Here is a 43,269-nt window from a genome sequence, read left to right on the forward strand (position 1 = left end):
TCGCGGCGAGACTTGCGATGAGCAAAAGTCTCCGCCGCGTTTTGCCCTCGGTCTTTTCCAGGAGAAGGCCGGCCAGGTAATCGACCGTGATCGTCAGCGCGAGAATCAAGATATACCACGGCACGAACGCCATGTAGAAAACGCAGCTGGCGGCGAGCAGGAGCGCCCAGCGGAGACGATGAGGAAACAAAAAATAAAGCAGCGTCACGACGGGGAAAAAGACTAAAAACGCCGGGGAATTGAAGGACATGCCCTGATCTATCGGCTCATCCGCCGAAGATCTTGCGGCCGCTCGACTTGAGACGGGATAGACCGTGTTGTCTTCGGCGCGGTTTGCTGGAAGAATTCTTTGTTAAAGCGATAGTATTTCCCCCCCGTAATTGGTACGATAGAGCTCGCTCGAGCGACCCCGTTTAGGAATAGGCAAATGGGGGGTCTCGAAGAGAAAAGCATGGTAGACCTTAAAAAGATTGCCCTTTTCAGCGGCTTGTCTCCCACGGATTTTTCCCTGATCAAAGCCTATCTTCGCGAAAAATCTTTTCCGAAAGGGGCAATTATCCTTTCCGAAAACGCGCCGTGCGAGCGGATTTTTATCGTGCAGTCCGGCCGGATCAAACTCTACAGGATGACCTCTTCCGGGAGAGAGCAGATTCTCGAAATTTTGGGCCCCGGCGACACCTGCGCCTGCAACCCTGGTTCCATGGAATGGTTTTGCAATGCGACCGCTGAAGCCATGGAAGCGTCGAAGGTGTGGTTTCTTGCCCGTGACCAGTATGTCCGCATGGTCCAGACGAATTCAAAAGTCAGCCTCACCCTGAACAAGCTGTTCGCCGACAAGCTCCGCTGTTTCGGTTCCCTCATCGAAGAAGTTTCCCTCAAAGACACCAAAAAACGTCTTGTGAAGTTCATTCTCGACATGCCTGCGCCGGGATCTTCCGGCGCGGTTCCTTCCATTAGGTTTACGCAGGAAGAGCTTGCCCAGAGAATCGGCGCAGCACGGGAAACAATAGCCAGGCATCTTCAGCAGCTCAAAAAGGCGAAGTTGATCGACATCAAACCCCGCCAAATCCTGATCCTCGACCGGCCGGGCCTCGAAAAGCTTCTGGCCTGAAGGGGTTAGAATATTTTTCTCCTCATGTGACGCCCGTCACATACCTCTCTGCCTCTCCGGACGTATCCTTCCAGTAGAGGAGAGAAACCATGGGAAAACAAACAACATCCCCCCAATCCTTCTATGGTGATTCGCACGGAGAAATTCTCCGCGGTCTGGACCGTTTTGACCGGGCCCTGATCCATTTCCATTATGAAGGAAAGCCAAACCTCGGCAGGAACATCAAAGAAATTCAAAAGGCCGAGGCAGAGCTCCAAAATTCCGTTCTTCATTGGTTCCTCCTTGAGCATAAGACGATTTATCCTTTCGTCAAAGGACATCTCCCCCGTCTTGAATCCGCGCTTTGCCTTCTCGAATCTGAGCAGCGTGCTTTCCTGAGCCAGTTTAAAAAAATCAGGGAATGCGTGCGGGCCTTCAAAAGAATATCGGGTCCGGCAAAGGCGGTTCGGGCGGATGAAGTCCGCCAGATGGGGATTCTGCTGATTTTTTTACTGAAGAGGCATCTCGAATCCGAAAGTCGCGCGCTGTACGCCGTCATCCTGAAAAATCTGAATGCCGGCGAGAGAACCCTACTGCGAAGCCAAATCGAAAGAGCGAGAAGCCATGGACCCAAAAAAGAGAAACGCCGGCTCTGATGCTTTGCTCAAACGTCTGCTTCGGGACATCGAGGAAGAAGACATCGGCATCAGCCTTTTCAGCACCTTCTATCAGGACCAGGAGGAGCTGAGGTTTTTCAGCTTGGATGACAGGGCGAAAGTGTTGAATATCTTGCAAAGACTGGCGGAAGACAGCAAACGGCACAAAACCATTGTGCTGAAAATCATCGGCCGCCTGGAGGCACGCCGTCATGAAAATTGAATACCTGAAAACTCTGTGGCTTTTGCGTTTCGAGAAAATCCGGAAGGGCGAAGAGGACGCCGCCTGGAGTTATCAGGAAATTCTCGATGCCTGCCTGGCTGATCTCGGCCAGGCCGACGAAGCCGTGTCGCTGCTGGGGCAGCTTGTCCGGGAAGAGCGCATGCATATGAAACTCGCGGAGGAACTCGTCCGTATTGCGCAGAGAAACCATCCGGAATGCGGCACGATCGATCTCTAAGGAGGTGTGTCATGACAGACATTTCGAAGCTTCACACTTATTTGAAAACCATGGCTTACGAGCAAGACCTCAACAAACCGGTCGACCTTCAAGGCGGCCATAACCCGTTTATCACCATTTCCCGGGAAACCGGCGCGGGAGGGCACAGCTTGGCGGCCGCTCTCCTTAAGCTCATGGCAAAGCACGGAACGAAGTCCTTGAGCGGATGGCATGTGCTGGACCAGGAGATCTGCGAAAAGGTGGCTGCCGAACCGGGGCTCAAAGTTTCGCTCCACAGGCTTTTGTCGGAAGAATACCACTCGCAGATCGAAGACATGATTGTGGAAATGTTTGCCGGGGACACCCCCCAGGACGCCGTGGCCAGGCGGATGTTTGCCATGATGCGCACGCTCGCGACCTTCGGGAAAGTCATCCTGATCGGCCGCGCGGGAGCCTTTGTGACCCAGGATCTTCCGCTCGGCATTCACGTCCGTCTGGTGGCGCCCGTGAGCGTGAGAATCCGCCGCATGGCGGCTGTGATGAAAACGGATGAAAATCAGGCACGCCGTTTTATCGAGGCTCAGGACGAGGCGAGGGCCAAGCTCGTGAAAGTTTTTTTTAACGGGGACATTGCCGACCCGCTTTATTACCACGCGACGTTCAACACCGGGCGCCTATCTATCGAAAACGCCGCGGAAGCAGTGCTCGGACAGCTCCACAAAAAGGAGCCCGTCCTCCGTTGAGGGGGAAGAAAAATGAATCATCCGATGCGGCTTGAATTCTGGAAGCAAAAAAAAGTATGGCTCTCCGCCGCGGCCTTGGCCTTGGCGGCGGCCTCCTATGCCGGCTTGCAGGGGCAATGCTCCGAGTCTGCAAGGCGGATGGCTTTTATCTTTGTCCTCGCCGCGTCTTTCTGGACTTTCGAAATGATCCCTCTTTATGCGACCGCCCTTTGGGTTGTATTTCTCGAATCTTTTCTTCTGGTGCGGCCGCTCGGCATGGGATCGGGTCTGGAAACCTATTTCATAGGGCCGCTTGCCGATCCGGTCATTGTCCTGTTTTTAGGCGGTTTTATCCTGGCGCGCGCTTTTGCCAAATATGGCATCGATTCCAGCATCGCGACGTGTCTTCTTCGCCATGCCGGGAACCGGCCTTATTTCATGCTGCTGAGCTTCATGGCCGCGACGGCATTTCTCGGCATGTGGATTTCGAACACGGCGACTTCGGCGTTGATGCTGGCCGTCCTTCTTCCGATCCTGGGAAGCCTTGACGCGGGAGATCCCTTCAGGAAAGCGCTTGTCCTCGGGATTCCCTTCGCGGCCCGCATCGGAGGCATCACGACCCCCGTGGGATCGCCGACGAATGCCTTGGCCTTGGGGCTTCTGGCCGAGCGGGGAATTCATGTCAATTTTCTGACCTGGATGAGCGCAACACTCCCGCTTGCCGTCCTTCTCCTGCTGATGACGAGCGGCATTCTCTACATTCTGTTTCCGCCCCGCCAGGCAGCCGTTCCCTGCAGCATGGAACCTACGCGGCCTTTCGATCGAGACGCCCGGTTGGTTTTGTTCATCGGAGCCGCGACAGCAGGGCTGTGGCTCACTTCTCCGTGGCATAGGATGCCGGAATATCTGACGGCGCTCCTTTGTGCCGGCGTCCTGGCCGCCATGCGGCTCATCACGGTGGAAGATCTGAAAAAAATCGACTGGGACATTCTGATCCTGATGTGGGGCGGCCTGGCGCTGGGTGAAGGCATGATGATTACCGGGCTGGCGGACTGGGCCATGACCCTTCCCGTGTATCCCCATGAAAAATGGCTGCTTTATCTCGCCGTGTGCCTGGTCACGGTTCTTCTTTCGACCTTCATGAGCAACACGGCAACCGTAAATTTACTCATTCCCGTCGCTCTCAGCATTCCAGCCGGGGATGCTTCCATGCTCGCCGTCCTGGTGGCGCTCGCGGCGTCATTTGACCTGGGCCTGCCGATTTCCACACCGCCGATGGCCATGGCGTACGGCACAAAAGAATTGAGTATTTCCGACATGCTGAAGGCCGGAACCGTCTTTGCTCTGGTCGCGAACGTGCTGCTTTTGGCCGGGGTGGAATTTATGATGAAGGAGGTCTTTGTCCGATGAAAGCGCGGATGACTCTGCTGATTTTATTTCTCATGCCGTCTTCGCTCCTCGCGGGGGATGATTTCCAGTATTGGTCGCGCTTGCAGGTGAAAGCGATCGATACGCGGTACGTCGATTACATCAATTACTGGGACCTTCGCTTTTGCGAGGGCGCCTCCCATCTCGGATTCTGGCAGACGAGCCAGAAAGTGCAGGTCGACGCCTTCGAGAATCTTGGTTTTGGAGCCGCTTATACCTACCTGGAAGCGGAAGCCGGATCGAGCGAATTGAAATATCAGCACAGGCTCGAGCTCGAAGCCCTGCCGCGATGGAAATTCGGGCGCATCAATATCAATAACCGCGACCGTTTCGAATTCCGCTGGATCGAAGGCAAAGGCTCGGACAACGGGCGATTCCGCCAGCTTTGGGAGTTCGAATTTCCATTCAAAGCGAAATCCAAGCCGCTGGCGTTTTACTGCAGCAATGAGTTTTTCCTGGACTGCAAGGCGCGGACAATCAACGAAAATCAAGTCGTGCCCGCCGGCATCGTCATTCCGCTTTCCCGGCGAAGCTCTCTGAAGGTTTTTTATATGCTGCAATCGAGAAAAAAAGACACATGGTCTTCGAGCCATATCTTGGGGACACACTTGTCCTTCGCTTTGTAATGAAAAAAGAACCACGGAGGTGCTTTATGAAAACGAATAAAAAAGTCCTAATCGGGTACGACGGCTCCGCCGGCGCGGACGCGCTTCTCGTCGATTTGCAACGGGCCGGCCTGCCGCGTAAGACCTCGGTCATGGTGGTGTGTGTCGCGGATGTCTTTCAACCGCCGTCCACTTGCAACGAGGTGAGCTATGGCGCCGCGGTGATCGAAGCGGTGCGTAAAGGATGGGAACATGCGAACGAGGTGGTGGGGCAGTGCAAGAGTACCGCAGCGTCCGCCGCTAAAAAAATCAGAACAAGTTTTCCAGAGTGGGAAGTGCAGAGCGAGGCTTTCGCGGATTCGCCGGCATGGGGAATTATCAAAAAAGCCAAGTCCTGGAAGGCCGACCTCATTCTGGTGGGTGCGCACGGCATGACCTCGGCCGGCCGGATGCTTCTGGGAAGTATTTCCCAAATCGTTGCCACCCAGGCCTCATGCACTGTCCGTGTGGTTCACAACAGGGCCGAAGACCTGCGCTCGCCGCCGCGCATCGTCATCGGCATCGACGGTTCTCCCTGCGCGAACACGGCGCTCAAAGAGGCCGCTTCAAGAGCCTGGCCCAAAGGGACCGCTTTTCATTTGATTACCGCCATCGATCCCAGGGTCAAGACTTCCGTCCTGCTTCCGCCGTCACAGAAATGGCTGGAGGGAAACGATTCAGTGGCTCATTACTGGGTGGGAAGGCTGATGGAGGCCGCGGCAGATAAACTGCGCTCACGCGGTTTTGCGGTCACCTGCCTCAAGAAGGAGGGAGATCCCAAAAAAATTCTGGTGGAAGAAGCCGAACGCTGGGGAGCCGACGTCATCTTTATCGGCGCGCGCGGTCTCGGCGGAGTGAAGCACGCGTTGATGGGGAGCGTTTCCTCGGCTGTCGCGGCGAGGGCGCATTGCGTGGTGGAAATTGTCCGGGAATCAGTCCCCGGAGCGAACGCAAAAAAGAAAACGACAAAAGGCAAGGTCGCGGCCGTTTGAACGGCACAGGAGGATGATCATGAGTGTCCCTAAAAAAATTCAAAATTTTTTGAAACATCACAAGGTCGAATACGACGTAATCGTGCACCCTGAATCTTTTTCGGCCAGCCGTACGGCTCAAGCCGAACACGTGCCGGGAAAGGAGTTCGCGAAAGTCGTCATGGTCAAATCCAAAGGAAAGGACTTGATGTTCGTGATTCCGTCGACATGCGTGCTGGATTTTTTTAAGGTGAGCGCTTCTTTGGGCACGCAGGATGTTCGTATCGAAGAAGAAGCCGAGTTTAAGAGGCTTTTCAAAGACTGCGAAACGGGAGCCATGCCTCCTTTGGGCAAGCTCTATCATCTGAGCTGTTTCGTGGATGATAGTTTGAAGAAGGTGCCCGAAGTGGTTTTCAACGCAGGCAGCCACAAAGAAAGCATCCGGTTGCCGGCGATGGATTTCTTCCGGGTGGTGAAGGCACGGTTCGGTGATTATTCCGTACCCGCCGCGGCTTTGCCGGCAAAAAAAGAGGCGAAAAAGGCGCCGGCGCCGGCTCCGGCTCCGGAGGCGGATGACAGATGCCTTCTGGCTTTCGAATCGTATCAGCATGCGATCGGCGAAACCGCGGGCATTCTCTACCGGACCCTGGAAAGAAAAGGCGCCCTTAACCCCGCTTCTCTTCAAAATGAATCGGGCATCGCGGATTCAACGCTTTTGAATCGCGCCCTGGGATGGCTTGCGCGAGAGGACAAAATCCTCCTGCGGGGAAGCGGGAAGGAATTCAAGATCTCACTCGCAAAAGCATAAGGAGGCGTTATGGAAGAAAGCCGGAGGTTTTGTCCAGCCGTATGGTTTTCGGGTTTTTTTGCGCTCGGAGCGGCAGTCCATCTGATACGGGGAATTTCAGGGGTGCAGCTTGTCGTTGGAGGATTTGAAGTTCCCATCGGGATGAGTTTCGCCATTGCAGGCATCTTCGGGATGCTTTCAGTGGGGCTGGCCGTCCTGGGCGTCAAAAGAAAATGCGTTTCCGGGCGCGGGCCCGAATCATGCTGCCAGCATTAGAAACGCCCCCGGCGCGCTTGAATCAGGCGCGCCGGGGTGTAAAATGTGCCGGAGCCTGATAATGAAAGATAATAAAGGCAAAATCGGACTCATCAAAAAAGGCGCGGTGCTGGTCAATACCTCCCGGGGCGGACTTTTTATTCCTGTGAGGCCGTCCAGCGGATCTTCCAAAACACCGTCGACAATATCCTGGCCTTTTTGAAGGAGCCGCCGATAAATCAGGCGCGTTAAGAAAGGATTATGTCACACGTCGAGAAAACAATTCAGCTTCGGAGTATCGCGGAACCCTACCGGATTTTTTTCCCGCTCGGAATTTTGATGGGATTGGGCGGCGTTCTTCATTGGTTTTTTTATGGGACAGGAATGATTCCCGCCTACTCCTCGGCGCTCCATGCCGCCGTGCAGACCGAGGCCTACCTGGGATGTTTCATCATCGGATTTCTCACGACGGCCTTTCCCAGGTTCACGGCGTCTTCCCCCTGCGCGCTGTGGGAATTTTTACTTTTATGCGGCCTTGTCTTCGCGGCGGCATTTTTTAATTTCGCGGGCCTGCCGCAGGCAGGGCAGGCCTGTTATGCCGGCTGGGTTGCCGCGCTCGGCTTTTTTGCCGTGCGCCGCGTGCTCGGCAGAAGAGGCAAAGCTTCCGTCCCTCCGGTCTCTCCTCCGGTGGAAATGATCTGGATTCCGGTAGGTCTTCTCCATGTGCTGGCCGGCACGGCTCTTTATCAGGCCGCGTTTTTCGGCTATGCGCCTGCCTCCTGGATGGGAACCGGACGGCTTTTGTCGGATCAAGGCTTCCTGCTTTCGATCGTGATAGGAATCGGGGGCTTTCTGGGGCCGCGTCTCATGGGCACGTTTAAACTGGCGCCGGCGCGCGCGGCGGACGCGGTCCGGGCCCGGCGCATGAAAATGTTTTTCCATCTCAGCGCGGGGGCCCTCGTCTTTTTGAGCTTTGTCCTCGAAGGGGCCGGAAATGTCCGCGGGGCATTTGCGCTTCGGGCGGCTGTCGTGACGGCGGTGATGGCTTCGACCGGAGCTCTTGCCTTGAAACCCGCGAATCGAGACAGCATTGTTCCGGGCGTTTGGGTTTCTTTCTGGATGATCGCGCTGGGGCATTGGGCCGTCGCCTTGAAGCCGGATTTCCGGACGGCGTGGCTTCATCTGGTTTTTCTGGGCGGTTACAGCCTCATGACTTTCTCCGTTGCAACGATGGTCATTGTGAGCCATGCGGGAGAGGCTGCGCGCCTGCGCAGGCCGCTCGCAGCTTTGAACGTCGTTTATGCGGCGCTTGCCGTCGCACTCGGGACAAGGCTCGCCAGCCCGTTTTTTCCGGAACACTACTTTAAACTTTTGGCGTTCGCCTCGGCGGTCTGGTCGGCTGCGGGCGTCGTGTGGCTGGCCTTTTGTTTTCCCTACCTGCGGCGTTTCGCGGATCCCGCAGAAATGGAAAAAGCCCATGCGGAAGCCCGCAAAAGAATCCTTGAAAATAAAAACCATGTTTGCTGATGGAATAGGAATGGAGGCATTATGAAATACGGAAAATTGTGGGCGGGTTTCATTCTCGTGACGGGACTCTCTTTCACGGTGCTGGGCTATTTCGGACGCGAAATTTACCGGCAGGCGCCCCCCATTCCTCAAAAAGTGGTGACAGCCTCCGGAGAAGTCCTGTTCACGGCAGAGGCCATCCGGGACGGACAGAATGTCTGGCAGTCGACGGGAGGACAGGAACTGGGCTCCGTTTGGGGGCACGGCGCGTACGTTGCTCCAGACTGGACCGCGGATTGGACGCACCGCGAAGCCACGGCGCTTGCCGACCTTTTGAGCCAGCAGGCCTATCAAAAGCCTTTTGATTCCCTGGGTGGCGAACAGAAAAAAATCATCGAGTACCGTCTCCAGCAGGAAATCCGCGCCAATACCTTTCATCCGGAAACGGGCGAGGTGACCGTGAGTGATTCCCGCGCGCAGGCCATTAAAAAGACGGCGGCCCATTACAGCGCGCTATTTCTTGGAGATCCTTCGCTTGCCGATCTGCGGGAGACCTATGCCATGAAAACCCGCACGCTGGAAGATCCCGCGCGCATGGAAAAGTTGAACGCTTTCTTTTTCTGGGCAGCCTGGGCCTGCGTGACACAGCGCCCCGGCCAAAGCGTCACCTACACGAATAACTGGCCGGCCGATGAACTCGTGGGAAACCACCCCACGGGAAGCTTGATTCTCTGGACCGGCGTCAGCGTCATTCTTCTCCTGGCCGGTATCGGTGTCCTGGCTTTTTTTTACGCTTCGCAGCACGACGCGCCCTCAGTCCGGTCGTTTCCCGACAAAGACCCGCTGCTCGGATATCAGCCTACGCCTTCCATGAAAGCCACGCTGAAATTTTTCTGGACCGGCGCGGCGCTTTTCGTGGTCCAAGTCGTTCTCGGCGTGATCAGCGCCCATTACAGCGTGGAAGGAAGCGGATTTTACGGGATTCCTTTGTCTCAATGGCTGCCCTATTCGGTGGCCAGGACCTGGCATGTCCAACTCGGGATTTTTTGGATCGCGACCTCCTGGCTGGCCACGGGACTTTATGTGGCGCCCGCGGTGTCCGGCCATGAACCCGCATTTCAGAGAGCCGGCGTCAATTTTCTGTACGTCTGCCTTCTCATCATCGTCGTCGGCTCGCTCGCGGGCCAGTGGCTGGGCGTCATGCAAAAGCTCGGCCTGGCGCAGAATTTCTGGTTCGGCCATCAGGGCTATGAATACGTGGACCTGGGCCGGTTCTGGCAGATCTTTCTCACCGTCGGACTTTTTCTCTGGCTGTTTCTGATGACGCGCGCGCTGATGCCCGCTTTTCGGAAAGAAGGCGACCATAAGCAGCTGCTCGCCCTTTTCGTCATCGCGTCCGCGGCCATCGCTCTTTTCTACAGCGCCGGACTGATGTGGGGCCAGCACACGCACCTTTCGATCGCGGAATATTGGCGGTGGTGGGTGGTGCATCTGTGGGTGGAAGGTTTCTTCGAGGTTTTCGCTACGGTTGTGATCGCGTTTCTTTTCGTCCGCCTGGGGCTTCTCGGCGTGAAGCTCGCGACCGCGGGCGTTCTTTTTTCCACGAACGTTTTTCTCGCCGGCGGCATTATCGGGACGTTCCATCATCTTTACTTTACCGGAACGCCCACGTCGATTCTCGCGCTGGGCGCGACCTTCAGCGCTCTGGAAGTCGTGCCCCTTGTCCTGATGGGATTCGAAGCCTGGAATAATTATCGGCTGACCCGTGCAGGCGGATGGCTCGAAGGCTACAAATGGCCGATCTATTGCTTCATCGCGGTGTCGTTCTGGAACTTGCTCGGCGCCGGCATTTTTGGATTCCTGATCAACCCTCCCATCGCGCTTTATTATATGCAGGGTTTGAACACCACGCCCGTTCACGGGCATACCGCGCTTTTCGGCGTTTACGGAATGCTGGCCATCGGGCTCATGCTCTTCGTCATCAAAGGCCTGCACGCGCCCCGGCCGTGGAAGCAGGGGATCATCCGGTTTTCATTCTGGGCCATTAATATCGGGCTCTTGTTCATGGTCGTGCTCAGCCTGCTGCCCATCGGACTGATTCAGACTTGGTTCAGTGTCGAAAAGGGATTTTGGTACGCGCGCAGCGGAGATTTTCTTCAGACGGGATGGATGGACAAGCTTCGCTGGATGCGCGTGCTGGGAGACACTCTTTTTGGATTGGGGGCGCTCGCTCTCGGCCTTTTTGTCGCGGGGCTGAAGACCGGGGCATCTCTTGAACCACATGAATAAAGCGCGTAAGAAACCTCCGATGCCAAAGAAGAGGCAGGAGATCAAAAAAAAGAAAGAACCCGGCGAAAGATTCCTGGCGGAAGCTCTCCGCCAGGCGCCCGTTCCGGTCCTCATTACGGACGTTTCGGGGAAAATCGTGTACGTGAATGCCACGTTCACCCGGCTTACCGGATACCGCTATTCGGATCTCAAAGGAAAAAAACCGAGCCTGCTGTCTGCGGGCAAGACGCCGGCCGAAGTCTACCAAGACATGTGGGCATCGATCGCATCCGGGGGCGCCTGGCAGGGGGAATTGCTCAACAAACGGAAAAACGGTGAAGAATATTGGGAGACGATCTCCATAGGCACGGTCCGCGGCAAGGCAAATCGGGTGACCCATTATGTCGGCGTGTGGCAGGACAGCACGCGGCGCAAACGCGATCTCGAAAATATCAAAAGGCAGTCGCGGCATTTGGAGAAACAATCGATTACGGATGAGCTCACGGGTGTTCATAACCGGCGGTTCATTCTCTCGGAGGTCGCCAAAGAAATGGACAGGGCGAGGCGTTACGGACGCGCTCTTTCCGGAATGATGATCGACATCGACGGCTTCAAGAAAGTCAACGATGACTGTGGGCACGTCTTGGGAGACCGGGTTCTCCGGTCCTTTGCCGCTATTTTGAAAAAGAGCCTGCGCAAAGCCGATATCGTGGGACGCTATGGAGGCGACGAGTTTCTTGTCATCCTTCCGGAAACGGACCTCGAAGCAGGTTTCAGGACGGCCCGGCGGGTACAAGAAAACTTCGCACTTTATAATCGCAGCGTGATGACGGAATTGGCGAGCCTGACAGTCAGCATCGGGCTTTTTTCGGCCGGAATCAGCGCGGAGGAAACGCCGGAAGGACTTATCGCGAGGATCGATACCGCGCTGCTAAAAGCCAAAAAGAATGGAAAGAACCAGATTGTCGTGGCGCCGGCCGAAGCCGGTTGAATCGGACAAAAGCCCGCCTTTTAAACCCTCCTGTAAGGTATCTCCGGACATTCGCTTTTAAATAGAAGCCGGGCGGCATCAATGCGCTTGATGGAATCCGGCGCATCGGATAGACTCGGCGAACTCTCAATTCTAAGGCTGATCTTATAACCCAAAGGATTTCTATCATGATGGAAGCGCTGCATGAATTTTTCTCGAGGCTTTATCACTTCGACGAGCTGATCCGCTGGGGAGGCTACACGGCGCTTTTCATCATCGTGTTCTCTGAAACCGGGCTGCTGGCGGGATTCTTCCTTCCCGGAGATTCGCTGCTCGTGACGGCCGGGCTGCTCGCCGCGGTGGACGGCGTGCTGGACATCCGAATCGTGGCGCTCGGGCTTTGCGCGGCCGCGATCCTCGGCGATACGGTCGGTTACTGGGTCGGGCATTATTTCGGGCCCAAGCTTTTCAGCCGTGACGATTCGATCTTTTTTCACAAAGATCATCTTGCGCGAACCAAAAAATTTTACGATAAGTACGGCCCTAAGACCATTGTCATCGCGCGCTTTGTCCCGATCGTGCGGACATTTGCGCCGACGGTGGCCGGAGTGGGAGGCATGGAGTACCGGAAGTTCCTTCTCTACAACGTCGCGGGCGGCATCGCCTGGGTGCTGAGCATGACGCTCGGCGGCTATTTCCTGGGCAGCGCGATCCCCAACATCGAAAAGCAGATTCACTGGGTGATCCTGGTCGTGATTTTCCTCTCCTTCCTGCCCATTCTCAAAGAATGGCTGGATCATCGCAAGTCCGCTTCCAAGGCGGACCTCCCCAAAGGAGATCAGTCATGAATCCCGTCGTCCATTTTGAATTTCCCGCGGAGAACCGCAAGCGAATCGCCGCGTTTTATGGAAAGGCGTTCGGCTGGAAGACGGAGCAGTTGGGCGAGGATTTCGGGTATTACACGCTTGCCCGGACGACCGAAGGCGATAAGCACGGCAAGCCCAAGAAGCCCGGCCGCATCAACGGCGGATTTTATCTGAAGTCCCACGACAAGCCCGCGCAATATCCGTCGGTCGTCATCGCAGTGCCAAACATCCGTGCCCACATGGCCAAGGTCAAGAAGGCCGGGGGAAAAGTGCTGGGCGAGCCTTGGACCATTCCGGGCGTCGGCAAATATGTTTCCTTCATCGACACCGAAGGGAACCGCGTCAGCATGCTTGAGCCCGCCATGAAAAAAGCAGGGAAAAAGTAAGGCTCGAAATCTCCTCACCGCAGGAATAAAAAAGGCCCTCAGCAATGAGGGCCTTTTTATTTTTAGCTCAAACCCAGCTGGCTACGCCGTCAAACCCATCCACCACAGCCTGACGTGATCGACAAACCAATGGAAGTACGCGCCGGTATCGAAGTAAAGGTCCGCGCGATTTCGGAGCGCTTTCTCGAACGCGGGGTCGATCTCCAGGGCTTGATTGTAATGACTCAGCGCGGCCTGGTTGTCGCCGAGGCTTTCGTAGGTGATCGCGAGGTTGTTGTGCGCGCATTTGTCGGACGGATTGAGGGTGACGGATTTTTGATAATCCTGGAGCGCGGCCGGATAATCGCCGGCCTCGAAGTAAGCGACGCCACGGTCATACCAGGCCTCGAAAGAATCGGGATTGAGCTGCACGTTTTTGGTGAGGTCCCGCAGCGCGTCCGCGAATTGCCGGGTTTCGATATAGGCATTGCCGCGTCCGCTCAGGGCGTCGGAGTCTTCGGGATCCAGAGAAAGGACTTTGCTGTAAAGCGGAATGGCTTCTTCGAAGCGTTCCTGGTCAGTCAGCGCGTCGGCCTGGTCCAGGAGCACGCCGGGATCTTCATGCTGCAGTCGTTCCTGTTCGAGCTCGCCCCATAATTTCTGGAATTCCCCGCCCGTCATGAGCGGCAGGTCGCGGCTGCAGTCCACGATCTCGGGCATCGACAGGGCCGCGGCCGCCGGAAGGCCGGCGTCCGCGTGAGCGGCCGGGATGGGAAGCAGCGTTTGCGCCAGGAACATAAGAAGTGTTGCGAATAGAAAAGGGCGAGTCTTCATAAGTCCTCCGTTGCTAACAAAGATAACATCCTTCGGGTTTCGTTTCAAAACGAAATCACGAACCGCCCCGCCGCTCCTGTTTTTTCAAGGCCTGCCGCCCGGCATGATTATTGAGTTACATCCCTCCGTTGTGAGTTTTTCGGCCGGTGTTCCGCTGAAATTCATGACAAGCTTTTCGTTTTTACTTTCAATTCCCGCTGCCGTTTCCATCTTCAACTACATCGGGGTTGTCTTCCGGCGCTTTCGGCAGCACGTGAAGGTTGACCATGCGCTGCGCTTCCTGATCCGCGCCCTGCACGGAAAAAGATACGGCATAATCGCCGGCATCGCCGGGGGCGGGAGTCCAGACAAAATTCCCGTCCTCGAACGCGGCCCCGGCCGGCTCGGAGCTGATGCTGAATTCGGCGCCTTGGGGCAGCGGGCGGTTGGTGGCCAGGGTAAAGTGAATGGATTCTTCTTCATGGACCGTGACGTCCTCAATCGGAAGAATTTCGAGAGGGCCGGCAGCTTCCGCAACGGACGCGGCCTGCTCGGGAGTCGGCTCCTGGGAAGGGGCGGCTTCCGGAGTGATGAATTCGACCGGAGCATCTTCGACCGGGCTTGCGGTTTCCACGGGCGTAGTCTCTTCCGAAGGAGCCGCTTCCAGAGCCGGGGATTCACTTGAGACTTCACCCGGCTCCGCGCCGGAGTCGGCGGGCGTGAGCTGCAGCGAGGACGCGGCTTCGGGCATGTCCGCGGGCGCCGTATCTCCGGATTCACCGGCAGGAGGCTCGGCCACGGAAACGGGAAGCGAAGGCGTAGGCGTGGGCTCCGGGCTTGGCGGCGGCGGAGGAATAACCTCACTCGGCGCGGGCGTGGGTGTCGGCTCGACACTCGGCGGAGGAGGCGGAATAACTTCGCTCGGCTCGGGCGTCGGCGTCGGTTCCGGCGCCGCGGCTTCGGTTCCGCAAGGAACTTCGGGAACGGGAATCGGGGCATCGCCGTTCTTGTAGCTTTCGACGGAGGCATAAAGCGCGTTGATGGGCGTCACCTGTCCTGAGCCGACGTCGACTTTGAAAGCGAGAAATACGCCGGCATCCGCGCAGTACGACGCGAGGTCCGGCAGCGCGCTGTTGGCTTCCGTGTCCGTGCGGGCCTTTCCTTCCAGATGGTAATACATCAAGGCCCGGAGCGTGCCGGTGCCGCGATGCGTGACGCGGACACCCGCGTAATGCGTGTGATCGCCGGCGGCAGTCTCATCATCCCAAATGCGATAAAGAAGAGCTTTACCGAGGTCCGCCGATTCTTCGCCGGGGCGGGACGGCGAAGAACGGGACTGTCCGTTTTCGTTCTCGACCACGAGCTGCAAGTCCCAATCCGAAGGCCCCCAGCCCAGCCCGATCGTCGATTCCGGCCCGAGGTGCGAAGGCAATTCCGGAGTCGGAGCAGGAATCGCCGCGGGAGCGGACGCGACCACCGTCAGCGTGATGGTTTGCGAGACTTCGCGGGCATAAACGTCCTGCGTGGTGAAAGTCAGAGTCCGGGTGCTTCCCGCCGCGCTTTCCGGCGGAGTCCAGGAAAATGTTTTGTCCTGAAACACCGCGCCGTCCGGAAGCGAGCCCGTCGTGATGGGCGTGGGTTCGCCGCGGGAATCTTTGGCGGCCACAAGCAGGCTGAACGGCTGACCCGGCGTCAAGGTTTGGTCGCTGAGCGGAGGATCGAAGGCCGGCGGAGTCGCGGGCATGTCCGGCAGGGGAGCGGCAGCGGCCTCGTTTTGAGCCGCTTCGGGCGCGGCGTCTTGAGCGGCCGGGGCGCGCTGGCTCGCGGGAGGCGGCGTTTGCCGCGGCCTGGGCTGAGAAATGCCCGGTGCGGGAGAGGCCGGTTTCTTGGGCGCGGCGAGCGCGGCGGTTTTTTTCGATTTGACGAAAATAGAAACGGTTTTCGTGGATTTCTGAGAAAGAGAATCGGTCGCGACAAAGGCCACCGTGAACGAGCCGGTTTGCTCTTTGCCGGGCGTCCACGAAAAAATCCTGCCGTCGAACCGGGCGCCTTGAGGATGTTTGGCCGACATGCTGACGGAGGCTTGGCGGCCCCGGTAATCCCTGGCGCTCACTTCAAAAGAAGCGGTCTGGCCCGGCGCGACCGTCGGACCTGTGATTTTCCGGAAGACGGGCGGCGTGGAATCTTGCGCCGCTGCGGCGCGATTCGCCGCCAGGGCCTGGGACGTCAGAAAGCCCGTGCAAAGCAGGCTTACTATAATAAAGCGCGAGAGTTTCATAACCGATTCCTCCGTCAGAATGCGTTTCCCGGATGCCTTTGATTGGAAAGATATCGGCACAACGTCCTCCGTTCTTGCATGGGGGATTCCGTCCTGTCAGGCCAAATAAGCCCTTCTTTCAGGCGCCTTTTCAAGGATAGCACTTCCGGCCGTGGCTTTTGGGGAAGGGGAAGCATATAATCTTCCATCACCCGAACTTTTCAATCGTGAGGAATCTATGCCTGAAATGGCGGACGTGGAAGTCCTGAAGCGGCGCTTCAACGCGGAATTAAAAGGAAAGAAGATCACCGCCGTCAAGATTTTGAACCGGGCGCTCGTCAAAGGCGAGCCCGGCCTCGACAAAAAATTGACGGGGAAGAAAATCGTCGAAGCCGAGCGCTACGGAAAATACCTTTTCGTCAACGTGGGCGACGGTTTCCTCATCCTGCACTTCGGCCTGACCGGGCATCTGCTTTTCGAAACGGGAAAACAAAAGCCGTCGTCCGAAGCCATGCTGATTATTTCCGTGGACGGCGTGGACCTGATCTACGAAGCCGCCCGGCTTTTTGGCATGGCGGGCTGGTGCGAAGACCCGCAGGCTTTCATCAAGGAGAAGAAACTGGGGCCGGATGCAGCCTCGCTTTCCCAGCCGGATTTTCTTTCGATCCTGCACGGCGTGAAGGGCGCGATCAAGCCCGCGCTCATGGACCAGCACAAGCTGGCCGGCATCGGAAACGTGTACGCGGACGAAATTCTTTTCCGCGCCGGAATCCATCCGCAGATGCCGGTCAAAGGCCTGACGCTGGAACGGCTGCGGAAAGTCCACGAACAGGTGCAGCGGGTGCACGAAGACGCCGTCAAAGTGGGAGCCGTGCGGACGAAGATGCCCGAGGGATCGCTCATGAAGATCCGGAAAACCTCGAAGGTCTGCCCGAAATGCGGCGGGCCCTTAGAACTGATCCTGGTGGGCGGCCGGGAAACTCTTTTTTGCCCGCATTGCCAGCATCTATGAAGAGAGTCCCGCAAAGCCGGATCCTGCAGACTTTGTCGCAGTACTGGGGCTACGACACCTTCCGCCCGTTCCAGGAAAAAACCATCCAGTCCATTCTCGACGGACGCGATACATTCACGATCCTTCCGACAGGCGGCGGAAAATCCGTCTGCTTCCAGCTGCCGGCCCTTCTTCTGGACGGCATGGCCGTCGTCATCTCGCCGCTCATCTCGCTCATGAAAGACCAGGTCGACTACCTGAAGGACATGGGAATCCAGGCGGAATGCCTGAATTCGAGCCTGGACGGGGAAGCGCAGCACGAAGTGGCCCGGAAAATCACAAGCGGCGGCGTGAAGCTGCTGTACCTGTCTCCCGAACGGCTTGTCCTTGATTCGCTGCAGAAACTCCTGAAGAGCGCGAAGCTTTCCTTTTTCGTAATCGACGAGGCGCATTGCATCAGCCATTGGGGCCATAATTTCCGCGAGGAGTACCGCCAGCTCGGAGCCATCAAGCAGAACTTCGGCAACATCCCCGTGCACGCGTTCACCGCGACCGCGACGCACCCGGTGCAGGAAGACATCGTCGAGCAGCTGCACCTCGAAAAGCCGCTGATCTCCGTGGCCAGTGTGGACAGGCCGAACCTCAGCTACCGGATCCTGCCGCGCTCGGCAAATGTTGTGCGCCAGATCGCGGACATCATCGGCAAGCGTCCCGGCGATCCCGCCATCATTTACTGCCTGAAGCGCGCGGACGTGGATTCCATCTCGGAAAAATTAAACGCGCTCGGCCACAAGAATCTGCCCTACCACGCAGGTCTTCCCGATCACGAGCGTAAAAAAAATCAGGACGAGTTCGCGTCGGAAAATATTTCGCTGATCGTGGCGACGATCGCCTTTGGCATGGGTGTCGACCGCTCGAACATCCGCACCGTGATCCATGCGGCCATGCCCAAATCCATCGAGCATTACCAGCAGGAAACGGGCCGTGCGGGCCGCGACGGCCTTCCGGCGGACTGCGTGCTTTTTTATTCGGGCGCCGATTACCGCACCTGGGAATTCATGCTGCGCGATTCCCAGGATAAAGACGTGCTCCTGGAAAAACTCGGCGCCATGTATAACTTCTGCGTGCGGCCGCAGTGCCGGCACGGGTACCTGGTGCGCTACTTTTCGCAGGAATACGGGCAGAAAGGCTGCGCGGCCTGCGATTTCTGCCTCGGCGAAGTGGACATGGTGGAGGACCCGCTCGTCATGGGGCAGAAAGTCCTCTCCTGCGTGGCGCGCACGCGCGAGAGTTTCGGCGCGGATTACGTGGCCGACGTGCTCAAAGGCAATCTCACGGAAAACGTCCAGCGCCGCGGCCATGACAAGCTCTCCACGTTCGGGCTGCTGTCCTCGGAATCAAAAATCTTTATCCGTTTCATGATCGAGCAGCTGATCGGCCAGGGCTTTCTCCGGCGGGAAGGCGAATACATGACGCTGGCCATCACGTCTTCCGGACGAAGCCTCCTGAAAGGCGAGGGAGCGCCGCTGCTTGCCAAGCCCATCGTGCCCGAGAAAAAGAAAGACAGCGAAAGCCGGCGCCGGAAGATCCGCGAGGCGGAATGGGAAGGCGTGGACGAAGAGCTGTTCGATCTCCTCCGCGCCAAGCGCGCGGAGCTCGCGCGCCAGAAAGGCGTCCCGGCCTACATCGTGTTCGGCGACAAGACGCTCAAAGACCTGGCGCTGCGCAAGCCCGTGACGCTTGACGAATTTGCCGGCATCTTCGGCGTGGGCGCGTCAAAACAAAAAGAATACGGCGAAACTTTCATCGCCTGCATCAAAGAGTACGTCCAAAAAAACGCGGCCTCTCCAACATAAATTCCGGATCCGGCCGATATCCCTTAAGGATGAAAGAAAAACCCCGTCTTTACGATTGGCTGCTTTTGGGCGCCCTGCTGTTCGCGGCGGGCAGCACCGCGCTTCATCTGGACCGCGGCTGGGATTTCACGGACGAAAGTTATTACCTCCTCAACAGCCGGTATCCCCATCTTCTCATGCAGGGCAGCCAGTTCGGCCATTACACGGGGCTTGTCTTCCGCCTGGCCGGAAGCAGCATCGCTCTTTTCCGGCTGGCCGGGATGGTCCTGCTGCTCGCGTGCGGCCTTTTTTTCGCGCTGCGCTTCGAGATTTTTTTGCGCGGCCCGGGCGGCCTCGGCCGGGAAATGCCGGGAGCCTTGGGGCGCGTTTCCACGATTGGCCTCGGCGTTCTGTGTTTTTACGGCGCGTGGCTGACCACGCCTTCTTATAATTGGGTGAATGGGATGGGCGTGCTGCTTGCCGTTGCGGCCCTTCTCGGCGCCGCCGGGCCCGCGCCTGGAAAAGCCGCGGGGTGGGGATTCTTATTCGGCGCGGCCTCGGCCTTGTCGTTCATGGGCAGGCCTTTGACGGCGGCGGCGCTCGGCGGACTGGGCCTCGTCTGGGCTGCCGCGGCCATGCCCCGGGAGCGGTGCGCGCCTTTTTTTCTCGCAGCCGCAGGCGCCGCGGCCCTCGTCTTCGCGCTGCACCTGGCCTTTTTCGAAAAAAGTCTTTCCGCCTACCTTCAGGAAATGAAGGCCAGCCTCGTTCTCAACGGCTACTTCGACAAGTATCGCTTGTCGTTCATTTTCTTCGATGCCTGGCGCGATCTCGGCCGTTTTTTTCTCCGGTTCCTGGCCGCGGCATGGCCTCTTTTCCCGGCGCTTGCCGCGGCCGGACTTTTTTTCCGGCGCCGCGGGGACAAAGCCCGGGGAAGGGCGCTCGCTTTTTTTTATTTCGCGTTCTGGCTTCTCCTGACCCTGCGGAGCGGTTATCTTTTTGCGCTCAAAGGATTCCTGGGGCTGGGATGCTGTGTCTCATTCGCGCTTGTCCAATTTGCTTTCTATCCGGACAAGGCCTTTTTCCGGAACCGGAGATTCCTTTTGCCTCTGCTTTTGACCGCGTCCGCGCTTGCGTTCGCGCTCAGCTCGGATAACGGCGTGATCCGCACGTCTTCGGCGGCTTTCGGCTTGATGGCGGCCGCGGGCATCGCGCTGGCGGTTTCGTTTGATGCCGAGACAGGCCTCGACAAAAGTTCCCTGGTCTGCCTGATGTTCGCGGTCACGGTGCTCGTGACGCTGGATGGGGGCATGCGCCGCCCTTATCGCCAGCTCACGCCTCTCGCGGCCCAGACCGAACCCGTCCGATTTCCCGGCGTCCGCGGCGTTTTGAAAGTGAGCGCGGACACAAAACGCTACATCGACGGCATGCAGCAGGCCGCCGAGCGCGCCGGCTGGACCGCGGGCACGCCGCTCCTGGATCTTTCCGAAACGCCGGGCGCCGCGCTGGTCCTGGGCGCGGTGACGCCTGTCACCGCGTGGATTTATGGCCGGAGATATCCGGGCTATGCCGAAGGGGCGTTCCGCATGGCGGATCCGGCCGAACTCCGCCGCGCCTGGGTGTACGCGCCCGCCGCTGAAGAAACGCGGCGCCGCGTGCCGGAAGAAGTCTTGCAGTCTTTGGGATTGGATTTTCCCGGGAGCTACGAGCGGGTCGGAGAATTCGAGCATCCGTTTCGAAAGCAGATGCAGACGCTTTGGAAGCCCAAAGCCTGATTATTTTTTTCGCGCGGCCGCGAAAAGCGAGCTGCCGAAAGGGATTGTGCCGCCGCGGCAGATCCAGCGGTTTTCCAGGCGGTGCATGCCGAGCAGCGCCCGGTTCAAGAACGCGGGCGGCATATGCAGGTCGCGGCTTTCTTGTTTCGTGCCGCCGCGGACCAGCAAGACCGGGAATAGAACGGGAAGGCGGTAGGTGATCCGTTCGATGCCAAAGCCCGCGCCGTCCAGCAAATCCGCCAGCTCTTTTTTCCGGAAACGCCTTTTCGTTTCCACTTCCGCATCGTGTCCGCGCCGCAGGATTTCGAAAGCGGGAAGATTGATGATCAAGAGGCCTCCGGGCTTCAAGGCCGTGTGGAATTTTTTCAGGACGTCTTCGATGCTTCCGACCCCGCGGTGACAAAGGACGTCGAGGCTTGTGATCGCGTCAAAGGCCTCCGAAGGAGGCCGCCAGGCGTTGAGGTCTTCCTGCTCCGTGTTTTGGAGGCCGCGCTCGCGGCAGAGGCGGAGGGCCTCCTCCGAAAAATCGATTCCCACCGCTTCCGCCCGGCCGGAGAGGAGAGAAAGCAATCCGCCGGTCCCGCATCCCGCGTCCAGGACCCGGAGATTTTTTCCGGAAGGAAGATGCGCCAGCGCCAGCTCATGCAGCCCGACAAACCAGAAATGGCGGCTTTCCAAATCGCGATGGCGGACATAGCTTTCTTTTTTCACGCGCGGTTTTCTCCGATGCCCCAGGAGCGGCGCACGGTGAAAGATTCCTCGGCGCGCCCGTGAGGAGGTTCGCGAAGCGAAAGCATCATGGAAATGAAGAGCCGGAGAAGTTTGACCGGGGTATAGCCCGAACGGCCCGCTTTGCGGGGTTCATGCCGGACCAGGACCTGTCCGATCCGCTTCGTGCGCCGGAAGATCCGGGCATCGACGTACGGGAAAGCGTAATTTTCCCGCAGCACCGTATCCAGCAGCGGGCGGTTCATCGCGCGGAAGCTGGAAAGATAAAGCTCGCGGGGTTTTTTCAGCGCGAAACAGGCGGCGGCGTTGTAAGTCTTGCTGACCAGTTTTCGCCAGAACGCCTGCCGCTTCCGCGGGTAGGCGCCGTAAGTCACGTCGCATTCGCCTTTGAGCAGAGGCTCCACAAGGGGCGGGACCTCGGAAGGCGGGTTCTGCCCGTCGTCATCCATCGTCACCACAAAATCTCCCTGCGCGTGTTTCAGTCCTGCCATCACGGCCGGGTATTCCCCGGCATTGGGAAAAAGAGACAGGGCCTTCACGACGTGACGGTGCTTTTCGTAAAGCGCCGCGCAGATTTCTTCGGAGCGGTCCGTGGAGGCATCGTTGACGAGAATGATTTCAATCCGGTATTGGGCGCCGAGCCCCGCAAGCTCGTCCACCAGGGGCGTCAGCGTCGCCTCGCTGTTGAAAACCGGAATCACGATCGAGACGAACGGTTTTTCAGCGTCCGAGCGATTCATTCAGGCACCGTACGGTGTACAGGACTTGGGCTTGGGTCATGCCGGGAAAAAAAGGCAGGCTGAGGACTTCGCGGGCAAGGCGCGACGCGTGAGGAAAGCGGCCGGCCGCGGGCCAGGCAAAGGCCTTTTCCCGGAAAACCGGCCGGGGAAAATGAACGAGCGCGGCAATGCCGCGGGATTTCAGGGCGCGGATGATTTTGGCGCGCCGCGGCACTTTGACGGCGAAGACATAGTAGGCCTGGCGCCGGTCTTCGTGCTCCTCGAAACAAATTTCCGGGGGCAGCCGGTCCCGGTACATCTGCGCCAGCCGCCGGCGTTCGCGGACCCAGCCTTTGAGGCGCCGCAATTTCACGCGCAGGATCGCGGCCTGCATTTCGTCCAGGCGGCTGTTGATGCCCGGCTCCACGAAATTTCCTCCGGCGCGGCCGTAATCGCGCAAACGCAGCAGCCTCCGGTAAATTTCTTCGTGCCGCGTGGTCACCGCTCCCGCGTCGCCCAGCGCGCCGAGATTTTTGGTCGGATAAAATGAAAACGCGCCGCAGTCGCCGGAAGCCCCGGCGTTCCGTCCCCGGTAAGAGGCCCCGGCCGCGTGGGCGCAGTCTTCCACAATCTTGAGATTCTTTGCGCGGGCCAGGCGCAGCAGGGGAGCCATGTCGCAGCTTTGCCCGTAGAGATGCACGGGCACGATGGCCTTGGTGCGCGGCGTCACGGCGCGGGCCGCCGCCGCCGGGTCCATCAAGCCGTCTTCCGGCCGCACGTCGACAAGGACAGGCCTGGCCCCGGACCTTGCAATGCCGGTAATCGTCGGATAGGCCGTGAGCGCGCTCGTCAGGACTTCGCCGCCTTTTCCGATGCCGAGCGCCATGAGCGCGAGCGTAATCGCATCGGTCCCGGAAGCGGTGCCGACGCAGTAGGGAGTTCCGGCGGCGCGCGCGAATTCCTTCTCGAAGGCCGCGACCTCGGGTCCCAGGATGAAGCGGCCGTTGGATAAAACGCGGCGCAGCGCAGCCTCGATGCCGGGCCGCGCCGTGCGCAGGGAAGGTTCCAGATCGTTAAAAGGCACTTTCATGAAGGGTTCCGGAACTCCTCGTAATCCCGGATGTAGTCGGATTCGTCAAAGATTCCGGACGCGAGGACAAGCAGGATCGCGCCGTCTTCGAATTTGCGGACTTCATGCCATATTCCGGGCGGGACATAAAGTCCGGTGTCGGGCCCGTCCAGCACGACGGTCTTGGATTTCGTGCCGTCATCCAGGAAAATCTCGGCCTTGCCTTTGAGGCAGAAGAGGACTTGTTCCAGCTGCCGGTGCGCATGGCGCCCGCGGACGGCGCCGGGATTCAGGCGGGTGATCGTATAAAAGCGTTTGATGTCGAAAGGGATCTGGCGTGAAACTTCGCCGACGCTGAGATGCCCGCGGGAACCGCCGTCCAGGACTTGAAGCCGGATCGTTTTGCAGTTTTGGATGTCGCCCATCGCGCACATTATGAATTCCGGCGGGAGGGGAAATCAATATTTATTATCGGGGCGTCCAGGGCGCGGAAATTCGGGGGGCTTTTCAGGCTGTCCCGCGAATTTTATTTGTTCTATAATCCGGGGACATGAAAACTTCCGACCGCCGCCCGGTTTTCACGGCGCTTTTCCTTTTTCTTGCGGCCTTTGCCGCGCGCCTTCTTTTTTATCCGGCCTTCCGGCAGATGAATCCCGCATGGTCCTTCCAGAATCTCGACGTCAATCACTGGCTCGTCATCGCCCGCAACGTCGCCGCGGGGCGCGGGTTCACCGACAGCGCGCTCATGACTTATTTTCAGACGCCCTCCCTTCATGCCACGGCCGCTCGAAGCCCTGTGCCGGTGCTTCTGCTCGCCGGACTGCTGAAAATTTTTCCGGACAGGCTTCCGACCTTTCTGATTTATTCATGGACGCTGTCGGGCCTGAACGCGGCGGCGCTTTATTATCTGGCCCTGCGCCGTCTGAAATCGCGGCGGCTCGCGCTGGTGACCGGGCTCATCTATTGTTTTTATTTTCCCGAAATGGACCGCTCGATCGCCTATGCCGCGGCGTCGGAGGGCGTTTTCATCCTGCTGTTCATTGCGTACTTCCGTTTCTGCAACAGGTGCTTCGACAGGCCGTCGAAAGCGTATGCCGCCGCCGCGGGGCTGGTGTTTGCGCTGGCTTTTCTTTCGAGGCCGGTCATTCTTTTCATGCCCGCGCTTTTTGCCGGGGCGATGATCAAGCACCACCGTGCCCGGGCGCTCGCGCCGCTGGCCTGCTTTGCCGCGGCTGCCGCGCTTTGCGCCGCGCCCTGGACGATGCGCAACCAAAAAGTTTTCGGACGGCCTGTCCTCACCACCACGCTTGGCGGCTACAATCTCCTGCGGCACAACTGGATGATCGAGACCGGAAAATACAAGCTGTGCACGGATGACGACTTCGAGCCCGTGGCGCACCGCGCCGCGGCGGAAACCGGGCGCCCCTTGGAAAGCATGAACGAAGCGGAGCTCGACGCGCTGTTCAAAGAAAAGGCAAAGCAGATCATCCGGCGCTACCCGCTGCGCTACCTCGAGGCGAGCATGATCCGGCTGTTCTGGCTTTGGTACAAGATCGGCGCGGACAGGCCGCTTTACGTCATCCAGAACGCGGTGATCTACGCGTTCCTCCTTCCAGGACTCGTCATGACGCTCTTGCGCCGCAGCCGCCTGGGCTTTATTTCCGTCCATTTTCTTTACTTTATCGTGATGCACGCGGCCATCAACGCGCAGTTCCGGTTCATCGAGCCTCTCATGGGCTTCGGCATCATGATCGCGGTTTTCGCGGCCGCGGATATTTTCGGGTTTCCGCGAAACAGTTCCCCTCCGCCGGTTCCGGGAGTAAAATAATTCCATGGAAACGACCAGCGATTTCAACCTTGCCCGGTTTCTTTTCCTGCGCTCGCTGGCCGTGCTTTATCTCATCGCGTTTCTCGTCGCGCTCAAGCAATTCCCCGCGCTGCTCGGCGAAAAAGGCCTGATCCCGGTTCCGGAATTCGTGAAGCAGGTGCCGTTCAGGGCCGCGCCCAGCCTTTTTTACTGGCATTACTCCGACCGCTTTCTGAAAATTCTTTGCTGGGCCGGGATGCTGATTTCAGGCGGGCTGATGACCGGGCTTTTTGACCGCGGACCCTGGTGGTCCACGACCGGCCTGTGGCTGGTGCTCTGGGTTTTTTATCTTTCGATCGTGAACGTGGGCGAGACCTTTTACAGTTTCGGCTGGGAATCCATGCTGCTCGAAGCGGGATTCTTCGCCGCGTTTCTCGGACCGCGGCTCGCGCCTTCCATCATTCCCATTTTGATTTTACGCTGGATGCTTTTCCGCGTGGAGCTGGGCGCGGGGCTTATCAAGATCCGCGGGGACCAGTGCTGGCGCGATCTCACGTGTCTTTATTACCATCACGAAACGCAGCCCATGCCCAACGGCCTCAGCTGGTATTTCCACCACCTGCCCAGGGCCGTGCAGCGGTCCGGCGTGGCCTTCAGCCATTTCGTGCAGCTTGCGGCGCCGTTCGGCCTTTTCGCGCCGCCCGTCGTCGCGGCGGTATCGGCGAGCCTCATCATCCTTCATCAGCTCATGCTCATCGTCAGCGGCAATTATTCCTGGCTCAACTGGCTGACGGTCGCGCTCGCGTTCACGGCGTTCAGCGATTCGCTGCTCGGGTTTCTGCCGTGGAAGCCGGCGCAGGACCCGCCGAGGCCCGCGGCGTTCAACGCGGTCTTGTATGGTCTTGCCGCGCTCACGATCGTTCTCAGCGTTCCGCCCACACTCAATTTTTTCGCCAGGCGCCAGCTCATGAACGCGAATTACAATCCGTTCCATCTCGTCGGCTCCTACGGCGCGTTCGGCTCCGTGACCCAGGAGCGTTATGAGATCATCGTGAAGGGGACCGGCAGCCCCTTTCCCGCGCCGGAGGCGGATTGGCGCGAGTACGAATTCAAAGGCAAACCCGGAAACGTCATGCGAAATCCGCCGCAGATCGCGCCCTATCACCTGAGGCTGGACTGGCTCATGTGGTTTCTCCCGTTTTCCATGCAGGTGTCCGGCCATCAGGTCATGACACAGGGTTATCCGGTCTGGTTCCTGAGATTCGCGAGGAAGCTGCTCGAGGCGGACCGGCCCACGCTCGCGCTTTTGGGGTCCGACCCTTTTGCGGGAAAGGCCCCGCGCTACCTGCGGGCCGAGGTCTATCTCTATCACTTCACCCGCCCCGAGGAGCGCAGGAAAACCGGGGCCGTCTGGACGCGGGAGGAGATCGGCGATTATCTTCCTCCGGTGGACCTGGAGCGCCTGAAAAATATCTAATCGCAATGGCTTTTTCCCCCGGGCCAACCTATAATCTTCCAAAATTAACCTCCAGGATCCCATGACGGAAACTTCCGACAATCAGCTGACGCTCATCGAAATCCTCGAGATGTGGCCTGTCCTGTCCGCGGACGAACGCGTCGAAGCGTTCGAGATGCTGGGGCGTGAGGTGGCGCAGGAATTTTTTCTGGCGCTTTCGGCGAGCGAGCGCAGCGAGATGATCTTCCGCCTTCCGGAAGGGGAGAAAAAACTCTGGATGCGGCTGCTCCCGCCGGACGACGCCGCCGACATCATCCAGAAGGCGCCGGAAGACATGCGCACCTCGCTGGTGGCCCTTCTCGACGACAACACCCAGCGCGAAGTCAGCGCGCTCCTGTTGTACCGCCAGGACGTGGCCGGCGGCCTCATGAACCCGCGCTTTGCGCGCATCCAGCCCGACGTCACGGCCGACGAGGCCATCCGCTACCTCAGGCTCCAGGCCCAGGGCCGTCTGGAAGGCATTTATTACGTGCTGGTCCTCGATGAAGAGCAGCGTCTTATCGGCATCATTTCTTTCCAGGACCTTTTCCGCGCGGCGCCCGACAAGAAAATCCGGGACATCATGAAGACCGACGTGGTCACGGTCACCGAAGACGAAGACCAGGAAGTGGTGAGCAAGCTTTTCACGCAGTACAAATTCCTGGCCCTGCCGGTCGTGGATGCGCAGCGCCGGATCAAGGGCGTCATCACCGCCGACGACATCCTGCGCACGGTGCAGGCCGAGGCCAGCGAAGACATCCAGAAAATGGGCGGCATGGAAGCTCTCGAACGCCCGTACATGCAAATCGGTTTTTTCCAGATGCTGAAAAAGAGGGCGGGCTGGCTCGTGTTTCTCTTCCTGGGTGAAATGCTGACCGCCTCCGCCATGTCGCATTTCGAGCAGGAGATCGCGCGCGCCGTCGTGCTCGCGCTTTTCGTGCCGCTCATTATTTCCAGCGGCGGCAATACCGGTTCGCAGGCGACGACCCTGATCATCCGAGCCCTCGCGCTGGGCGAATTCCAATTGAACGACTGGTGGAAAATCGTGTACCGCGAATTGGGCATCGGCCTTGGGCTCGGCCTGATTCTTTCCGCCATCGGATTCATCCGCATTCTCGTCTGGCAGAGCATCTTCCATCTCTACGGACCGCATTATCTTCTCGTGGCGGCGTCCGTTTCCCTCAGCCTCATCGGCGTCGTGGTCTGGGGAACGCTTGCCGGTTCCATGCTTCCCTTTGTCCTCAAGCGCCTGGGTTTTGACCCGGCCAGTGCCTCCGCTCCGTTCGTGGCCACGCTGGTCGACGTTTCCGGCATCGTGATTTATTTCACGGTGTCCGCCCTCATCCTCCACGGCACGCTTCTCTAACTTCCCCCGTCGGAGGTTTGCTTACCCGCTTTCGTGCTAAAGCCCGATTCCTGCGGAGGGGCCGCCGGCTTACCATGAACCCGCGGAAAACGGAAAGGACTTAACTCCGTCCGCAGGAGCAGCCATGAAGCAGCCCCGTGCCAGGCCGGACCCGCGGGCCTCTTCGATTTTTACCGCCGGGATATTCATCTTTCTGCTTTGGCATCTTTTCCGCGTGTCGCTTCCTTTCATCGAGCCCCTTTTCTGGGCCGCCGTTCTTGCCGTGGCCATGAATCCCATTTATAGGAAGCTGGCCCGCAGGCTTCGCGACGGATCCTGGGCCGCGGGATTTCTTACCGTGCTGGTCGTGCTGATCCTCGCGCCTTTTTTGATCTGGGGGCTTGTCGCCGTTTTCCAGCAGCTCGTCGAATTCGCGGACACGGCGCGCCGATCCATCGAAGACGGCAGCTTCCAGCGATGGACGCAGCAGATTTTTTCCGTGCCGTGGGTGCAGCAAACGGAGAAGCTTTTTTTCCGCCACCGGGGCGCGCTTCAGGAAAGATTGCCGCATTGGGCGGGCGAGGCGGCCGGCACCATGGGAAGCTTCGCGGCCCTTCATGCCGCCGCGCTCACCAAGTCCATGCTCGTCATGACCTTCAAAGTCGTCCTCGCGCTTTTCATGCTGTTTTTCTTCCTGCGGGACGGGCGCCGGTTCAGCCGGTTCGTGATGGACCTGCTTCCGCTGGAGAGCTGGTACAAGGAAAGGATCCTGCGCGAGGTGGGCGGCGTGACGAACGCCGTGATCCAGGGGATTTTTGCCGTCGCGGTCCTGAAAGGCATCTTTGCCGGGATTCTATTTTTGCTTTGCGGCGTCGCCTACGCGCCGCTTCTCGGCATGGCCACGGTGTTCGCGTCGTTCATCCCGCTCATCGGCTCCGCCACGGTCTGGCTGCCCGTCGGCGTCATGTTCCTCCTCGACGGGGATTATGCCCGCGCCACGATTGTCCTCGCGGTCGGAGGCATCGTGATCAACTCCATCGACAACGTCGTCCAGCCGCTGCTCGTCGGAAAAAAAATCCAAATGCCTTTTTCCGTCCTGATGCTGGCCATGCTGGGCGGCATGCTGAGCTACGGCATGGCGGGGGTTTTTATCGGGCCTCTCGTCGTCGCGCTTTTTCTGACGGTCGTTCCGATTTACCGGAAAAAATTTTTCCGGTCCACGGTCCGGCGGCGCATCCCCGCATCCCGCCCGGAAGAATTTCCCGAACGCCTCGCGGGCTGAGCCCCTCCTTTTCTCTACAACTTTTCTCCCGCTTTTCCTGATCGCCTTCAGCCGGAACGGGTTTAAGATGGCAGGCGTCTGTCAACGGAACCGACGCAACAGATTCAAACCGTAACAGGAGACATTATTTATGGCAACGCTTACACAGCTCAAAAAACCGTCCCCGGCAGGCGCGAAAAAGTTTTTCAACGCCAAGAATTCCTTCACCACCGGCCCGGTGGAGGTGTGGCACACGATCGACGAAGGGCAGGACGTCAATATCATCGACGTGCGCGAGGCGCATGATTTCCGGACCGCGCATGTTCCCAACGCGCTGAACCTTCCCCGGGAGCAGTGGCATAATACGGAAGCTCTTTTCAAAGACAAGGCCAACATCGTTTACTGCTATTCCCAGACGTGCCACCTTGCCGCCAAGGCCTGCGAGGAATTCGCTTCGAGAGGTTTTCCCGTCATGGAAATGGAAGGCGGTTTCGCGGCCTGGCAGAAGTACAACCTGAAAACCGAAACGTGATCAGGCTGCAGGCTTGGGCTTGTCGAGGCTGGCCAGGATGGATTCCACCTGAGGCCTCAGCGGCGAGTCCGGATGCAGGGTGAGAAATTTGCGGGCGGCTGCCCGGGCTTGGTCCGGGCGGCCGGTTACCGCAAGAAAGCCGGCATAGTTCATCAAGGTCTCGGCGGAATCCGGATCCAGTTTCAAAGCGGCCTGGTAAGCCTGCTCCGCTTCCGGCAATCTTCCGAGAAGGGCAAGGGCGCGGCCGCGGTTGGCCTGAATTTCGGGCCTTTGCGGATCGAGTTGCGCCGCCTTGTCAAAAGCCGCGAGCGCCTTGTCGTATTGTCCCATGGACGCATACAAAAAGCCCAGGCTGTTATGAATGATGGGCGTGTTCGGCTCGATTTCCAGAGCTTTCTGATAATATCCCGCCGCTTTTTCGAATTCCCGTTTCTGCGCGTAAATGTTGCCGAGCCCGCGGTAAGCGCCCGCGTGATGAAAGAGCACCGCGGCTTTTTCAAATTCCGGGATCGCGAGATCCGGTTTTCCCTGCTCGACGTAATGCATTCCCAGATTGAAATAAGGCGAGCTCCATCCCTGCGGCGCGCTTTTCTGCGCCTCGGTCCAAAGCGCTTCGGGATCGGCCCACACGTCCTGCCGTTTTAAATTCAGCGCCGAAAAAACAACGCCCAGCGCCACGGCAAGCGCCACGCACGCGCGCGTCCCGGCTTTGGCGCGCAAGGCCAGGAATACGAGCGCATAAATTCCCACGAGCGGCAGGTACAGCCAGCGGTCCTGCATGAAATCCAGCATGGGAATGATGTTCAGCACCGGCGCGAGCAGGATGAAATACCACGCGCCCCAGAAGAAAAGTTTTTTGTTCCGGCCGTGCAGCATGTACAGGCCGGCAAGCGAAAGCGCGGTCCCGAGCGCGGAGAAAAAAAGGCGCGGGTCGAGCGGTGCATACGGCCCGAAAGGATAGCGGATGCTTTGGCCCATGGGAATGAAGACCAGCTGGAAATATTTCATCATGGCCGCTTGCCCCGTGAGGAGGGTCGTGAGCCTAGACGGCGCCGCGGCGTGCGCGGCCGCGGGAACGTGAGAGAAAGCGACGGACAGCGCGGCCATGGCCGCGGCAAAGACGAAAAACGGAACGTAATAAAGAATTTCTTTTTTGAGCGGCCGGCCGAAGGCGTGATCGTAAGCCGCCATCAAAAGCGGAAGCGTGACCGCCAGCGGCTTGGCCAGGCAGGCCAGCACGAAAAGCACAAACCCAAGTGCGCCATACAAGGCAGGGCGCCGCGGCCGCGCCAGGTGGCAGCAGAAAGACGCGAGATAGAACGCGAACGAAAGCACGTTTTTCCTTTGAGAAATCCAAACGACGGATTCGGTCTGCACCGGATGCACGCCGAAAACAAGGGCCGCGCCCGCGGCCGCGGTCCAGTCGCCGGTGAGTTTCAGGACGATAATGAAAACAAGGACGAGGTTGAAGAGATGCAGCGCGAGGTTCGTGGCGTGAAAACCCGCGGCGTTGAAGCGGTAAAGCTGGTAGTCCAGGGCGAGGCTCACCATGCTGAGCGGCGCGTAAAGTCCCGCGTAAGTCCTGGTGAAAAATTTTTTCAAATGGGGAAGCGAGAGCTCGCGGATGTCGGGATTCTGCACCACGTATTCCGTGTCGTCCCAGTTGATGAAGGGAAACGACAGCGCGCGCGCGTAAACCGCCGCGGTCACGGCAAGGACGGCGAGAAGCGCGGCAACGTGCTTCGGCGCCCAAAGCCTCACCGCGGGCTCAGGAGAAGCCGTGCGGGAAAGCCGCCCGATTTCTTCTTCCACCTGGCGGCGGCTCACGTTGAGCGCGCGCGCGATCTCGCGCACGGTCTTGCCGCGGTAATGGCCGCGTATGTAATTCAGTTCATCTTCGTCCACGCGCTTATTATATAGAAATCGTCCGGGGGCCTCTGCCTTTTTTGAAATTTTCCCGCCGCGTGATACAATGCGCTTCCCCAAAAAGCAGGCCCCCCCTAGTCCCGGGCGCGGCTCGGAAAGGAAAGCCAAATGAAGAATCAGATGAAAACCATGGTCCTTTTGGTCACGCTGAGCGCGATCTTCCTGAGTTTGGGTTACATGCTGGGGGGGCGTTCCGGGATGGAATACGCCTTGATCATGTCCTTTGTGATGAATTTCGGGGCGTATTGGTTTTCCGACAAGATGGTGCTCGCCATGCACCAGGCTCGCCCCATCGGGCCCGGCCACGAATCGGGCGTGTATGAGATCATCCAGGAGCTTTGCCAGAAAAGCGGGCTTCCCATGCCGAAAGTCTACGTGACGCCGCAGATGGCGCCGAATGCCTTTGCCACGGGCCGCGACCCGAACCACGCCGCGGTTGCCGTGACGCAGGGCATCCTTCAGGTGCTTGACGCCCGCGAGCTGCGCGGCGTGCTCGCGCACGAGATCTCGCACGTGCGCAACCGCGACATCCTCGTTTCCACGATCGTGGCCTGCATCGCGACCGCCATCATGTACCTTTCGCACATGATGCGCTGGTTCGGCGGCTACGCCCTGCGTTCAAGCCGCGACGACGATGACCGCGGCGGCGTCAACCCGCTGGCTTTGATTCTCACGATCGTTCTCGCGCCGCTGGTGGCGACACTCATCCAGGCCGCGGTTTCCCGGACACGCGAATACATGGCGGATGAATCCGGGGCGCACGTCTGCGACGATCCGGAGGCGCTCGCCTCGGCTCTGGCCAAGATTTCAGACCCGTCCGTCCTCCGTCAGCTGGGGCAGCGTTACGAATTGTCGCCGCAGCTCCTTCCCGCGGTCAGCCATCTCTACATCGTCAACCACCTTTCCGGAGATACGCTTTTCAGCCTTTTCTCCACGCATCCTCCGGTGAAGCAGCGCATCGAACGGCTGATGGCGATGGGGCATTCCCATTAAGCGCATCCTCTTCACGCCGGCCCGCCGGCCAGTATCAGTTTTTTCCCGATAGACGCTTCCATGCCCCGGGAGAAAAATAAGGCCATGGCCCAGACGAACGAGACGGCCGCTCCGGCGCGCCGCATCCTCATCCTCTACAACGCGTGGTCACGCCACAGGCGCGTTAAATTTTCGGATTACCTGAGCGAGCTTGCCAAGCTCGGCGCGCAGGTGGAAGCCCGCACCATCACCCGCAGCTTCGATTTCAAAGCCCTGCTCGCGGACGCGGCCGATTTCGACTGCCTGGTCGTGGCGGGCGGGGACGGCACGGTTTCCGGCGCCGCAGGAGCGCTTCAGGGGACGGGAGTTCCCATCCTGGCTTATCCCGGCGGCACCGCCAATCTGCTGGCGCGCAATCTCGGCATGCCGGCCAATCCCAAGGCGCTCGCGGAGCTCACGCTGAACGGCAAGACCCTCCAAGCGGATCTCGGCGAAATCGAGTACGTGCGGGCGCCGAGGCGCTGGCGGCGTTTTACAAAGCACGGCCGGGCGGCGGGAACCTTCCGTACTTATTTTTCCATCATGGCCGGCTGCGGTTTCGCGGCGCGCCTCATGATGCAGGCCCAGCCGCTGAAATCAAAGTGGGGCGAGGCCGCGTACTGGCTCAGCGCGATGTGGAATTTTTTTCCGCGCCGCGCGAAGTTCCGCATGACTCTCGACGGCAAGACCCTCGACGTCAAGGGCATCGGCATCCTCATCATCAACTTCGAAAAAATCCAGTTCAACCTCAAGGTTGTACCGCAATCTTTTGCGGACGACGGCAAATTCGACATCGTCGTCGTTAAATCGCGGAGCCTTTTCGGACTCGCGCCCGTAATTTGGGGCGCGTTGCGCCAGCGCCTGGGACTTTCCCGCAGGGACGTGCCGGAAGTCATGGAGACTTACCGCGCTACGGACGTGGAAATCCAGAGCCGGCCTCCGCTGCGTCTGCAATGCGACGGCGAAGTCCTGAAAAAAGCTTCCGGTTTTAAGATTCACATGCATCCGGGCGCCGCGGTCTTCGTCTGCGGAAACAGGGAAGCGTGTCAGGTGACGGAAAGCAAACCGCAGGCGGCCAGAATCTCAGGGAGGAATCCATGAAAAAGATTTTAATTCTATTGTGTCTTGCTTTCCCGGCGGCGGCCTTTGCCGCGGAACAGCCCGCGGCCCCGCTTTCGATAGACGCCCTTCACGGACGCGTCAATGAAATCGAAACCACGTGGGACAAGGCGAAGAAGGATTACAAGACGGAATATCAGCAGCTGATCGGACAGGTCCAGGACACCATCAAGCAGCATGAGGCCACGCTCGACAACGGTGATACCAAACTCAGGGACCGGCTCAACGAAGAGAGAAGAGATCTGGAGCGCATGCGTGACCAGATCAAGCGCAAGCTCGCGGAGGTTTCCGGCGCGGATACGATCAGTTTGTCCAAGGTCGGCGAAAACCTGAAAGACAAGATCGAGGACATGAAGGACTAAGCTAGTTCTCGCTTCCTTTTCCGGAAAGATACTCGAGGGCGGCCGCTTTGATCTTGGCCGCGGTTTGCGGCATGTTCTCGTCAAGCCACAGCAGCATGGAAAGATAGCCGGGGATCAGGGAAGCGGTTTTTTCGCGGCGGGGCATCGTGCCCACGACCGTTTTGAGCATCGGGCTTTTCTCACGGAGAACCTGCTGGATGGCAAAGCTCACGGCTTTTTCCATCATCGGGCCCACGATGTAATGAGAATGGACCCGGCAGATTTCCTTCAGGTTTGAACCCTGCATCTGATGGGCGTCCGCGAAATGGTACGCGCAAAAAAGAGAGAAGGCATGGCTCTTGGAAAGCGCGTTCCAGCATTCCTCCAGCCAGATGGCGCCTTCGACGTTGCCCTCCTGCCAGAGCAGGTTGACCATTTCCCCGTAAGCGCTGATTTTTGCTTCCGGATGCGCGGCGCGGGTTTCTTCCAGGAGGCTGCCGATGATTTTGCTGAAGCGGGAATAATCCGCCTGTCCGTCCGGTTTCATGAACCGGGCAAGCGTTTGCCGGGCGTCGAGGCAGCGAAAAAGCCCCGAGGCTTCCAGCCTCTTGAGATCCGCGGCCGGTTCGAGCCGCTGCCTGAAAAGCTGCAGGTGCGCGGGGGTGGCGATGAGGATGACGGCCCCGCCGGTGGTCAGCGCCTGGTGCGCATAGACGGCCACGGCTTCGACAAGATAGTCTTCGTTTCCATAGATTTGGACGAGATGGCTGCCGGCGTCGGCTTTTTTCAGCGTCTCAAGCGTGAAGTCATTGAATCTGTTTTTCATGCTCCAAGTGTACCCAACCGTCCCGGCGGCCGGCCACGGCAAATGGCTGTAAACTTTGTAGGGGAAACCCCGGTTTTTTTAATTCCGGGGAAGCGTGAAGAAAAACGCCGCGCCCTGGCCGGGTTGGGAACGCAGCCAGATCTTGCCGCCCATGCTTTCGACCATTTTCTTCGTGATGGAAAGGCCGAGGCCCGTGCTGTCCGGATGGCTGCTGTACGTGTGGAAAATGTGGAAGGCCCTTTCCTGGACCTCCTGAGGAATGCCGGGGCCGTTGTCGCGGATCTCGAACTGGTAGTCTCCATTGTGCTCCGACGAGGAAACGCAGATGAGGCCTTCCGCTTTGTCCATGAATTTGACGGCGTTGCCCAAAAGGTTCTGGAAAATCTGGCTGACGCGCACTTTTTCGCAGGGAAGGACCGGCAGCTTGTTTTCCACGTTGATCTGGATCGACGCCGGCGGGCACAGGAGGCGGGTGACGTCAACGACCAGCTCATTGAGGTCCACGAGCTGCTTCTGTTCTTTGGACCGGCCGGCTTTGGAATAATCCAGGATGCCGTCGATCATGTTTCGCATGTGCTTCGCATTCGACAGAATAAGCTGCACCTGCTCCTGGCTTTTCGGATTGAACTGGCGCCCGTAATCCGCGTCAATCCACGACGTGAGCGTCTGGATGGCCGTCACCGGCGCCTTGAGGTCATGCGCCACGACATACGCAAAATCGTTCAGCTCGCGGTTCATGTCCGCAAGCTCCTTTTCCGCCACCGCCCGCTCGCGGTCGAGCTTGTCGAGGTAATGCGCGTTCAGGAAAATGATGATGGAAAAGATGACCATGATCGACACGACCAGCAGCATGACACCGAATTCCGCGGTGTAGTACTGGCCTTTGACGCCGATGAGCGGCAGCCATCCGAGAACGACGGGCATGAGGATGACCGACGGCAGGAGCTTCCTTGCGGTCAAGCCGCCGACCGTGGAGGCCGTGAGCACGGCGGCGACGCCCTCCTTGGGCCTCACGAAAAGAAAGCCCAGGCAGAGAAGGATCATGTTGATCGCGGACTCCGCCGCCATGCCCGACAAGACGCCGATGCGGTAAATGGCTTCGATTTTGTAAAAATAGCGCATGAACCCCACGACTGCGATCCAGAGGACGGCGATGTTCAGGCATTGCGCCGGCCAGTAGCCCGCCGGCAGGTCCACGACAATCAGAGCCAGGCCGAAGATGAAAAAATTGAAAGCCGTGAACGGCATCATGCGCGCGGGAAACAGCCCGCCGGGCGCGGGGTAAGGATCGAAGATGAGGGCCTGGTCGACCTTGAAATCCACGCCTAAGATATATTCCGCGAGCGTGAGCATGCCGACGATGCAGCAGATCGCGGCTGAGATTTTCGCAATCCAGAACAGCCTGCGGTTTTTCTGAGCGCTTAAAGCCAGCGAAAGGCCGCCGAACATCATCGCGAGCGCGGTGTTGGCTTTCATCGGACTGAAGCCGGGAAGCCCGATGTCCTCGTCGGGCCAGTGGCGGAAACGTCCGAACAGCACGTACCACGCGAACAGGATCGCCGCGCATCCGCAGATATAGGGCAGATATTCCAGGGGCCGGAAAAAAGAGGGACTCTTTTCCTTCATGCCGCTACTTAAGCCTTCCCCACATTTTCAGGGTCTCGATGGCTTCGGCCAGCGCTTTCGTGTCGTAATTTTTGGGAATGAAGAACGTGCTTTCTTCTTCGTACGCCGCGCGCACGTCTTCGGCGTCCGCGTAAGAAGAATTCAGGATGATCGGAATGTCTTTCAGGCACGCGTTGGCCCGGATTTTTTTCAGGACATGAAGCCCGTTTTCGCCGTCGGCAAGCCTGAGGTCCACGATAATCAGGTTGGGGAGGGGATTCCCGACCGCGAGGGACTCTTCGAGGTAAGCGAGGGCTTTTGTCCCGGTATCGAAATTGACCAGGTTGTTTTCGTAGCCTAAACGTTCCATCATGTGCTGGATCATCTGGACATGCGAGGGGCTGTCCTCGATCATCAGAACCCGGAGTTTGAAAAGTGTTTCCATCATAGAGAGACCGCCTTCCTGAGGATTTGTTTCCAGAATGCTATTTTACGGAAAAAATCGGGGCGGCCTTTCGGTGAAACCCTGATTTTTACGGGCTCTTGTCGGTAAATGCCTGACAAAATCAGAAGGGAAAAAGGCTGCAGGCGAGCAGGATAAGCACCGCGAGGGTAATGCAGGTGTAGAGGGTATCGCGCTGTTTCCAGAACGCAAAGACGGAAAAGGCCACGCGGCAGACGGGCGTCGCCATGAGGACGATGAGGCCCAGCTGGATGAGGCCCCGCCGCCTCCCGGAAAAGGCGTCTTTCATGATGCCTGAAAGCGTGCGAAGGTCTTCGGGCTCGCCGCGGAAATTCGCGTAATCGGAACGCATGCCGCCGTAATGCAGGAGGTAAAGAATCCCTCCGGCCAGCACAAGCGCGGCAGCGGCAGCGACGCCGGTCCTTAAAAGCAGGCCCAGCCGCTCTTCCGTGCGCCGTTCCGCAAGTTCAAAATCTTCCCGTGAATCCGCCATAGATCATCTCGATGGAAAGAAAAAAAATAACGGCCCCGAAAAGAAGCCGCAGGTTGCGCGCCTTGGCTTTGATTAAAATCCGGCTGCCCCAAAAAGCGCCCGTCAACACGCCCAGCATCACCGGCATGCAAAGGCCGGGATCGATGTAGCCCCGGTTGAGATAAATCCCGGCGCTGGCCGCGGCCGTCACGCCGATCATGAAATTGCTTGTGGTCGTGGAGACTTTGAAAGGCAGCCGCATCATCCTGTCCATGGCCAGGACCTTGACGGCTCCGGACCCGATGCCCAGCAGCCCGGAAAGGATGCCCGCGACCCAGGTCAGAAAAAAACCGGCGCGGACGCGGTAAACTTCGTATTTTTTTATTCCTTCCTGCGACGGATAGGAGCCGTTCAATTTTAATTTTGCGGCCAGCGGGTCGGGCGCGGGCGGCGTTTTGGGAACGTGCCGCCCGGCTGCCGTCTGCAGCGCGGAATACAGCAGGACAAAACCGAAGATGATGCCGATGACCGACGTCGACACCTGCGCGGCAAGCCAGGCGCCGCAAAGCGCGCCGGTCGTGGTGGCCAGTTCCAGGAACATGCCGATGCGCATGTTCGTGAATCCTTCTTTGACGTAGGACGCCGCGGCTCCCGAAGACGTGGCGATGACCGACACCAGAGAAGCGCCGATGGCGTACCGGATGTCCACGTGGAAAAGCAGCGTGAGCATGGGAACGATGACAACACCCCCGCCGAGCCCCGTCAGCGCGCCAAGCAGGCCCGCGCTGAGAGAACCCGTGAAAACAAGCGCCGAGAACTGAAGAAGAGTCATGGCCGCAGGGTAACGCGTCAAGGGAGCGCTGTCAATCACAGGAAAAGCCCCGCCTTTATGTTATGATAGAGCCATTTCGCGAAAGGTGATTCATGCCGCTCGACTCTTTTCATCCCGCCCTCCGGACATGGTTCGAAAGCCGCCTTGGCAGCCCGACGCCCGCGCAGACCCAGGCCTGGCCCGCGATTCGGCAGGGAAAACACGTCCTGATTTCCGCGCCGACCGGAAGCGGTAAAACGCTTGCCGCGTTTTATGCCGTGATCAACGACCTCGTCGTCCAGAGCCGCGGCGCGCCGCTGCCGGACCGCACGTTCGTCGTGTACGTGTCGCCGCTGAAAGCGCTGAGCAACGACATTCACGTGAACCTGAACGTCCCGCTCGGCGGCATCGAAGAGGAGCTGGAAAAATCCGGCCACGCGCCCGCCGGCATTACCGTGGCCGTGCGCACCGGCGACACCACGTCGCGCGAACGCCAGCGCATGCTGAAAAAGCCGCCGCACATTCTCGTGACGACTCCCGAGTCGCTCTACCTTTTGCTCACCAGCGAAAGCGGCCGCCGCATGCTGGGCGGCGTGAAGACGCTCATCGTTGACGAAATCCACGCCATGATCGGCGACAAGCGCGGCTCGCATCTCGCGCTGTCGGTCGAGCGCATGGAGTCCCTGGCCGGGCGGCCGCTGCAGCGCATCGGGCTTTCCGCGACTCAAAAGCCGCTCGACATGGTCGCGCGCTTTCTCGTCGGCAATCAAAACATCAAAGCCCCTCTCCCTAACCCTCTCCCCGCTGCGCGGGGAGAGGGAAGGGTGAGGGGGGAACCGGATTGCGTGATCGTCGACACCGGCCACCGCCGCAAGCTCGACCTGCGCATCGAAGTGCCGAAGTCGCCGCTCACCGCGGTCATGAGCAACGAAGTCTGGGGCGAGCTTTACGAGCGGCTCGTGGAACTCATCAACGAGCACAAGACCACTTTGATTTTCGTGAACACGCGGCGCTGGGCCGAGCGCCTTGCGCGCGGGCTTGCCGAGCGCATCGGCGAAGAGCATGTCAGCTCGCACCACGGCAGCATGAGCAAGGAGCACCGCCACGACGCGGAAAAAAGATTGAAGGCCGGGCATTTGAAAGTGCTGGTGGCCACGGCTTCGATGGAGCTGGGCATCGACATCGGCTCGGTCGAACTCGTCGTTCAGTTTGCCTCGCCCAAACGCATCGCGGCTTTTCTGCAGCGCGTGGGCCGCAGCGGCCATACGGTGGGCGGGACGCCTAAAGGCATTTTATTTCCGCTCTCGCGCGACGACCTGGTGGAATGCGCCGCGCTTTTCGACAGCGTGCGCCGAGGCGAGCTCGACCGCATCCTCATGCCCGAGAAGCCGCTCGACATTCTCAGCCAGCAGATCGTGGCGGAAGTTTCCTGCCAGGAATGGAAGGAAGACGATCTCTTCCAGCTTTTCCGGAAGGCCTATCCGTACCGCGATCTCCAGAAAGAAGAATTCCTGGAGCTTGTGCGCATGCTTTCGGAAGGCTACACCTCGCGCCGCGGCAGGCGGGGGACGTACCTTCATTACGACGCCGTGAACGGACGTCTGCGAGGACGGCGCGGCGCGCGGCTTGTCGCGCTCACCAACGGCGGTTCGATTCCCGACATGTTCGATTACGAAGTCGTGCTGCAGCCCGAAGGCATCACGGTCGGCACGCTGAACGAGGATTTCGCGCTCGAGTCGCTGGCCGGCGACATCTTCACGCTCGGCAGCCACTCGTGGCAGCTGATCCGCGTCGAAGGACTGAAGGTCATGGTGCGCGACGCCGCGGGGAAGCCGCCCACGGTGCCGTTCTGGCTGGGGGAAGGCGCGTCGCGCAGCGCGGAGCTCAGCGAATCCGTGTCGCGCTTTCTGGAAACGATCGGCAAGATGCTGGACGAAGAGCCGCTGCCTTCGATCGCGGACACCGATCCCGCCGCTCGGCCGCCCGAGCTTTCGCTCACCCGGCATCGCGCCGTGCGCTGGCTTGTCGACGAAGTCGGCATCAGCCCGGCCGCAGCGGAACAGATCGTGATTTATTTATGGATGGGGAAGACCGGGCTCGGACTCATGCCCGGCCAGAAGAAAATCGCGATGGAACGCTTCTTCGATGAAACGGGCGACATGCACCTGGTCATCCATTCCGTGTTCGGCAGCCGCATCAACCGCGCCTGGGGCCTGGCGCTGCGGAAAAAATTCTGCCGCAAATTCAATTTCGAGCTGCAGGCCGCGGCCGGGGAGAACAGCATCATCCTCTCGCTCAGCTCGTCGCACAGCTTCCCTCTGGACGAAGTGTTCCATTACCTCCATTCCAAAACCGTCTGCGACACCGTGATCCAGGCCATGCTCGATTCCCCGATTTTCGAAATCCGCTGGCGCTGGAACGCGACGCGTTCGCTCGCCATCCTGCGCAACCGCGGCGGCAAGCGCGTGCCTCCGCAGATCCAGCGCATGCAGGCCGAAGACCTGATCGCGCAGGTTTTTCCCGACCAGATCGCCTGCGCGGAAAACCTTCCGCGCGAGATCGAAGTGCCCGAGCACCCGCTTGTGCGGCAAGTCGTGCACGATTGTTTGAACGAGGCCATGGAAATCACGGCGCTGGAAGACCTGCTCCGCAAGATCGAGGGCGGCGAAGTGGAAATCATCGCCAAGGATTTGCGTGAGCCTTCGGTGTTCGCGCAGGAAATCATTAATGCGCGGCCGTACGCGTTCCTGGACGACACGGAATTCGCCGAGCGCCGCGTGAACGCGATCCGTAACCGCGGCTGGCTGGATCCGGGCGAAGCCGAAGACCTTAGCAGGCTCGACCCGCAGGCCGTCGCGCGCGTGAAAGAAGAAGCCTGGCCTGAAGCGCGCGACGCGGACGAATTGCACGACGCGCTCATGATTCACGGCTTCATCGTGGAAGACGAGGGCGTCACGAGCCGCTGGAAAGATTTTTTCGAGGCGTTGATCGAACAGGGGCGCGCGGCCCGGCTTTTCGCGCGCAAGGATCACGCGCTTTGGATCGCGGCCGAGCGCCTGCCCATGCTGGAAGCCGTATATAAGGAAGCGCCGCTTGTCCCGCGCGTCAAAGTGCCCGGCGCCATGATCCAGACCTATTCCAAAGAAGAGGCGCTGCGCGAAATCATCCGCGGAAGGCTCGAGGCCCTGGGCCCGGTCACGGTCCGGCAGCTCGCCGAAGACGGTGCGCTTGCGGAAAGCGGCGCGCGGCAGGCGCTGCTCGAACTCGAAAACGAAGGCTTCGTGTTTCGCGGAAAATTCAGCGGCGGGGAAGAAGAGGAATGGTGCGAGCGCCGCCTTCTGCAGCGTATCCACCGCTACACCATCGAAACCCTGCGCCAGGCCATCCAGCCGGTCAGCCTCCAGGATTTCACGCGCTTTCTTTTCGCGCGCCACGAGATGGAAGAGGACACCGAGCGCACCGGCCCGCAGGTGCTGCAGGAAGTTTTAGAAAAGCTCGAAGGCTTCGAAGCGCCGGCGGTTTCATGGGAAACCGACCTCATCCCGTCGCGCATCGCGGAATATGACCCGCTGTGGCTGGACGCGCTTTGCCTTTCGGGCAAGATCGCGTGGAGCCGTTTTCACGCGCCGAAAAACTACGGCGAAGAAGGCGGGCGCTCCGGGCCCGTGAAAAATACGCCGATCAGCCTGGTGCCGCGCGGCCGCATGAATTTGTGGCGGCGGCTTTCGAGCGGAAACGAAAACGGACAAGAAAAGAATCTCAGCACGCCCGGGCAGAAAGTGTTCGCGCATTTGAAGGCCGAGGGCGCGAGCTTTTTCGAAGACCTTGTTTCGCGCACAGGCCTGCTGCCGGGCCATGTGGAAGAAGGGCTCGCGGAGCTCGTGTCCGCCGGGCTTGCCGCGAGCGACAGCTATGCGGGCCTGCGCTCGCTGCTCACGCCGGAAAAAAACAAAAAAGGAAAGCCATTACTGGGGATCGAGCAAGCCGGCCGCTGGTCGGTCACGCATAACTTTCCGGTGCCGGACGAAAAAACGCCCGATTACGAAACGCTCGAGCAGCTTGCTTTCATTTATCTCAAGCGCTGGGGCGTTCTGTTCCGCTCACTGATGGAAAAAGAATCCTTTGCCATGCCGTGGCGCATCCTCGTGCGTGTCTTGCGGCGGATGGAGCTGCGCGGGGAAGTGCGCGGCGGCCGTTTCGTGTCGCAGGTGAGCGGCGAACAATTCGCGCTTCCCGAAACCGTGGAAGAATTGCGCAAGACCCGAAGCCGCCCTTTAAATGGAAAGCTCATCTCGATTTCCGCGGCGGATCCTCTGAATCTCCTGGGCACGATCCTGCCCGGCCGGAAAATTTCCCGGCTCACGCACAACCGCATCGTGTTCCGCGACGGCATCCCGCTGGCCGTCCTGGAAAGCGGGGCCGTCCAGTACCTCAAAGAGTTCCCCGCGGCCGAAGAATGGCAGGTCCACAAGGCCCTGCTAAGGGGCAAATATCCTCCTAAGCTCAAGTACTATCTGGGGAAGCATTAAAATCGGCCGGAAGGCCGATCCTGTAGGGATTGTAAATAGTTCAAAATGTCTAACATTGTCCTATTGTAGCCCACCAGGGGCTTCCCTTATACTTCGGCGTTTTTAATCCCACTCGGCCCGGAGAAAAGTCATGAAAAAAATTGCCCTTACCGTCCTCGTTCTTTCGTTCGCATTTCTTTCGTCTTCCAAAGCTTTCGCGGGAGGCGCTTACGGCATCGATTCCATCATCGACAACAACACGGGCGATAACTGGCTCGACTCCACGCCGACGCTGCAGCGCGGTTCCACGTACAACGTGACCGTCCACGGCGGCTTTGCAGGACTTTTAACTTACCCGGAAGATCCCGCGGAGCTCGGCCTCTATGCCGATTTCGACGGGACACGCTCTCCTTCCCAGTGGTCGACGTTCCTGGGCGCTCCCGTTATTCAGGGAACGGATTCGCCGGACGTCCTGGCTTTTGGCCCGCTCGTTTTCGCGGAATACGGCCTGACGGGAAATTTTCTCGTGCCCAATGACGCGGCCGCGGTCGGATCTTTCTTTGCTTACATCAGGCCCGGAAGTGCCGGCGCGAC

39 protein-coding genes are annotated in these 43,269 nt (G+C 59.1%); 26 read left to right on the plus strand and 13 right to left on the minus strand.

The window, feature by feature from the left end:
- The coding region (locus VL688_03730; GenBank protein HTL47156.1) for an MBOAT family protein at positions 1 to 250 on the minus strand (250 nt) is incomplete at its 3' end.
- Between the two features lie 201 nt (positions 251 to 451).
- Here VL688_03730 and VL688_03735 point away from each other — a divergent pair.
- The 13 genes from VL688_03735 (at position 452) to VL688_03795 (ending at position 12,989) form a co-directional block, all read left to right on the plus strand.
- Complete coding sequence (locus VL688_03735) at positions 452 to 1,111, plus strand: Crp/Fnr family transcriptional regulator (protein HTL47157.1); 660 nt, start codon at positions 452 to 454, stop codon at positions 1,109 to 1,111.
- Between the two features lie 603 nt (positions 1,112 to 1,714).
- Positions 1,715 to 1,969: a hypothetical protein gene (locus tag VL688_03740; GenBank protein ID HTL47158.1), complete on the plus strand. Its 255-nt coding sequence runs from the start codon at positions 1,715 to 1,717 to the stop codon at positions 1,967 to 1,969.
- The gene (locus VL688_03745; protein ID HTL47159.1) at positions 1,959 to 2,207 is read left to right on the plus strand and encodes a hypothetical protein; all 249 of its coding nucleotides are present in this window, start codon (positions 1,959 to 1,961) and stop codon (positions 2,205 to 2,207) included. Before VL688_03740 ends, VL688_03745 begins: the two co-directional genes overlap by 11 nt.
- Positions 2,208 to 2,218: 11 nt before the next feature.
- A complete protein-coding gene (locus VL688_03750) occupies positions 2,219 to 2,929 on the plus strand; it encodes a cytidylate kinase-like family protein (protein ID HTL47160.1) in 711 nt (236 codons plus the stop codon).
- A 12-nt stretch (positions 2,930 to 2,941) separates the two neighbouring features.
- On the plus strand, positions 2,942 to 4,318 hold the full coding sequence (locus VL688_03755) for a DASS family sodium-coupled anion symporter (protein HTL47161.1): 1,377 nt from the start codon (positions 2,942 to 2,944) through the stop codon (positions 4,316 to 4,318).
- Positions 4,315 to 4,962, plus strand: a complete 648-nt coding sequence (locus VL688_03760; protein HTL47162.1) for a DUF2490 domain-containing protein — start codon at positions 4,315 to 4,317, stop codon at positions 4,960 to 4,962. The genes VL688_03755 and VL688_03760 overlap by 4 nt, the downstream gene beginning before the upstream one ends.
- A 26-nt stretch (positions 4,963 to 4,988) precedes the next feature.
- Complete coding sequence (locus tag VL688_03765; protein HTL47163.1) at positions 4,989 to 5,972, plus strand: universal stress protein; 984 nt, start codon at positions 4,989 to 4,991, stop codon at positions 5,970 to 5,972.
- Between the two features lie 19 nt (positions 5,973 to 5,991).
- Positions 5,992 to 6,759, plus strand: coding sequence for a YbaK/EbsC family protein (locus VL688_03770; GenBank protein ID HTL47164.1), 768 nt, complete (start codon positions 5,992 to 5,994; stop codon positions 6,757 to 6,759).
- A 495-nt stretch (positions 6,760 to 7,254) separates the two neighbouring features.
- A complete protein-coding gene (locus VL688_03775; GenBank protein HTL47165.1) occupies positions 7,255 to 8,520 on the plus strand; it encodes an NnrS family protein in 1,266 nt (421 codons plus the stop codon).
- 21 nt (positions 8,521 to 8,541) lie between these two features.
- Positions 8,542 to 10,788, plus strand: coding sequence for a nitric-oxide reductase large subunit (locus tag VL688_03780; protein ID HTL47166.1), 2,247 nt, complete (start codon positions 8,542 to 8,544; stop codon positions 10,786 to 10,788).
- A gap of 19 nt (positions 10,789 to 10,807) precedes the next feature.
- Positions 10,808 to 11,758 carry a diguanylate cyclase gene (locus tag VL688_03785; GenBank protein ID HTL47167.1) on the plus strand — a complete coding sequence of 317 codons (951 nt, stop codon included), beginning with the start codon at positions 10,808 to 10,810 and terminating at the stop codon, positions 11,756 to 11,758.
- 167 nt (positions 11,759 to 11,925) lie between these two features.
- Positions 11,926 to 12,585, plus strand: a complete 660-nt coding sequence (locus tag VL688_03790; GenBank protein HTL47168.1) for a VTT domain-containing protein — start codon at positions 11,926 to 11,928, stop codon at positions 12,583 to 12,585.
- Positions 12,582 to 12,989: a VOC family protein gene (locus tag VL688_03795; protein HTL47169.1), complete on the plus strand. Its 408-nt coding sequence runs from the start codon at positions 12,582 to 12,584 to the stop codon at positions 12,987 to 12,989. The genes VL688_03790 and VL688_03795 overlap by 4 nt, the downstream gene beginning before the upstream one ends.
- Positions 12,990 to 13,070: 81 nt before the next feature.
- Here VL688_03795 and VL688_03800 read toward each other — a convergent pair whose 3' ends face one another.
- Both VL688_03800 and VL688_03805 read right to left on the minus strand, forming a co-directional pair.
- Positions 13,071 to 13,802 (minus strand): tetratricopeptide repeat protein, encoded by a 732-nt coding sequence (locus tag VL688_03800; GenBank protein ID HTL47170.1) that lies wholly within the window; start codon positions 13,800 to 13,802, stop codon positions 13,071 to 13,073.
- Positions 13,803 to 13,989: 187 nt separating this feature from the next.
- Positions 13,990 to 16,059 (minus strand): putative Ig domain-containing protein, encoded by a 2,070-nt coding sequence (locus tag VL688_03805; protein ID HTL47171.1) that lies wholly within the window; start codon positions 16,057 to 16,059, stop codon positions 13,990 to 13,992.
- Positions 16,060 to 16,276: 217 nt separating this feature from the next.
- Here VL688_03805 and VL688_03810 point away from each other — a divergent pair, with 217 nt between their 5' ends.
- Genes VL688_03810 through VL688_03820 form a run of 3 tightly spaced genes read left to right on the plus strand, consistent with a single transcriptional unit; the run spans position 16,277 to position 20,636 of the window.
- On the plus strand, positions 16,277 to 17,050 hold the full coding sequence (locus VL688_03810) for a DNA-formamidopyrimidine glycosylase family protein (protein ID HTL47172.1): 774 nt from the start codon (positions 16,277 to 16,279) through the stop codon (positions 17,048 to 17,050).
- Complete coding sequence (recQ, locus tag VL688_03815; GenBank protein ID HTL47173.1) at positions 17,047 to 18,885, plus strand: DNA helicase RecQ; 1,839 nt, start codon at positions 17,047 to 17,049, stop codon at positions 18,883 to 18,885. The genes VL688_03810 and recQ overlap by 4 nt, the downstream gene beginning before the upstream one ends.
- A 29-nt stretch (positions 18,886 to 18,914) precedes the next feature.
- Positions 18,915 to 20,636 carry a hypothetical protein gene (locus VL688_03820; protein HTL47174.1) on the plus strand — a complete coding sequence of 574 codons (1,722 nt, stop codon included), beginning with the start codon at positions 18,915 to 18,917 and terminating at the stop codon, positions 20,634 to 20,636.
- Here VL688_03820 and VL688_03825 read toward each other — a convergent pair whose 3' ends face one another.
- From VL688_03825 to VL688_03840, 4 genes are read right to left on the minus strand one after another with little or no spacing between them, the layout of a single operon-like run.
- Positions 20,637 to 21,347 (minus strand): class I SAM-dependent methyltransferase, encoded by a 711-nt coding sequence (locus VL688_03825; protein HTL47175.1) that lies wholly within the window; start codon positions 21,345 to 21,347, stop codon positions 20,637 to 20,639. It abuts the gene before it with no gap.
- The gene (locus VL688_03830) at positions 21,344 to 22,105 is read right to left on the minus strand and encodes a glycosyltransferase (GenBank protein ID HTL47176.1); all 762 of its coding nucleotides are present in this window, start codon (positions 22,103 to 22,105) and stop codon (positions 21,344 to 21,346) included. Before VL688_03830 ends, VL688_03825 begins: the two co-directional genes overlap by 4 nt.
- Positions 22,086 to 23,174, minus strand: coding sequence for a DegT/DnrJ/EryC1/StrS family aminotransferase (locus tag VL688_03835; GenBank protein ID HTL47177.1), 1,089 nt, complete (start codon positions 23,172 to 23,174; stop codon positions 22,086 to 22,088). Before VL688_03835 ends, VL688_03830 begins: the two co-directional genes overlap by 20 nt.
- On the minus strand, positions 23,171 to 23,587 hold the full coding sequence (locus VL688_03840) for an FdtA/QdtA family cupin domain-containing protein (GenBank protein HTL47178.1): 417 nt from the start codon (positions 23,585 to 23,587) through the stop codon (positions 23,171 to 23,173). The genes VL688_03835 and VL688_03840 overlap by 4 nt, the downstream gene beginning before the upstream one ends.
- 116 nt (positions 23,588 to 23,703) lie before the next feature.
- Between VL688_03840 and VL688_03845 the strand changes: the two genes are divergently transcribed.
- From VL688_03845 to VL688_03865, 5 genes are all read left to right on the plus strand, one after another.
- On the plus strand, positions 23,704 to 24,981 hold the full coding sequence (locus VL688_03845; protein HTL47179.1) for a glycosyltransferase family 39 protein: 1,278 nt from the start codon (positions 23,704 to 23,706) through the stop codon (positions 24,979 to 24,981).
- A gap of 4 nt (positions 24,982 to 24,985) precedes the next feature.
- A complete protein-coding gene (locus VL688_03850; protein ID HTL47180.1) occupies positions 24,986 to 26,437 on the plus strand; it encodes a lipase maturation factor family protein in 1,452 nt (483 codons plus the stop codon).
- Positions 26,438 to 26,498: 61 nt separating this feature from the next.
- Positions 26,499 to 27,821 carry a magnesium transporter gene (gene mgtE, locus VL688_03855; protein ID HTL47181.1) on the plus strand — a complete coding sequence of 441 codons (1,323 nt, stop codon included), beginning with the start codon at positions 26,499 to 26,501 and terminating at the stop codon, positions 27,819 to 27,821.
- 124 nt (positions 27,822 to 27,945) lie between these two features.
- The gene (locus VL688_03860) at positions 27,946 to 29,082 is read left to right on the plus strand and encodes an AI-2E family transporter (protein HTL47182.1); all 1,137 of its coding nucleotides are present in this window, start codon (positions 27,946 to 27,948) and stop codon (positions 29,080 to 29,082) included.
- A 130-nt stretch (positions 29,083 to 29,212) separates the two neighbouring features.
- Entirely contained in the window at positions 29,213 to 29,593 is a 381-nt protein-coding gene (locus VL688_03865; protein HTL47183.1) for a rhodanese-like domain-containing protein, read from the plus strand.
- Here the strand turns inward: VL688_03865 and VL688_03870 are convergent, their stop codons facing one another.
- Complete coding sequence (locus tag VL688_03870; GenBank protein ID HTL47184.1) at positions 29,594 to 31,498, minus strand: tetratricopeptide repeat protein; 1,905 nt, start codon at positions 31,496 to 31,498, stop codon at positions 29,594 to 29,596.
- 129 nt (positions 31,499 to 31,627) lie between these two features.
- Here VL688_03870 and VL688_03875 point away from each other — a divergent pair, with 129 nt between their 5' ends.
- The 3 genes from VL688_03875 to VL688_03885 are packed head-to-tail and all read left to right on the plus strand — an operon-like array spanning position 31,628 to position 34,011.
- Positions 31,628 to 32,512 (plus strand): zinc metalloprotease HtpX, encoded by an 885-nt coding sequence (locus tag VL688_03875; GenBank protein ID HTL47185.1) that lies wholly within the window; start codon positions 31,628 to 31,630, stop codon positions 32,510 to 32,512.
- Between the two features lie 60 nt (positions 32,513 to 32,572).
- Entirely contained in the window at positions 32,573 to 33,631 is a 1,059-nt protein-coding gene (locus VL688_03880) for a diacylglycerol kinase family protein (GenBank protein HTL47186.1), read from the plus strand.
- The gene (locus VL688_03885; GenBank protein HTL47187.1) at positions 33,628 to 34,011 is read left to right on the plus strand and encodes a hypothetical protein; all 384 of its coding nucleotides are present in this window, start codon (positions 33,628 to 33,630) and stop codon (positions 34,009 to 34,011) included. Before VL688_03880 ends, VL688_03885 begins: the two co-directional genes overlap by 4 nt.
- Before the next feature lies 1 nt (position 34,012).
- Here the strand turns inward: VL688_03885 and VL688_03890 are convergent, their stop codons facing one another.
- The 5 genes from VL688_03890 to VL688_03910 all read right to left on the minus strand — a co-directional run bounded on the left by VL688_03890 (position 34,013) and on the right by VL688_03910 (position 38,188).
- Positions 34,013 to 34,816 carry an MEDS domain-containing protein gene (locus VL688_03890; GenBank protein ID HTL47188.1) on the minus strand — a complete coding sequence of 268 codons (804 nt, stop codon included), beginning with the start codon at positions 34,814 to 34,816 and terminating at the stop codon, positions 34,013 to 34,015.
- Between the two features lie 78 nt (positions 34,817 to 34,894).
- Positions 34,895 to 36,442 (minus strand): HAMP domain-containing sensor histidine kinase, encoded by a 1,548-nt coding sequence (locus VL688_03895; protein HTL47189.1) that lies wholly within the window; start codon positions 36,440 to 36,442, stop codon positions 34,895 to 34,897.
- A 4-nt stretch (positions 36,443 to 36,446) separates the two neighbouring features.
- Complete coding sequence (locus tag VL688_03900; protein HTL47190.1) at positions 36,447 to 36,869, minus strand: response regulator; 423 nt, start codon at positions 36,867 to 36,869, stop codon at positions 36,447 to 36,449.
- A 118-nt stretch (positions 36,870 to 36,987) separates the two neighbouring features.
- On the minus strand, positions 36,988 to 37,377 hold the full coding sequence (locus VL688_03905) for a DUF1634 domain-containing protein (protein HTL47191.1): 390 nt from the start codon (positions 37,375 to 37,377) through the stop codon (positions 36,988 to 36,990).
- Entirely contained in the window at positions 37,352 to 38,188 is an 837-nt protein-coding gene (locus VL688_03910) for a sulfite exporter TauE/SafE family protein (protein ID HTL47192.1), read from the minus strand. Before VL688_03910 ends, VL688_03905 begins: the two co-directional genes overlap by 26 nt.
- 92 nt (positions 38,189 to 38,280) lie before the next feature.
- Between VL688_03910 and VL688_03915 the strand changes: the two genes are divergently transcribed.
- The gene (locus VL688_03915) at positions 38,281 to 42,696 is read left to right on the plus strand and encodes a DEAD/DEAH box helicase (protein HTL47193.1); all 4,416 of its coding nucleotides are present in this window, start codon (positions 38,281 to 38,283) and stop codon (positions 42,694 to 42,696) included.
- 130 nt (positions 42,697 to 42,826) lie between these two features.
- On the plus strand, positions 42,827 to 43,269 hold a 443-nt coding region (locus tag VL688_03920; protein HTL47194.1), incomplete at its 3' end, for a hypothetical protein.

The sequence above is a fragment of the Verrucomicrobiia bacterium genome (assembly GCA_035495615.1).
Lineage (GTDB): Bacteria > Omnitrophota > Omnitrophia > Omnitrophales > Aquincolibacteriaceae > DATJFP01.

What these genes read in the sequence shown, in the direction of transcription:
- VL688_03805 (HTL47171.1), bottom strand. Translation starts at nt 16,059, where the DNA reads ATGAAACTCTCGCGCTTTATTATAGTAAGCCTGCTTTGCACGGGCTTT.
- VL688_03860 (HTL47182.1), top strand. Translation starts at nt 27,946, where the DNA reads ATGAAGCAGCCCCGTGCCAGGCCGGACCCGCGGGCCTCTTCGATTTTT.
- VL688_03910 (HTL47192.1), bottom strand. Translation starts at nt 38,188, where the DNA reads ATGACTCTTCTTCAGTTCTCGGCGCTTGTTTTCACGGGTTCTCTCAGC.
- VL688_03770 (HTL47164.1), top strand. Translation starts at nt 5,992, where the DNA reads ATGAGTGTCCCTAAAAAAATTCAAAATTTTTTGAAACATCACAAGGTC.
- VL688_03830 (HTL47176.1), bottom strand. Translation starts at nt 22,105, where the DNA reads ATGAATCGCTCGGACGCTGAAAAACCGTTCGTCTCGATCGTGATTCCG.
- VL688_03915 (HTL47193.1), top strand. Translation starts at nt 38,281, where the DNA reads ATGCCGCTCGACTCTTTTCATCCCGCCCTCCGGACATGGTTCGAAAGC.
- VL688_03820 (HTL47174.1), top strand. Translation starts at nt 18,915, where the DNA reads ATGAAAGAAAAACCCCGTCTTTACGATTGGCTGCTTTTGGGCGCCCTG.
- VL688_03905 (HTL47191.1), bottom strand. Translation starts at nt 37,377, where the DNA reads ATGGCGGATTCACGGGAAGATTTTGAACTTGCGGAACGGCGCACGGAA.
- VL688_03810 (HTL47172.1), top strand. Translation starts at nt 16,277, where the DNA reads ATGCCTGAAATGGCGGACGTGGAAGTCCTGAAGCGGCGCTTCAACGCG.
- VL688_03835 (HTL47177.1), bottom strand. Translation starts at nt 23,174, where the DNA reads ATGAAAGTGCCTTTTAACGATCTGGAACCTTCCCTGCGCACGGCGCGG.
- VL688_03900 (HTL47190.1), bottom strand. Translation starts at nt 36,869, where the DNA reads ATGATGGAAACACTTTTCAAACTCCGGGTTCTGATGATCGAGGACAGC.
- VL688_03865 (HTL47183.1), top strand. Translation starts at nt 29,213, where the DNA reads ATGGCAACGCTTACACAGCTCAAAAAACCGTCCCCGGCAGGCGCGAAA.
- VL688_03890 (HTL47188.1), bottom strand. Translation starts at nt 34,816, where the DNA reads ATGAAAAACAGATTCAATGACTTCACGCTTGAGACGCTGAAAAAAGCC.
- VL688_03880 (HTL47186.1), top strand. Translation starts at nt 32,573, where the DNA reads ATGCCCCGGGAGAAAAATAAGGCCATGGCCCAGACGAACGAGACGGCC.
- VL688_03755 (HTL47161.1), top strand. Translation starts at nt 2,942, where the DNA reads ATGAATCATCCGATGCGGCTTGAATTCTGGAAGCAAAAAAAAGTATGG.
- VL688_03740 (HTL47158.1), top strand. Translation starts at nt 1,715, where the DNA reads ATGGACCCAAAAAAGAGAAACGCCGGCTCTGATGCTTTGCTCAAACGT.
- VL688_03775 (HTL47165.1), top strand. Translation starts at nt 7,255, where the DNA reads ATGTCACACGTCGAGAAAACAATTCAGCTTCGGAGTATCGCGGAACCC.
- VL688_03780 (HTL47166.1), top strand. Translation starts at nt 8,542, where the DNA reads ATGAAATACGGAAAATTGTGGGCGGGTTTCATTCTCGTGACGGGACTC.
- VL688_03750 (HTL47160.1), top strand. Translation starts at nt 2,219, where the DNA reads ATGACAGACATTTCGAAGCTTCACACTTATTTGAAAACCATGGCTTAC.
- mgtE (HTL47181.1), top strand. Translation starts at nt 26,499, where the DNA reads ATGACGGAAACTTCCGACAATCAGCTGACGCTCATCGAAATCCTCGAG.
- VL688_03850 (HTL47180.1), top strand. Translation starts at nt 24,986, where the DNA reads ATGGAAACGACCAGCGATTTCAACCTTGCCCGGTTTCTTTTCCTGCGC.
- VL688_03895 (HTL47189.1), bottom strand. Translation starts at nt 36,442, where the DNA reads ATGAAGGAAAAGAGTCCCTCTTTTTTCCGGCCCCTGGAATATCTGCCC.
- VL688_03745 (HTL47159.1), top strand. Translation starts at nt 1,959, where the DNA reads ATGAAAATTGAATACCTGAAAACTCTGTGGCTTTTGCGTTTCGAGAAA.
- recQ (HTL47173.1), top strand. Translation starts at nt 17,047, where the DNA reads ATGAAGAGAGTCCCGCAAAGCCGGATCCTGCAGACTTTGTCGCAGTAC.
- VL688_03840 (HTL47178.1), bottom strand. Translation starts at nt 23,587, where the DNA reads ATGTGCGCGATGGGCGACATCCAAAACTGCAAAACGATCCGGCTTCAA.
- VL688_03765 (HTL47163.1), top strand. Translation starts at nt 4,989, where the DNA reads ATGAAAACGAATAAAAAAGTCCTAATCGGGTACGACGGCTCCGCCGGC.
- VL688_03845 (HTL47179.1), top strand. Translation starts at nt 23,704, where the DNA reads ATGAAAACTTCCGACCGCCGCCCGGTTTTCACGGCGCTTTTCCTTTTT.
- VL688_03785 (HTL47167.1), top strand. Translation starts at nt 10,808, where the DNA reads ATGCCAAAGAAGAGGCAGGAGATCAAAAAAAAGAAAGAACCCGGCGAA.
- VL688_03800 (HTL47170.1), bottom strand. Translation starts at nt 13,802, where the DNA reads ATGAAGACTCGCCCTTTTCTATTCGCAACACTTCTTATGTTCCTGGCG.
- VL688_03885 (HTL47187.1), top strand. Translation starts at nt 33,628, where the DNA reads ATGAAAAAGATTTTAATTCTATTGTGTCTTGCTTTCCCGGCGGCGGCC.
- VL688_03760 (HTL47162.1), top strand. Translation starts at nt 4,315, where the DNA reads ATGAAAGCGCGGATGACTCTGCTGATTTTATTTCTCATGCCGTCTTCG.
- VL688_03795 (HTL47169.1), top strand. Translation starts at nt 12,582, where the DNA reads ATGAATCCCGTCGTCCATTTTGAATTTCCCGCGGAGAACCGCAAGCGA.
- VL688_03790 (HTL47168.1), top strand. Translation starts at nt 11,926, where the DNA reads ATGATGGAAGCGCTGCATGAATTTTTCTCGAGGCTTTATCACTTCGAC.
- VL688_03735 (HTL47157.1), top strand. Translation starts at nt 452, where the DNA reads ATGGTAGACCTTAAAAAGATTGCCCTTTTCAGCGGCTTGTCTCCCACG.
- VL688_03875 (HTL47185.1), top strand. Translation starts at nt 31,628, where the DNA reads ATGAAGAATCAGATGAAAACCATGGTCCTTTTGGTCACGCTGAGCGCG.